General features: G+C 60.0%; 42 protein-coding genes and 2 pseudogenes (1 of these 44 running past the window's edge). 26 read left to right on the top strand and 18 right to left on the bottom strand.

What is annotated here, in order from left to right; genetic code table 11:
- Window positions 1–157: 157 nt before the first annotated feature.
- Together HX869_RS18490 and HX869_RS18495 are read right to left on the bottom strand one after the other, a co-directional pair.
- Window positions 158–1,012, bottom strand: coding sequence for an NmrA family NAD(P)-binding protein (locus tag HX869_RS18490; RefSeq protein WP_178903463.1), 855 nt, complete (start codon window positions 1,010–1,012; stop codon window positions 158–160).
- 96 nt (window positions 1,013–1,108) lie between these two features.
- Window positions 1,109–1,552 carry an Lrp/AsnC family transcriptional regulator gene (locus HX869_RS18495; protein ID WP_178903464.1) on the bottom strand — a complete coding sequence of 148 codons (444 nt, stop codon included), beginning with the start codon at window positions 1,550–1,552 and terminating at the stop codon, window positions 1,109–1,111.
- A gap of 130 nt (window positions 1,553–1,682) precedes the next feature.
- On the opposite strand from HX869_RS18495, the gene HX869_RS18500 reads away from it, so the two are divergent.
- Window positions 1,683–2,582, top strand: coding sequence for a DMT family transporter (locus HX869_RS18500; RefSeq protein ID WP_003217803.1), 900 nt, complete (start codon window positions 1,683–1,685; stop codon window positions 2,580–2,582).
- Window positions 2,583–2,601: 19 nt separating this feature from the next.
- Here HX869_RS18500 and HX869_RS18505 read toward each other — a convergent pair whose 3' ends face one another.
- Entirely contained in the window at window positions 2,602–4,590 is a 1,989-nt protein-coding gene (locus tag HX869_RS18505) for a U32 family peptidase (RefSeq protein ID WP_178903465.1), read from the bottom strand.
- A 238-nt stretch (window positions 4,591–4,828) separates the two neighbouring features.
- Window positions 4,829–5,209, bottom strand: coding sequence for a RidA family protein (locus HX869_RS18510; RefSeq protein ID WP_003217799.1), 381 nt, complete (start codon window positions 5,207–5,209; stop codon window positions 4,829–4,831).
- 543 nt (window positions 5,210–5,752) lie between these two features.
- Between HX869_RS18510 and HX869_RS18515 the strand changes: the two genes are divergently transcribed.
- Complete coding sequence (locus HX869_RS18515) at window positions 5,753–6,694, top strand: cupin (protein WP_178903466.1); 942 nt, start codon at window positions 5,753–5,755, stop codon at window positions 6,692–6,694.
- Here the strand turns inward: HX869_RS18515 and HX869_RS18520 are convergent.
- Genes HX869_RS18520 through HX869_RS18530 form a run of 3 tightly spaced genes read right to left on the bottom strand, consistent with a single transcriptional unit; the run spans window position 6,687 to window position 10,142 of the window.
- Window positions 6,687–7,592 carry a LysR family transcriptional regulator gene (locus HX869_RS18520; protein WP_102604314.1) on the bottom strand — a complete coding sequence of 302 codons (906 nt, stop codon included), beginning with the start codon at window positions 7,590–7,592 and terminating at the stop codon, window positions 6,687–6,689. The genes HX869_RS18515 and HX869_RS18520 overlap by 8 nt on opposite strands.
- A gap of 34 nt (window positions 7,593–7,626) precedes the next feature.
- Window positions 7,627–8,349, bottom strand: coding sequence for a FadR/GntR family transcriptional regulator (locus HX869_RS18525; protein WP_003217775.1), 723 nt, complete (start codon window positions 8,347–8,349; stop codon window positions 7,627–7,629).
- Window positions 8,350–8,405: 56 nt separating this feature from the next.
- Complete coding sequence (locus tag HX869_RS18530) at window positions 8,406–10,142, bottom strand: IlvD/Edd family dehydratase (RefSeq protein ID WP_008433338.1); 1,737 nt, start codon at window positions 10,140–10,142, stop codon at window positions 8,406–8,408.
- Window positions 10,143–10,334: 192 nt separating this feature from the next.
- Here HX869_RS18530 and HX869_RS18535 point away from each other — a divergent pair, with 192 nt between their 5' ends.
- The 5 genes from HX869_RS18535 to HX869_RS18555 are packed head-to-tail and all read left to right on the top strand — an operon-like array spanning window position 10,335 to window position 16,231.
- Window positions 10,335–11,657: an MFS transporter gene (locus HX869_RS18535; protein ID WP_087693837.1), complete on the top strand. Its 1,323-nt coding sequence runs from the start codon at window positions 10,335–10,337 to the stop codon at window positions 11,655–11,657.
- Window positions 11,658–11,678: 21 nt separating this feature from the next.
- Entirely contained in the window at window positions 11,679–12,671 is a 993-nt protein-coding gene (gene araD1 / locus HX869_RS18540; protein WP_134326635.1) for an AraD1 family protein, read from the top strand.
- Between the two features lie 11 nt (window positions 12,672–12,682).
- A complete protein-coding gene (locus HX869_RS18545; protein WP_008433344.1) occupies window positions 12,683–14,263 on the top strand; it encodes an aldehyde dehydrogenase (NADP(+)) in 1,581 nt (526 codons plus the stop codon).
- 39 nt (window positions 14,264–14,302) lie between these two features.
- Window positions 14,303–15,178, top strand: coding sequence for an SMP-30/gluconolactonase/LRE family protein (locus HX869_RS18550; RefSeq protein WP_102369086.1), 876 nt, complete (start codon window positions 14,303–14,305; stop codon window positions 15,176–15,178).
- Window positions 15,179–15,226: 48 nt separating this feature from the next.
- On the top strand, window positions 15,227–16,231 hold the full coding sequence (locus tag HX869_RS18555; protein ID WP_003217769.1) for a substrate-binding domain-containing protein: 1,005 nt from the start codon (window positions 15,227–15,229) through the stop codon (window positions 16,229–16,231).
- A gap of 154 nt (window positions 16,232–16,385) precedes the next feature.
- Here HX869_RS18555 and HX869_RS18560 read toward each other — a convergent pair whose 3' ends face one another.
- On the bottom strand, window positions 16,386–17,534 hold the full coding sequence (locus HX869_RS18560) for an aldose epimerase family protein (RefSeq protein ID WP_102604320.1): 1,149 nt from the start codon (window positions 17,532–17,534) through the stop codon (window positions 16,386–16,388).
- A gap of 128 nt (window positions 17,535–17,662) precedes the next feature.
- Here HX869_RS18560 and HX869_RS18565 point away from each other — a divergent pair, with 128 nt between their 5' ends.
- Together HX869_RS18565 and treS are read left to right on the top strand one after the other, a co-directional pair.
- A complete protein-coding gene (locus tag HX869_RS18565; protein ID WP_003217767.1) occupies window positions 17,663–18,445 on the top strand; it encodes an SDR family NAD(P)-dependent oxidoreductase in 783 nt (260 codons plus the stop codon).
- Between the two features lie 122 nt (window positions 18,446–18,567).
- Window positions 18,568–20,619, top strand: a complete 2,052-nt coding sequence (treS, locus tag HX869_RS18570) for a maltose alpha-D-glucosyltransferase (protein ID WP_178903467.1) — start codon at window positions 18,568–18,570, stop codon at window positions 20,617–20,619.
- Window positions 20,620–20,655: 36 nt separating this feature from the next.
- Here the strand turns inward: treS and HX869_RS18575 are convergent, their stop codons facing one another.
- From HX869_RS18575 to HX869_RS18585, 3 genes are all read right to left on the bottom strand, one after another.
- A complete protein-coding gene (locus HX869_RS18575; protein ID WP_008433352.1) occupies window positions 20,656–23,703 on the bottom strand; it encodes an efflux RND transporter permease subunit in 3,048 nt (1,015 codons plus the stop codon).
- A gap of 9 nt (window positions 23,704–23,712) precedes the next feature.
- Complete coding sequence (locus HX869_RS18580) at window positions 23,713–24,825, bottom strand: efflux RND transporter periplasmic adaptor subunit (RefSeq protein WP_008433355.1); 1,113 nt, start codon at window positions 24,823–24,825, stop codon at window positions 23,713–23,715.
- A gap of 104 nt (window positions 24,826–24,929) precedes the next feature.
- Window positions 24,930–26,555 carry an efflux transporter outer membrane subunit gene (locus tag HX869_RS18585; protein WP_256736776.1) on the bottom strand — a complete coding sequence of 542 codons (1,626 nt, stop codon included), beginning with the start codon at window positions 26,553–26,555 and terminating at the stop codon, window positions 24,930–24,932.
- Between the two features lie 319 nt (window positions 26,556–26,874).
- Between HX869_RS18585 and HX869_RS18590 the strand changes: the two genes are divergently transcribed.
- From HX869_RS18590 to HX869_RS18605, 4 genes are all read left to right on the top strand, one after another.
- Window positions 26,875–27,831, top strand: a complete 957-nt coding sequence (locus tag HX869_RS18590) for an ABC transporter substrate-binding protein (RefSeq protein ID WP_178903468.1) — start codon at window positions 26,875–26,877, stop codon at window positions 27,829–27,831.
- 23 nt (window positions 27,832–27,854) lie between these two features.
- Complete coding sequence (locus HX869_RS18595) at window positions 27,855–29,186, top strand: LLM class flavin-dependent oxidoreductase (protein WP_178903469.1); 1,332 nt, start codon at window positions 27,855–27,857, stop codon at window positions 29,184–29,186.
- Window positions 29,187–29,282: 96 nt separating this feature from the next.
- Entirely contained in the window at window positions 29,283–31,229 is a 1,947-nt protein-coding gene (locus HX869_RS18600) for a PAS domain-containing sensor histidine kinase (protein WP_178903470.1), read from the top strand.
- Between the two features lie 32 nt (window positions 31,230–31,261).
- A complete protein-coding gene (locus HX869_RS18605; protein ID WP_178903511.1) occupies window positions 31,262–31,864 on the top strand; it encodes a dTMP kinase in 603 nt (200 codons plus the stop codon).
- A gap of 12 nt (window positions 31,865–31,876) precedes the next feature.
- Here HX869_RS18605 and HX869_RS18610 read toward each other — a convergent pair whose 3' ends face one another.
- Window positions 31,877–33,004 (bottom strand): NAD(P)/FAD-dependent oxidoreductase, encoded by a 1,128-nt coding sequence (locus tag HX869_RS18610; RefSeq protein WP_178903471.1) that lies wholly within the window; start codon window positions 33,002–33,004, stop codon window positions 31,877–31,879.
- 140 nt (window positions 33,005–33,144) lie between these two features.
- On the opposite strand from HX869_RS18610, the gene valS reads away from it, so the two are divergent.
- The 10 genes from valS to HX869_RS18660 all read left to right on the top strand — a co-directional run bounded on the left by valS (window position 33,145) and on the right by HX869_RS18660 (window position 48,125).
- Window positions 33,145–35,712, top strand: a complete 2,568-nt coding sequence (gene valS / locus HX869_RS18615) for a valine--tRNA ligase (protein ID WP_178903472.1) — start codon at window positions 33,145–33,147, stop codon at window positions 35,710–35,712.
- A gap of 202 nt (window positions 35,713–35,914) precedes the next feature.
- A complete protein-coding gene (locus tag HX869_RS18620; RefSeq protein WP_003217687.1) occupies window positions 35,915–36,757 on the top strand; it encodes an oxidoreductase in 843 nt (280 codons plus the stop codon).
- Between the two features lie 17 nt (window positions 36,758–36,774).
- Complete coding sequence (locus HX869_RS18625; RefSeq protein WP_178903473.1) at window positions 36,775–37,713, top strand: AraC family transcriptional regulator; 939 nt, start codon at window positions 36,775–36,777, stop codon at window positions 37,711–37,713.
- A gap of 181 nt (window positions 37,714–37,894) precedes the next feature.
- Window positions 37,895–38,407, top strand: coding sequence for a sigma-70 family RNA polymerase sigma factor (locus HX869_RS18630; protein ID WP_178903474.1), 513 nt, complete (start codon window positions 37,895–37,897; stop codon window positions 38,405–38,407).
- Window positions 38,404–39,357, top strand: a complete 954-nt coding sequence (locus tag HX869_RS18635) for a FecR domain-containing protein (protein ID WP_178903475.1) — start codon at window positions 38,404–38,406, stop codon at window positions 39,355–39,357. The genes HX869_RS18630 and HX869_RS18635 overlap by 4 nt, the downstream gene beginning before the upstream one ends.
- Before the next feature lie 191 nt (window positions 39,358–39,548).
- Complete coding sequence (locus HX869_RS18640) at window positions 39,549–42,488, top strand: TonB-dependent receptor (protein WP_178903476.1); 2,940 nt, start codon at window positions 39,549–39,551, stop codon at window positions 42,486–42,488.
- Between the two features lie 129 nt (window positions 42,489–42,617).
- The gene (locus tag HX869_RS18645; protein WP_177052054.1) at window positions 42,618–44,456 is read left to right on the top strand and encodes an extracellular solute-binding protein; all 1,839 of its coding nucleotides are present in this window, start codon (window positions 42,618–42,620) and stop codon (window positions 44,454–44,456) included.
- The gene (locus HX869_RS18650) at window positions 44,443–45,507 is read left to right on the top strand and encodes a microcin C ABC transporter permease YejB (RefSeq protein ID WP_178903477.1); all 1,065 of its coding nucleotides are present in this window, start codon (window positions 44,443–44,445) and stop codon (window positions 45,505–45,507) included. The genes HX869_RS18645 and HX869_RS18650 overlap by 14 nt, the downstream gene beginning before the upstream one ends.
- Complete coding sequence (locus HX869_RS18655) at window positions 45,507–46,529, top strand: ABC transporter permease (RefSeq protein ID WP_166742170.1); 1,023 nt, start codon at window positions 45,507–45,509, stop codon at window positions 46,527–46,529. Before HX869_RS18650 ends, HX869_RS18655 begins: the two co-directional genes overlap by 1 nt.
- Before the next feature lie 15 nt (window positions 46,530–46,544).
- The gene (locus tag HX869_RS18660; protein ID WP_178903478.1) at window positions 46,545–48,125 is read left to right on the top strand and encodes an ABC transporter ATP-binding protein; all 1,581 of its coding nucleotides are present in this window, start codon (window positions 46,545–46,547) and stop codon (window positions 48,123–48,125) included.
- A 975-nt stretch (window positions 48,126–49,100) separates the two neighbouring features.
- On the opposite strand, the gene HX869_RS18665 is transcribed toward HX869_RS18660, so the two are convergent.
- A complete protein-coding gene (locus tag HX869_RS18665; protein ID WP_178903479.1) occupies window positions 49,101–49,934 on the bottom strand; it encodes an HNH endonuclease in 834 nt (277 codons plus the stop codon).
- Window positions 49,927–51,558 (bottom strand): AAA family ATPase, encoded by a 1,632-nt coding sequence (locus HX869_RS18670; RefSeq protein ID WP_178903480.1) that lies wholly within the window; start codon window positions 51,556–51,558, stop codon window positions 49,927–49,929. The genes HX869_RS18665 and HX869_RS18670 overlap by 8 nt, the downstream gene beginning before the upstream one ends.
- A 486-nt stretch (window positions 51,559–52,044) precedes the next feature.
- On the opposite strand from HX869_RS18670, the pseudogene HX869_RS18675 reads away from it, so the two are divergent.
- Window positions 52,045–52,212 (top strand): annotated as a pseudogene (locus tag HX869_RS18675) (IS3 family transposase); the annotation flags it as partial.
- On the opposite strand, the pseudogene HX869_RS18680 reads toward HX869_RS18675, so the two are convergent.
- From HX869_RS18680 to HX869_RS18695, 4 genes and pseudogenes are all read right to left on the bottom strand, one after another.
- Window positions 52,208–52,300 (bottom strand): annotated as a pseudogene (locus HX869_RS18680) (transposase); the annotation flags it as partial. The pseudogenes HX869_RS18675 and HX869_RS18680 sit on opposite strands and share 5 nt — an antisense overlap.
- 160 nt (window positions 52,301–52,460) lie before the next feature.
- Window positions 52,461–53,666: an MFS transporter gene (locus HX869_RS18685; protein ID WP_178903481.1), complete on the bottom strand. Its 1,206-nt coding sequence runs from the start codon at window positions 53,664–53,666 to the stop codon at window positions 52,461–52,463.
- 32 nt (window positions 53,667–53,698) lie between these two features.
- Window positions 53,699–54,895 (bottom strand): S9 family peptidase, encoded by a 1,197-nt coding sequence (locus tag HX869_RS18690; RefSeq protein WP_178903482.1) that lies wholly within the window; start codon window positions 54,893–54,895, stop codon window positions 53,699–53,701.
- A gap of 209 nt (window positions 54,896–55,104) precedes the next feature.
- On the bottom strand, window positions 55,105–55,998 hold the full coding sequence (locus HX869_RS18695) for a LysR family transcriptional regulator (protein ID WP_178903483.1): 894 nt from the start codon (window positions 55,996–55,998) through the stop codon (window positions 55,105–55,107).
- A gap of 217 nt (window positions 55,999–56,215) precedes the next feature.
- Between HX869_RS18695 and HX869_RS18700 the strand changes: the two genes are divergently transcribed.
- Both HX869_RS18700 and HX869_RS18705 read left to right on the top strand, forming a co-directional pair.
- Window positions 56,216–57,334 carry an alkene reductase gene (locus HX869_RS18700; RefSeq protein WP_178903484.1) on the top strand — a complete coding sequence of 373 codons (1,119 nt, stop codon included), beginning with the start codon at window positions 56,216–56,218 and terminating at the stop codon, window positions 57,332–57,334.
- A gap of 104 nt (window positions 57,335–57,438) precedes the next feature.
- Window positions 57,439–57,671 carry the 5' portion of a TetR/AcrR family transcriptional regulator gene (locus HX869_RS18705; protein WP_178903485.1) on the top strand. Its footprint extends 481 nt past the window's final position, so the window shows 233 of its 714 coding nt (coding positions 1–233); it begins with the start codon at window positions 57,439–57,441; the stop codon falls past the right edge of the window.

The raw sequence follows: 57,671 nt of genomic DNA on the forward strand, positions 1-57,671 counted from the left end.
ACGCAGGTATTGCGGAGCGGCGGCCCGCGGAGCAATGCCGTTTGGTGGACTTTGCCGCTTTTGCAAAGTGACTCGCTGTAAGAGCGAAACCATACGCCGCCGTTACCCAAATAACGGATATGTACCCAATCACTGAGCTGGCTTGCAGGCCATGGCATCAGGTTTTTGCAGCCAACTCCCGCAGCACCTTGAGCAATGTGGTCTCACCCTTAACCACGTCCGCCTGCTCAAAGCAGATCCAACCTTCGTTAAACCCATCAATCATGCGCATGCGCGGCATTGGATTCTGCGCGCCATGCTCACGAAACATCGGCTCCCACGCATCGCGAGGCACCACCTGTGCTGTCACACCACGACCAAGCACTTCGGTCAACGTGCGAGCGATGTCGTTCGGGCTGACCCATTGGCCTTCCAGCTCAACTACCCGACGCCCGCTCCAGTGTTGCTGCAACAATTGCGCAGCGAGGCGGCCGACGTCGGCGGTGGCGATCATCGGTACGGTCTTATCCAGCGGTTGCAGGAAGCTGTGGATCACTCCGTGTTCGCGGGCGGTGGCTACGTCGTAGGCGGCGTTTTCCATGAACCAGCCCGGACGCAAAAAGGTCACCGGCACGTTCAACGCGCTCAGCGCCTGTTCCATCAAGGTGCGTTGGGTCAGCAGATTCAGGTGCTCGGCCTGGGCGCCGATGGTCGACAGGCAAACAACTTTCTGCGGGGCCGCAGCTTCAATGGCCTGAGCGACGGCGGCAATCACCTTGCGCGCCTCGGGAAAACCCGGCTCCGGGTCGAAATCCGAAGGCGGCAGGATGAACACGCCGGTGGCACCCTTGAATGCTTCAGTGAGGGCCGCAGCGTCGTCCATATTGGCGATGGCGACCTCGCAACCAAGGGCGGCCCATACGGCGCCTTTGCCGGCATCGCGAATGACTGCGCGCACGGGTTGACGATCGTTGAGGAGAAAGCGCGCGAGGGCGCCGCCAACTTTGCCTGTGATTCCGGTGATGACATACATGGTGTTTACGCCTGTTGTTCCAATGTGTGGATCAAGCATAAACACCGCCCTGGATTGACAGAATAGCGATCCCGTCACTGCATCAGTGACTCAGAATCATGAATCACTCAGTGGTGGCAATCGGCGTTTTACCGGGGTTTTCTTGACGATGGCGGTGTTGGTTTCGGCGTAAGCGTTGAGCTTATCCAGCAGTGTGTCGAGTTGGTCCATGGTGCGCACATGCAGGCGTGCGATGAAGCAGTCATCGCCGGTCACTTTGTCGCATTCGGTGAACTCGGGGATCGCCTGGATCTGGCGCTCCACCTCCTGCAGTTTCCCGGGCAAAGGGCGAATGCGCACGATGGCTTGCAGCAGATAGCCAAAATGCTTGGGGTCAATGTCCACGGTGTAGTTCTTCAACACGCCACGATCTTCCAGCCGTCGCAGCCGCTCGCCGACGCTGGGGGAGGACAGGCCGGTGATACCCGCCAAGGCCTTGAGGGACAGGCGCGAATCGTCCATCAGCGCGGCGATCAGTTGTTGGTCAATGCTGTCAATCATGGTCGCTCCGAAAGCGATTGCTCAGGTTTGCCTAATAAGAATAGGCGAAATGCAAGGTTTGCCTTATTTAGAATCTGGAGTCGCTACAGGCCAGATTGCCATAATTGAGCCTCACTTGAGGAGCTCAATCATGGACAAATCCATACGTCGCGGTTCATGGGAAATGGTCGCCGCCATGCTCATATCCGGCACCATCGGCTGGTTCGTGCTGGTATCGGGGGTGCCGGTGGTCGAAGTGGTGTTCTGGCGTTGCGTGATCGGCGCGCTGACGTTGCTGGTGGTGTGCTGGCTGCTCGGCTATCTGCGCCTGGACTTGCTGGACTACCGCAAACTCGGGCTGGCGATGCTCAGCGGCGTGGCGATCGTGGGCAATTGGTTGCTGCTGTTCGAGTCCTACGCCAGGGCATCCATTTCCATCAGTACAGCGGTGTATAACGTGCAGCCGTTTATGTTGGTGATGCTGGCGGCAGTGTTCCTGGGCGAGAAAATCACCGTGCAGAAGCTCGCCTGGCTGAGCGTGGCGTTCGTGGGAATGCTGGCGATTGTCACTGCCCATGGCGATCAGTCAAATACCGGGGACGACTATCTGGTGGGCGTGGCATTGGCGCTGGGCGCGGCGCTTTTGTACGCGATTGCCGCCCTGATCATCAAGCGCTTGAAGGAGGTGCCGCCGCATTTGATGGCGTTGATCCAGGTGACCACAGGCGCCTTGCTGCTGGCACCGCTGATGCAGTGGCACAGCCTGTCTGCATCGATGGATGCTTGGGCGGCATTGCTGACCTTAGGCGTGGTGCATACCGGCTTGATGTACGTGCTGCTGTATGGCGCGATCCAGAAGTTGCCGACGGCAATCACCGGGGCGCTGTCGTTTATCTACCCGATTGCGGCAATCTTTGTCGACTGGATTGCCTTTGGGCATCGCCTGGGCTGGTTGCAATGGCTGGGCGTGGCGGCGATTTTGCTGGCGGCGGCGGGATTGCAGCGGGGTTGGTGGTGGCGTTCGAAAACAGTGATGAGCGTCACGCCGTAGCATGACGCTCACCGGCGACTCAATGTGCGCCGCGCGGGATGGTCTTGAGCAGGTCATCCGGGCTGATATAACCCACCACGCTGCCCGGTTGCGGCAGGCCGAGGATGTGGCCCTTGATCTTGCCGATCACGTGCATCTCGCAAGGCTTGCAGTCGAACTTCAGCGTCAGCACTTCGTCGCCGTGGATCAACTGCATCGGCGCGACCTTGGTCTTCACCCCGGTCACCCCCTTGGCCTGTTTGGGGCACAGGTTGAACGAGAACCGCAGGCAGTGCTTGGTGATCATCACCGGCACTTCGCCAGTTTCTTCGTGGGCTTCGTACGCCGCGTCGATCAGTTGCACACCATGGCGGTGATAGAAGTCGCGAGCCTTCTGGTTGTAGACGTTGGCCAGGAACGACAGGTGCGATTCCGGATACACCGGCGGCGGCGTGGTTTCCGCCTTGCGGCCGCCCCGTGGATGGGACTGGATACGCGCCTCGGTCAGCGCCTCGATCACTTCACGGCGCAGGGCCTTGAGCTGCGAGTTCGGGATGAAGAACGCCTGCGGCGCATCCAGCTCGATCGCAGTGGCGTGGTACTGCGTGGTGCCCAGTTGGCCCAGCAGGTCGCGCAGGGTTTCCAGGGCCTGTTCCGGCTTGTTGGCCACGCCAAACGGGCCGGGCAGGGCAACGCTGGCGCTGATGCCTTCTTCGCTGGTGACGGTCAGTTCCAGGCGATCTTCCTGCAGGCGAGCCGCCCATGACACGCCGATCCGGCGTTCGGCGGAAGTCTTGAGCAGCGCCTGTTGCCAGTTATGGTCCAGGTTGCGGTTCAACGGATGGTTCGGGCGCAGTTGGTGCAAGCCTGCCGGCATCTCGTTGGGTTCGACGCGGTAGCGATAGCGCTTCTCGCCGTCTTCTTCGAACTCACCTTTTGGCTCGGCAATGTTGGCGCGGAAACCCACCACTTCACGCTTGATCAGCACATTGAGGCCGTCGCCGTTGGACAGCGGCTCATGGGTGATCACTTGCAAGTCACGCTTGCCGGCTTTTTCCACCACACCCACCGGCAGGCCGGTAAAGGTTGGGGTGTCGAAGGCGCCGATGTCGACCTTGCGGTCGGTGACGAAGTAGTCGGTGCTGCCACGGTGGAAGGTCTTTTCCGGGTCCGGCAGGAAGAAATGCGCGGTGCGGCCGCTGGAGGCGCGAGCCAGGTCCGGGCGGTCTTCAAGAATCTCGTCCAGGCGCTGGCGGTAATAGGCGGTGATGTTCTTCACATAGCCCATGTCCTTGTAGCGGCCTTCGATCTTGAACGAACGCACGCCGGCATCCACCAGGGCGCGCAGGTTGGCGCTCTGGTTGTTGTCTTTCATCGACAACAGGTGCTTTTCAAAGGCAACCACACGGCCTTGGTCATCCTTGAGGGTGTAGGGCAGGCGGCAGGCCTGGGAGCAATCGCCACGGTTGGCGCTGCGGCCATTCTGGGCGTGGGAGATGTTGCACTGGCCGGAGAAGGCCACGCACAAGGCACCGTGGATGAAGAACTCGATGGCGGCATCGGTTTCATCGGCAATCGCACGGATTTCCTGCAGGTTCAGCTCACGGGCCAACACCAGCTGCGAAAAACCGGCCTGGTCGAGGAACTTGGCCCGGCCCAGGGTGCGGATGTCGGTCTGGGTGCTGGCATGCAGTTCGATGGGCGGGATATCCAGCTCCATCACCCCCAGGTCCTGGACGATCAGCGCGTCGACGCCGGCATCGTAGAGCTCGTGGATCAGCTTGCGCGCCGGCTCAAGCTCGTTGTCGTGCAGGATCGTGTTGATGGTGGTGAACACCCGCGCGTGGTAGCGCCGGGCGAACTCCACCAACTGCGCGATATCGCTCACGTCGTTGCAGGCGTTATGGCGCGCGCCGAAACTCGGGCCGCCGATGTACACGGCGTCGGCGCCATGCAGGATGGCCTCGCGGGCGATGGCAACATCGCGCGCAGGGCTGAGCAATTCCAGGTGATGCTTGGGCAAGGACATAGTTTTTTTAGTCAGGCTTGTCACGGAGGCGGGCATTGTAGCTGCGAAATGCGCTATCGACATCTATCAAGCCCCAGGTGTGCTCCCAAATTGGAATGCACTCAACGGTGGGAGCCGGGCTTGCCCGCGATGCAGACACCGCTGTGTATCAGTGACACCGCGGCGATCCCATCGCAGCCTCGCTGGGGCTCGACAGCTCCCACATCTGATCATCGTTGGTTGATATAGAGCGTTTGGCTCAGCCCTTGGCGGCCATCGCAGTGACTTCAACCCGCATGCCTTCGACGGCCAGGGCGGCAACACCAACCGCCGCACGCACCGGCCAAGGCTTAGCGAAGTAGCGCTTGTAGACTTCATTGAAAGCGGCGCGGTCGGCCATGTCGGTCAGGTAGATGGTCAGGTGCATGACCCGGTCAATCGAACTGCCGGCACGTTCGAGCGCAACCTTGAGGGCTTGCAGGGTGCATTCGCTTTGCAGGGTGATGTCGCCAAGCTCCAGGCTGCCGTCGGCGCGGGTAGGGATTTGCGTGGAGACGAGGATGCCGTTGAAGCCGATGACGTCGGAAGAGATGGAGTCCGGGTCGAGATCGGGGGTGAAGGCGAGGTCGTGGTTGGCCATGGGATTCCCTTGGGTGACGTCAGAAAGAAGGCCGATATGGTCCCCGAAAAAAAGGCCCGGGGCAAACCCGGGCCTTTTCGGCGAAGCAGCAAGGTAAAACGAAAGTCCACGATCAACCGTGTTTGTTTAACTAGTCTGTTGTTTCGTGGATAGTTTAATTGCCAATAGTTGCGTGCGCAGGTGCACTGCCGATTAAACTCGATTAATTAAAATTCACTGTGCACATGCGCACGCTGCTGTAGTTTTAACCCTGTCTTAGCCGCTCTGCTTCGACAACATCCTTTGGTTTGCCGCCGCAGTCTCTGCGGCGGATTTTTTATGGGCGCTGATGTATATATATTTAACTTATTTATAAAGTGGCACTTTGATAGTTGGTTGAATCAAACTATCAGTACACCAAGAGAGGCTTGTGCCTGCCCCATTTCGCACAACTGCTATGCAAGATGAGGGATTAATCCACCGCCGCTGAATGCCTATAGTTCTTTCACCGCCGCAGCGCCCCACGGGGCATGCGAAATCCAGTCGTAGATTGAGGTGATCATAATGAATAGCGAATTCAAGCCTGACGTGGCCGATACCCAACCGCAGCAACTGCTCGATGCCGAATACTTTGAATACAGCAAGGCCGCCAATCCCATCAGCGCCAACCTGATCACGCGCATTCCCTATCACAGCTTCCCGGCCTCGCTGTACGACAGTGGGCCCTCTCGGGTAGTGCCGCTGGACCTCAGCGATGCCTTGGGTTGCGAAGGTCCGGCCACCGGTCCGGGGCTGTGTGCGAACTTCATTCGCCTGAACGCCGGCGATACGCTGGAACTGCACCCCAACGCCACCTCACAGGTGTTTTATGTCATCGCCGGGCAGGGCAGTGTGGTTCAGGGCGCGCACCGCATCGACTGGACCAAAGGCTGCTTCATTGCGCTGCCAGGTCTGCAGCAAGCGCGGTTCAGCGCATCAGAGGATGCGCGCCTGTATTACGTCCACGATGAGCCGCTGTTGCGTTACCTGGGCGTGATCCGCAGTGCCGATCGCTTCGTGCCGACGCTGTATCCCGCGGAGCTGGCCAACGCAAAACTGCGGGAAGCGGCCGATGATCCCCGCGCCCAGGACCGTAGCCGTATCAGCATCCTGCTGGGCAATCGCAACTTCCCGCAGACTCGCACCGTGACCCATGTGCTGTGGGCGATGTACGGCATCCTGCCGCCGGGGTCGATTCAGAAGCCCCACCGACACCAGTCGATTGCGCTGGATTTCATCATTGATTGCCCCAAGGGCTGCTATTCGCTGGTGGGCACCGAACTGGACGCCGATGGGCAGATCCGCAACCCGGTGCGGGTCGACTGGTCGCCGGGCCTGGCGTTCGTGACGCCGCCAGGTTACTGGCATGCCCACTTCAATGAGTCCGACACGGAAGCCTTCCTGATTCCGATCCAGGATGCGGGGCTGCAAACCTATCTGCGGTCGCTGGATATCCGCTTCAGCTGAGACGTTTCCAGTGCGGTGTTTCGCCCAGTTGCTCGACGATAAAGTCGATGAAGCACCGCACTTTGGAAGACACGATGCGCTTGGGTGGATAAACGAACCACACCGCCGATTCACGGCCTGCGATGCGGATATCCCACTCAGGCAACCACACCAGCAACTCGCCGGTTTCAATGGGTTTGGCTACCAGCCAGTCGGGCAGCAAGGCAAATCCCAGGCCCTGTTGTGCGGCGATCAATTGTGCGTCCAGGTCGTTGATCCGGATGCTGTCTTTATGCACCAGCGGTGACACCTCACGCCCGTTGGCAAATGCGCTGTCAGCCGCCCCCAGAATCGCCGGCATGGCAGCCAGGTCGGCAGGGTTGACCGGCGCCGGATACTCCCGGCAAAACGCCGGGCTGGCCACCAGCCGGTAGCGCTCATCGCAGATCTTGCGTGCCTTCAACGTGGAATCCGCCAGGGTGCCAATGCGGATCGCCAGGTCCGCGCCGGCATGAATCAGGTTGACGTGGCTGTCGTCCAGCACCAGTTCCAGCTTGATCTGCGGGTAGCGGGCCAGGAAGGCATTCAAGGTGGGAAGGATATGGTGGCGGGCAAAGGCGGGCGGCAGGTTGAGCTTGAGCACGCCCCGTGGTTGTTCGTTCAGCGCGGAGGTGGCGGCCTTGGCTTGTTCGAGTTCATCCAGTACCCGGCGTGCGTGCGTCAGGAATGTCTGGCCACCCTCGGTCAGGTGCAGCGTACGGGTAGAGCGGTTGAACAAGGCGATGCCGAGGTCCTGTTCAAGGTCCTTCACGTAGCGTGAAACCGTGGAAGCCTTGATGCCAAGCCGGTCGGCGGCACGGGAGAAGTTATTGCCCTCGGCGGCTTCGACAAAGGCGGTTAACGCAGCGAAGTAATCCAAGGGCGGCCTCGATCTTGACGGTGGGTTGCCTGGCCTACAGCGGCGTCAGCACATTCATCACGGTGTCCAGCGCCACCCGGGTATCGTCCAGTTGCACCAGGGAGGCATGCCGCGCGCCGAGGGCGTCACGGTTCTTGATCGCGGTGAGGATCGCTTTGTGCCGGGGCAGGCTGAGGCCCTGGATGTCGGGGCGACGGTTGGTGATGTTGATGGACTCGCGAAGTGGCAGCGACAGCATATTGCACATGTAGGCCAGCAAGTCGTTGCGGGTCGCATCGGCAATCGCCCGGTGGAAGTCCAGGTCGGCCTGCAGCAACGTTTCGTGGGTATTGGCGGTTTCCATGCCGAGGTAGGCTTTTTCGATGGTGGCGATGTCGGCGTCGGTGGCGGTGGTCGCGGCCATCGCGGCGATTTCCGGCTCGAGGATCCGGCGCACACCGGCCAGGGTGTTGAAAAACTCGCTGTGGGGTGTCGACTGCATCAGCCAGGTCAGCACGTCCGGGTCCAGCAAGTGCCACTGCACCCGTGGGCGCACCACGGCGCCAACCTTGGGCTTGGAAATCACCAGGCCCTTGGCGCTCAGCACCCGGGTCGCCTCACGCAATACCGAGCGGCTGACCTTGTACTCCTCGCACAAGGTGGCCTCCATGGGCAACCGTTCTTCCGGCTTGAAGCGCCCGGAAACGATGTGCATGCCCAAGTCCTGAACGATTTGGGCGTGCATGCTCTTGCGCGGCTTGGTCGGCTGCTGATCCATAACAGGGAGGCTACTCTGGCGAAATACGCGGCATCATAGCATTGCTCCCGTCCCAATTAGTGGGAATGACGCGGCACTTCGGCGCCACGGCAGCCCACCAGGAAGTCGAAGTCGCAGCCCTGGTCTGCCTGTAATACGTGGTCGATGTACAGCTGCCGGTAACCCCCGACAATCAGTTGCTCGGGCGGCGCAAGGTCGGCCATGCGGGCCGCCAGTTCGGCGTCCGGGATGTCCAGGTGCAGGCGGCCATTGGCGCAATCGAGTTCGATCCAGTCGCCTTCCTTGACCGTCGCCAACGGGCCGCCGGCCGCCGCTTCCGGGGCCACGTGCAACACCACGGTGCCGTAGGCCGTGCCGCTCATGCGCGCATCGGAAATCCGCACCATGTCGGTCACGCCCTGGGCCAGCAGTTTGGCCGGCAAGCCCATGTTGCCGACTTCCGCCATGCCCGGATAACCCTTGGGCCCGCAGTTTTTCATCACCAGGATCGAGTTGGCATCCACGTCCAGTTCCGGGTCGTTGATCCGTGCCTTGTACATGTCGAAGTTCTCGAACACCACGGCACGCCCGCGATGCTGCATCAGTTCGGCACTGGCAGCCGAGGGCTTGAGGACTGCACCCAGTGGTGCGAGGTTGCCCCGCAGCACACAAATGCCGCCGTCGGCGCGGATCGGGTTGTCGAGGGTGCGGATCACTTCGTCCTGGCCGTAGATCGGCGCTTCCCGGGTGTTTTCGCCGAGGGACTTGCCGTTGACGGTCAAGGCATTCGGGTGCGGTATCAGGTTGGCCTCACCGAGGCGGCGCAGCACAGCCGGCAGGCCGCCAGCGTAGTAGAACTCCTCCATCAGGAAGCGCCCGGACGGCTGCAGGTCGACGATGGTCGGCATGCCACGGCCCATGCGGGTCCAGTCGTCCAGGTCGAGCTCGACGCCGATGCGTCCGGCGATGGCTTTCAGGTGAATCACCGCGTTGGTCGAGCCGCCGATGGCTGCGTTGACGCGAATCGCGTTTTCGAAAGCCTCCTTGGTCAGGATCTTCGACAGCTTCAGGTCTTCGCGCACCATCTCCACCGCACGCATGCCGGACATGTGCGCCAGTACATAACGCCGCGCATCCACCGCGGGAATCGCCGCGTTGTGAGGCAGGGAAGTGCCGAGTGCTTCGGCCATGCAGGCCATGGTCGAGGCGGTGCCCATGGTGTTGCAGGTGCCCGCCGAGCGGGACATGCCGCCTTCGGCCGCGAGGAAATCGTCAAGAGTAATGGTGCCCGCCTTGACCTGTTCGCTGAGCTGCCACACCACGGTGCCCGAGCCGATGTCCTGACCCTTGTGCTTGCCGTTGAGCATCGGCCCGCCGGTGACGACGATCGCCGGCACGTCGCAACTGGCGGCGCCCATCAGCAGCGCCGGGGTGGTCTTGTCACAGCCGGTCAGCAGCACCACGCCGTCGATGGGGTTGCCGCGAATGGCTTCCTCCACGTCCATGCTGGCCAGGTTACGGGTGAGCATCGCGGTGGGGCGCAGGTTCGATTCGCCGTTGGAGAACACCGGAAATTCCACTGGAAAGCCACCGGCCTCGATCACGCCGCGTTTCACATGCTCGGCAATCTGGCGGAAGTGCGCGTTGCAGGGCGTCAGCTCCGACCAGGTATTGCAGATCCCGATGATCGGTTTGCCGTGGAACTGATGATCGGCAATCCCCTGGTTTTTCATCCAGCTGCGGTACATGAAGCCGTTTTTATCGGCGGTACCAAACCAGCTGGCGGAGCGCAGGACGGGCTTTTTCTCGGACATGGCTGACTCTCTTATTGTAAGACTATATTGATCCATTCTCGGCTTAACATAGGCGTAAATTCGGGTGTTTGGAAGTGTTGTTGATTAAATAGTATTACTATATAGTCCGATTCAACGAGGCCTGGCCCTGGCGGTTTTCCGCGAGAGGCGACCCGAAACGCTCTATAAAAATAACAATCGGAGACCGCTCACATGAGCCAGGAACAGCGGCTGATACGTCGCATCACGCTGAAACTGATTCCCTTCCTGATCTTGCTGTACCTGATTGCCTACGTGGATCGCTCGGCCGTGGGCTTCGCCAAATTGCACATGGGCGCGGATGTCGGCATCGGAGATGCGGCGTATGGGCTGGGAGCAGGGCTGTTCTTTATTGGCTACTTCCTGCTGGAAATCCCCAGCAACCTGATGCTCGACCGTTTCGGCGCGCGGCGCTGGTTCGCACGAATCATGGTGACCTGGGGCGCGATTACCATCGGCATGGCATTCGTCCAGGGCCCCCACAGTTTCTATGTGATGCGCTTTCTGCTGGGCGCCGCCGAAGCCGGGTTCTTCCCGGGTGTCCTCTACTACATCACCCAATGGTTCCCGGTGAGGCACCGCGGCAAGATCCTCGGGCTGTTCATCCTGTCCCAACCCATCGCCATGATGATCACCGGCCCCGTGGCGGGCGGCTTGCTCGGCATGGACGGGATACTCGGCCTGCACGGCTGGCAGTGGTTGTTCATCGTCATCGGCACCCCGGCGATCCTGCTGACCTGGCCGGTGCTGCGCTACCTGCCGGATGGGCCGCAACAGGTGAAATGGATGGACCAGGCGGAGAAGGCCTGGCTCACCGGCGAGCTGGCCAAAGACCTGCAAGCCTACGGCCAGACCCGGCACGGCAACCCGCTGCATGCGCTGAAGGACAAGCGCGTGCTGCTGCTGGCGCTGTTCTACCTGCCGGTGACTTTGAGCATCTATGGCCTGGGCCTCTGGCTGCCGACCTTGATCAAGCAGTTTGGCGGCAGCGACCTGACCACCGGGTTTGTGTCGGCAGTGCCCTACATCTTCGGGATCATCGGTTTGCTGATCGTCCCGCGCAGTTCCGATCGCCTGAATGATCGCTACGGTCATCTCGCCGTGCTCTACGTGTTGGGCGCCATCGGCCTGTTCCTCAGCGCCTGGCTGACAGTGCCGCTGTGGCAACTGGCAGCGCTGTGCCTGGTGGCGTTTGCGCTGTTCTCTTGCACGGCGGTGTTCTGGACCTTGCCGGGACGTTTCTTTGCCGGCGCGAGTGCAGCGGCGGGCATCGCCTTGATCAACTCGGTGGGCAACCTCGGCGGCTACATCGGGCCGTTCGTGATCGGCGCCCTCAAGGAGTACACCGGCAACCTTGCGTCGGGCTTGTACTTCCTGGCGTGCGTGATGCTGTTCGGGGTGGTGTTGACCGGGGTGGTCTATCGGTTGCTGGAGCGCAGGCACGTGCTGCCGCCCGATCAGTTCGCCGCCAGCGCCCGTGGCGCCACGCGTACTTAATTGGCAATCAGGAGAACACTCATGGGGTTAGTGCAGTTTGAATTGAACAACGGCGAACGCCGAGTGGGCGTGGTCGACGGCGATCAGGTACGCGAGGTGCGGGCCGCCCGCACGGTACGCGACCTGGCACTCGCCGCCATCGAGGCTGGCGTCACCCTGCAACAGCACATAGACCACCTCGGCCTGGCCGAGAGCCACGACTACGCCAGACTGCTGGCCGCGCAGAAGATCTTGCCACCGCTGGATCACCCGGACCCGGCCCACACGCTGGTCAGCGGTACCGGCCTGACCCACCTGGGCAGTGCGTCGGCGCGGGACAAGATGCACCAGAACGCCAGTGACGAAAGCGCGATGACCGACAGCATGCGCATCTTCAAATGGGGCGTGGAGGGCGGCAAACCGGCTGCTGGCCAGGCCGGTGTGCAGCCGGAATGGTTCTACAAGGGCGACGGCAGCATCGTGGTGCGTCCGGGCCAGCCATTCCCGTGGCCGGCGTTTGCCGAAGACGCCGGCGAAGAGCCGGAAATCGCCGGGCTGTATGTGATTGGTCACGACGGCAAGCCGTATCGCCTGGGCTACGCGGTGGGCAACGAGTTTTCCGACCACGTGATGGAGCGCAAGAATTACCTGTACCTGGCCCACTCCAAACTGCGCAGTTGCAGCTATGGTCCCGAGTTGCGCCTGGGTGAACTGCCCCGGCACCTGGCGGGCACCAGCCGTATCGTGCGCAATGGCGAGGTGTTGTGGCAGCACGAATTCCTCAGTGGCGAAGCCAACATGTGCCACAGCCTCGAAAACCTTGAATACCACCATTTCAAATACACCCAGTTCCTGCGCCCAGGTGACGTGCATATCCATTTCTTCGGCACCGCCACCTTGTCGTTTGCCGACGGCATTCGTACCCAGCCAGGCGATGTGTTTGAAATCAGCCAGGCCGAATTCGGCGCGCCATTGATCAACGGCATTGCCGTGGCCAACAGCGGCGTGGCACCTGGCGGCATAGGCACCCTTTGAAGGAGACAGGCATGACCCGGATTTGTGGCCACAACTACATCGGCGGCCAGCGCAGCGCTGCCGGCAGCATCACCCTGCAGAGCATCGACGCCACCAGTGGCGAGGCATTGCCCTTTGATTTCTACCAGGCCACCGCGCAGGAGGTCGACGCCGCGGCGAACGCCGCCGCTCAGGCTTACCCGGCTTATCGCAGCCTGAGCGCGCAGCATCGTGCGTCGTTCCTGGAGGCGATAGCCGATGAACTGGACGCCCTGGGCGATGACTTTGTCGCCCTGGTCTGCCGCGAAACGGCGTTGCCCGCCGGGCGTATCCAGGGTGAGCGCGGTCGTACCAGCGGCCAGATGCGGTTGTTCGCCAAGGTACTGCGGCGCGGTGATTTCTACGGCGCGCGGATCGACCAGGCGCTGCCGGATCGTCAGCCCTTGCCGCGCCCGGATCTGCGCCAATACCGCATCGGCCTGGGGCCGGTCGCGGTGTTTGGGGCGAGCAATTTCCCACTGGCCTTTTCCACTGCCGGTGGCGACACCGCCGCCGCGCTGGCGGCCGGTTGCCCGGTGGTGTTCAAGGCCCACAGCGGCCACATGGCCACCGCCGAGCGGGTCGCCGATGCGATCATGCGGGCGGCCGAGCGCACAGGTATGCCCGGCGGCGTGTTCAACATGATCTTCGGCGGCGGTGTGGGGGAAGCGCTGGTCAAGCACCCAGCGATCCAGGCCGTGGGTTTCACCGGCTCGCTTAAGGGCGGCCGGGCGTTGTGCGATATGGCGGCGGCACGCCCGCAACCGATCCCGGTGTTCGCCGAGATGTCCAGCATCAACCCGGTGATCGTCTTGCCCCAGGCCCTGCAAACCCGGGCAGACACCATCGCCCGCGACCTGGTCGCCTCGGTGGTGCAGGGGTGCGGCCAGTTCTGCACGAACCCGGGCCTGGTGATCGGGATTGCCTCGCCAGCGTTCACAGGCTTCACCCAACAGGTCGCCCAACTGATCGGCGGCCAGCCCGCGCAAACCATGCTCAATGCCGGCACCTTGAACAGCTACGGCAAAGGCCTGCACACGCTGCTGGCCCATCCTCGCATCGAGCACCTGGCGGGCCAGACGCAAACCGGCAATCAGGCGCAGCCACAGCTGTTCAAAGCGGACGCCAGCCTGCTGATCAACGGCGATGAAGTGCTGCAGGAGGAAGTGTTCGGCCCCACCACGGTGTTCGTGGAAGTCGCCGACCAGGCCCAACTCGCTGCGGCGTTGCACGGCCTGCACGGCCAATTGACCGCGACGATCATCGGCGAGCCGGCGGATTTCACCCAGTTCGGCGAGTTGACGCCGCTGCTGGAGCAAAAGGTTGGCCGCATCCTGCTCAACGGCTACCCCACGGGCGTCGAGGTGTGTGACGCGATGGTCCATGGCGGGCCGTATCCGGCGACTTCGGATGCCCGTGGCACTTCCGTGGGCACCCTGGCGATCGAGCGTTTCCTGCGACCTGTGTGCTTTCAGAATTACCCTGATAGCCTGCTCCCCGACGCGCTGAAGAATGCCAACCCGTTGCGCATTCAGCGTCTGGTAGATGGGCAGCCGTCGCGCGACGCGCTGTAACCGGTACCACCTGAAAACAACAAGAAAGCAGGAGGTTTCATGTCGTGGACCGCAGTCACACCGCACCGGGCTCGGCTGGGCGAAGGGCCGTTCTGGGATGTACCGGGCCAGGCCTTGTATTGGGTGGACATCATCGGCCAGCAGGCCTTGCGCCTGCAGGGCGGGCAATTGCACACCTGGCAATTGCCTGAGCCGGTCTCGGCGTTTATTCCGTGCGCCAGCGGCGATGCACTGGTGACCCTGAGCAGCGGCGTGTATCGCCTCGACCTCGATTCGACGCCGAGCGATCCACGCCTGACCTTGCTTTGCGTCGCCGATCCGCAAGCGGGCAACCGTGCCAACGAAGCCCGCTGCGACGCCCAGGGCCGGCTGTGGCTGGGCACCATGCAGAACAACATCGGCGAGCACGGTGAAGACTTGCCGGTGCTGCGACGTTCCGGCGGCCTGTTCCGGGTCGATACCGACGGGCAGGTCACACCGTTGCTGCAAGGCTTGGGCATTCCCAACACCTTGCTGTGGAACGACGCCGCCACCCACGTGCATTTCGGCGACAGCCTGGACGGCACGCTCTATCAATATCCGATTAATGAACAGGGCCAGCTCGCACCCGCGCAGGTCTGGTTCGGGCCTCACTCCCGGGGTGGCCCGGACGGCTCGGCCATGGACGCCGAAGGCTATATCTGGAACGCCCGCTGGGACGGCAGCTGCCTGCTGCGGCTGACGCCGGACGGTGAAGTTGACCGGGTCATCGAATTGCCGGTCAGCCGTCCCACCAGTTGCGTGTTCGCAGGCCCCGACCTCAAGACCTTGTACATCACCAGTGCCGCCAGCCCGCTGGATCACCCGCTGGACGGTGCGGTGCTGGCCATTGAGGTCGATGTGCCGGGGAAAACCTGCCACCGCTTTGCAGGATAACCAACAGGCTGTTTAACGCACTCAAAAACAACAACAAGGAGTCACCCTATGAATCGTCGTCGTGGTATCCGTTCCCTGTGCTGCGCCGCTGTGGCGGTGTCCGCCGTCGGCCTGAGCAGCCTGTTGCTGGCGGCCGAGCCGGTGAAGATCGGCTTTCTGGTCAAGCAGGCGGAAGAGCCCTGGTTCCAGACCGAATGGGCCTTCGCCGAAAAGGCCGGCAAGGACAAGGGCTTCGAGGTGATCAAGATCGCCGTGCCCGACGGCGAGAAAACCCTCTCGGCCATCGACAGCCTGGCGGCCAACGGTGCCAAGGGTTTTGTGATTTGCCCGCCGGACGTGTCCCTCGGCCCGGCGATCATGGCCAAGGCCAAAGCCAACGGCTTGAAAGTGATCGCCGTGGATGACCGTTTTGTGGATGCCAAGGGCAACTTCATGGAAGACGTGCCTTACCTGGGCATGGCCGCGTTTGAAGTGGGCGAGAAGCAGGGCAGTGCCATGGCCACTGAAGCGAAAAAACGTGGCTGGGACTGGAAGGACACCTATGCGGTGATCAACACCTACAACGAACTCGATACCGGCAAAAAGCGCACTGATGGCTCGGTCAAATCCCTGAAGGCCGCAGGCATTCCGGATGATCACATCCTGTACGCAGCCCTCAAGACCCTCGACGTCCCCGGCAGCATGGACGCCACCAACTCGGCGCTGGTCAAGCTGCCCGGCGGCGCGAAAAACCTGATCATCGGCGGCATGAATGACAACACCGTGCTTGGCGGCGTGCGCGCCACCGAAAGCGCCGGGTTTGCGGCGGCGAATGTCATCGGCATCGGCATCAACGGCACCGATGCCATTGGCGAATTGAAGAAAGCCAACAGCGGCTTCTTCGGCTCGATGCTGCCCAGCCCGCACATCGAGGGCTACAACACCGCGAGCATGATGTTCGAGTGGGTCACTACGGGTAAGGAGCCGCCGAAGTACACGGCCATGGATGAGGTGACGCTGATCACCCGCGAGAACTTCAAGCAGGAGCTGGAAAAGATCGGTTTGTGGAACTGATGGCCGCTGACGTTTCCCGGCAGCCCTGCTAACGCCGGTACTGTGGGAGCTGTCGAGCTTCAGCGAGGCTGCGATAGCGGTGGGTCAGGCACCTTGGATATTGATAGTGCCGACGTCATCGCAGCCTCGCCAAAGCTCGACAGCTCCCACAGGTTTAGTCAGCAGAGAATTTCAGCACGGTATTCTGCGTGTAGGTCTGGCCAGGATCGAGACGGGTAGAGGGGAAGCTCGGCTGGTTGGGGCCGTCGGGAAAATGCTGGGTTTCCAGGGTGAACGCACTCCAGTGGGCGTAAGGCGTGCCACCCTTGCCCTTGATCGTCCCGTCGAGGAAGTTGCCGGTATAGAACTGCACGCCAGGCTCGCTGGTATACAGCTGCAAGCGGCGACCGGACTGCGGGTCACGAACGTCGGCGGCCAGTTTGCCGATATCACCCTTGGCATCCAGCACCCAGTTGAAGTCAAAGCCACCTTGTTTAGGTTCGGCGAATTTCAGCTGGGGATGATCGTCCTTGATGTGCTGGCCGATGGCAGTGGGCTTGAGAAAGTCCATCGGCGTACCGGCGACCGGGGCCAGTTCGCCGGTGGGAATCAGGGTGCTGTTGACCGGGGTGTAATGGCTGGCATGCAGGGTGGCGACCTGCTTGAGCACATCACCGCTGCCGGCGCCGGCGAGGTTGAAGTAACTGTGGTTGGTGAGGTTGAGCACCGTGGGTTTGTCGGTGGTGGCCTTGTAGTCGATGTGCAGTTCGTTCTTGTCGTTGAGGCTATAGGTGACATCGACTTTCAGGTTGCCGGGAAAACCCATCTCGCCGTCCTTGGACAGGTAGCTCAGGGTCACGCCCACCGAGTCGTCCTGCTTGACCGGCTCGGCTTTCCACACATGCTTGTCGAAACCTTGCGGGCCGCCGTGCAGCGAGTTCGGCCCGTCGTTGAGGGGCACTTGATAGCGTTTGCCGTCCAGTTCAAAGCTGCCCTTGTCCAGGCGGTTGCCAAAACGGCCGATGGTCGCGCCGAAGAACGCAGTACCGGCCTGGTAGCCCTGGACGTCATCGAAGCCCAGCACCACGTCGGCGAACTGGCCGTGTTTGTCGGGTACTTTCAGCGACTGCAAGACCGCGCCATAGGTGATGACCGTGGCTTGTACGCCATGACTGTTACGCAATACATACTGCTCGACGGCGGTGCCGTCATTGGTTTTGCCGAAGGGTTTGTGTTCGCTGGACAAGCCAGCCGCCTGAGCGCCCAGGCTGGCCACCGCCAGGGAGAGGCCAAGGCCGGTAAGCAGGAATCGGGATTGCCGCATGACTGAGCTACCTTTATTGTTGTTAATTAAATAGTTCTACTATTTATTCGGCTGCAGGGCTGATTTATAGCCAATATCGCAAAACATGCAATATAAAATAAGACTAAATACAGCGGAGTGACTGCCCCATGAACACTGAAAAACAGCCCGGCGCGCAGGCGATGTACCCGGACCTGCGGGATAAAACCGTGCTGATCTCCGGCGGTGCTTCCGGGATAGGCGAGGCCATGGTGCGTGCCTTCGCACGCCAGGGGGCCAAGGTAGCCTTCGTGGACCGGGCGCAAGGGCAGGGCGACCGATTGGCGGCGATATTGTCGGCCGAGGGCCATGCCGTCGAATTCGCCCATTGCGATATCACCGACGAGATCGCGTACAAGGCCGCGATAGCGTGCCTGGCGCAGAGCCTCGGGCCGATCGACGTGCTGGTGAATAATGCCGCCAATGACGTTCGGCACACCCTGGATGAAATCGACTCGGAGCGGTTCGACCAACTGATTTCGGTCAACCTGAAGCACGGTTTTTTCGCGGCCCGGGCCGTGGTGCCGATGATGAAGGCCGCAGGCGGCGGGTCGATCATCAACCTGGGTTCCATCGGCTGGATGATGGCTTCCAGCGGCTACCCGGTATATGCCGCCAGCAAAGCCGCCGCCCACGGCATGACCCGGGCCCTGGCGCGGGAGCTTGGGCCCAGCCGTATCAGGGTCAATACGCTGGTGCCGGGCTGGGTGATGACCGAGAAACAACTGGCGATGTGGGTGGATGACGCGGCCCGGGAGTTGATCGCCCGCAGCCAGTGCCTGCCGGGCAGTGTGGAGCCGGAACATATCGCCAATATGGCGCTGTTCCTGGCCTCTGATGTATCGGCGATGTGTACCGCACAGAACTTCATTGTGGACGGCGGCTGGGTCTAGGCCGGGGAAGGGTCGCCATCCCGGATGCAACGAATCGCCTCCCGGGGCCTCATACAGTAACGAACGGTGGTTCATATGCAGCCACCGCAACCGACTACTTCATGGGTGCAGGTGATTGATTTATGACGGACGCCGATAAGAAACATTTGGCCTGGCTGGTGGAACAATCGATGCTGCATGCCGCCAAGCAGCGCGCCAGGCTTTATTCGGGGCAAGGCCGGTTGTGGCAACAGCCGTATGCGCATACCCGGCCCCGTGATGCTTCGGCCCTGGCATCGGTGTGGTTCACGGCCTATCCGGCGTCCATCGTCACCCGCGAGAACGGCAGCGTACTGGAGGCCCTGGGCGATGAAACCTTGTGGCACGCGCTGTCGAAAATCGGCATACAGGGCATCCATAACGGCCCGCTGAAACGCTCGGGCGGTCTATCCGGCACCCAGCACACTCCCACCATTGACGGCAATTTTGACCGCATCAGCTTCGACATCGACCCGCAACTGGGCACCGAAGCCCAGCTTCAGGCGCTGGCCCGCATGGCCGCCGCGCACAACGCGGTGATCATTGACGATGTGATTCCGTCCCACACCGGCAAGGGCGCGGACTTCCGCCTGGCCGAGATGGCCTACGAAGACTATCCCGGGCTCTATCACATGGTGGAGATCCGCGAAGAAGACTGGCCGCTGCTGCCCGATATCAGCGAGGGCCGCGATGCGCAGAACCTCAGCCCGCAGCAGGTCGACGTGCTCAGGGACAAGCACTACATCGTCGGCCAGTTGCAACGGGTGATCTTCTTCGAACCCGGGGTCAAGGAAACCGACTGGAGCGCGACTGATGTGGTCATCGGCGTGGACGGCAAGCCCCGCCGCTGGGTGTACCTGCATTACTTCAAGGAAGGGCAGCCGTCGCTGAACTGGCTGGATCCGACCTTCGCCGCGCAGCAGATGATCATTGGCGACGCCTTGCACGCCATCGACGTGATGGGGGCGAAAATCCTGCGCCTGGATGCCAACGGTTTCCTCGGTGTGGAACGAAAACTGGAAGGTAACGCCTGGTCTGAAAGCCATCCGCTGTCCATCACCGGCAACCAGATCCTGGGCGGCGCGATTCGCAAGGCGGGCGGGTTCAGCTTCCAGGAATTGAACCTGACGGTGGACGACATCGCCGCCATGTCCCACGGCGGCGCAGACCTGTCCTACGACTTCATCACGCGCCCGGCTTACCAGCACGCGCTATTGATGGGCGACACCGAATTCCTGCGCCTGATGCTGCGGGAGATGCACACCCTGGGCATCGACCCCGGCTCGCTGATCCACGCCTTGCAGAACCATGACGAGCTGACCCTGGAACTGGTGCACTTCTGGACGTTGCACGCCCATGACACCTACCTCTATCAGGGGCAGACCTTTCCCGGCGGCATCCTGCGCGAGCATATCCGTGAGCAGATGTACGAACGCCTGGCTGGCGAACACGCGCCGTATAACCTGAAGTTCGTGACCAACGGCGTGTCCTGCACCACCGCCAGCATCATTACAGCGGCGCTGGGCATTCGCGACCTTGAGGCGATTACCCCGGCGGATATCCAGCAGATCCGCCAGATTCACCTGCTGCTGGTGATGTACAACGCGATGCAACCGGGGGTGTTTGCACTGTCCGGCTGGGACTTGGTGGGCGCATTGCCGTTACCGGCGGAGGAGGTGGCCCACTTGATGCTGGATGGCGACACACGCTGGATCCATCGCGGCGCCTATGACCTGGTGGACCTGAATCCGGATGCGGAGCAATCCGCCGGGCAGATGCCTCGCCCGAAAACCTTGTATGGCAGCCTGATCAGCCAACTGGCCGACCCGGATTCGTTTGCCTCGCAACTGCAAAGAATCCTCGCGGTGCGCCGAGCCTACGACATCGCCGCCAGCCGCCAGATCCTGGTGCCGGATGTGCAGCACCCGGGGCTGTTGATCATGGTGCACGAGCTGCCGGCGGGCAAAGGTACCCAGATCACGGCGCTGAACTTCGGCTCGACGCCGATTACTGAAACCCTGCACCTGCCCGATATTGCGCCCGGGCCGGTGGTGGACATCATCAATGAGCGGGTGGAGGGTGATTTGACGCCCGAGGGTGATTTCACCATCACCCTGGATGCGTATGAAGGCTTGGCGCTGCGGGTAGTGATCTGACCCACTGATCCACTGCAGGAGCGAGCCAGCTCGCTCCTACACGGGGACCGGCTGTTCCGCCTCCTGATGGTGCGTGGAGCCAATGAACATATACATCGCCGGCACCATGAACAGCGTCAGCACGGTACCGATCGACAACCCGGCAAAGATCACCAGGCCCATGTCATGCCGTCCCGCAGCCCCGGCACCGGAGGCCCACACCAGCGGCACCACGCCCAGCACCATGGCCGCAGTGGTCATCAGGATCGGCCGCAGACGCACGCCGGCCGCTTCTTCTATGGCCTCACGCTTGCTGTGACCGGCGCGCTGCAACTCGTTGGCAAACTGCACGATCAGGATCCCGTGCTTGGTGATCAACCCCAGCAACGTCACCAGGCCCACCTGGGTGTACACGTTGATCGAGGCAAACCCCATGGTGATAAACGCCAACGCGCCGAAGAGTGCAGGGGGCACCGAGAACAGGATCACCACCGGGTCGCGGAAACTCTCGAACTGAAACGCCAGGGCCAGGTACACGATCAGGATCGAAAACATCAGCAGGCCGAAGAACCCGCCGGATTCCTGCATGAACTGGCGAGATTCGCCGGAGAAGTCCGAGGTGTAACCCGACGGCGCAATATTGGTCAGAATGGTGTTCAGTTTCGCCAGCAGCTCGCCCTGGGCCACGCCGCTGACGCCCGACAGGGTCGCCGAATTGAGTTGCTGGAAGTGGTTGATGGATTCCGGCTGGGTCGAGGTTTCGATATGCGCCACGGTGCGCGCCTGGATCATGCTGCCGGATGGCGTGCGAATGTAGTAATCGAGAATCTGGTCCGGGTTGAGGCGATCAACCTGCAACACCTGGGGAATCACTTTGTACGAGCGCCCGGCAGTGGAGAAGTAGTTCACGTAGTTGCCGCCCAGTGCCGCGGACAGCGCCGCACCGACGTCGGCCTGGGTCATGCCCAGTGCGGCGATTTTTTCCCGGTCCACCACCAGCTTGGCTTGTGGCTTGTCGAGTTTCAGGTCCATGTCGGAGAAATAGAACAGCTGTTGTTTTTGGGCCTCGGCCACCACGGCCTGGGCGACTTCGTTGAGGTTTTCCACCGAGTCGGTGGTGGTGATCACGAACTGCACCGGCAAGCCCTGGGCGCCCGGCAGCGATGGCAGCGGGAAGGCGGCGATGGTGGCGCCCGGCACCTGGTTCCATTTCTGCTGGAGTTCCAATATCAGTTGGGCCTGGGAGCGCGAGCGGTCGCCCCAGTTTTTCAGCAGCACACCGCCCAGGCCCTGGTTGAGGATAGGCAACCCGGTCAGCTGGAACATCTGCGCGTATTCCGGCTCTTTGTTGGCGATCTGGAAGGCCTGGTCGGCGATGCGCTCCATCTGCTGCGGAGAGGCGGTGGGCGGGCCCTTGATCTGCATGAACACCAGCCCCTGGTCCTCGGTGGGCGACAGTTCGCTTTTGGCGGTCATGCCGCTGGCGGCCACCAGCAGGAACAGCACAAAACCAAACGTCACCAGCACCGGCCATACGTTCAGGCCGCCCGAGAGTACGCGGTGGTAACGGCCCCGCAACCAGTCAAAGTACTGATCGAGCTTGCGGGCAAACCGGCCTTCTTCCTGCCCGGACTTGAACAGCCGGGAGGTCATCATCGGCGAAAGCGTCAACGCCACCACGGCCGACACAGTCACGGCACCCGCCAGTGAGAAGCAGAACTCCTTGAACAGCGCACCGGTAAGGCCGCTGCGCAGCCCGATGGGCACGTAGGCCGCGATCAGCACCACGGTCATCGCGATGATCGGCCCACCCAGTTCCCGCGCGGCAACCAGCGCAGCCTCCAGCACGCCTTTGCCTTCTTCCTTGATATGCCGGTCGACGTTTTCCACCACGATAATCGCGTCGTCCACCACCAGGCCGATCGCCAATACCAGGGCGAGCAGGGTCAGCAGGTTTATCGAGTACCCCAGCAGGTACATGATGAAGAAGGTCCCGACCAGCGACAGCGGGATCGCCACCAGCGGCACGATCACCGCGCGGAACGAGCCGAGGAACAGGTAGATCACCACCGACACAATGATCATCGCCTCGACCAGGGTCTTCACCACCTCATAGATCGAGGTGTTGATGAACTCCGTGGAGTCATACACGATCTCGCCGCGTACCCCGGTGGGCAACTGGGATTGCAGCTCGGGGAAGGCCTCGCGCACGCTGTCGGCCACCGTCAGGATATTGGCAGTCGGCGCCGTCTTGATGCCGATGAACACCGAACGCTTGCCGGAAAACGCCACGCTGCTGTCGTAGCTTTCGGCGCCGAGGGTGACGGTGGCCACGTCCTCCAGGTACACCAGGGCATCGCCTTTCTGCTTGACCACCAGCCGCTTGAATTCATCCACCGTGTGCAAGTCGGTCCCGGCCGTCAGGTCGACCGTCACCGTTTGCCCACGGGTGGAACCGACGGCAGACAGGTAGTTGTTGTTGGCCAGGGCGGTGGACACGTCCTGGGCGGTCACGTTATGCGCCGCCAGTTTGTTCGGGTCCATCCAGGCGCGCAGGGCGAACTGGCGCCCGCCGAGGATTTCGGCGGTTTGCACGCCCTGGATCGAGTCCAGCTTGGGCTTGACCACCCGCACCAGGTAATCGGTGATGTTGTTGGTGGGCAGGGTGTCGCTGTAGAAACCCAGGTACATGGCGTCTGTGGTCTGCCCGACCGCCACCGTCAGCACCGGCTCCTGGGACTGCGCCGGCAGTTGGTTCTTGACCGAGTTGACCTGGGTGTTGATCTCGGTGAGGGCCTTGCTCGCGTCGTAATTCAGCCGCAGCGTGGCGGTAATCGTCGAGACACCGGTGATGCTCGTTGAAGACAGGTAGTCGATGCCCTGGGCCTGGGCGATGGCCGATTCAAGCGGCTGGGTGATAAAGCCGGCAACGGTGGAGGCGTCCGCGCCGTAGTAGGCGGTGGTGATGGTGACCACGGTATTTTCGGTGCGTGGCCATTGGTTCACCGGCAATTCGAAGATCGAGCGCAGCCCCAGGATCAGGATGAACAGCGAGACAACAATCGCCCAGACCGGCCGCTGAATAAAGGTATCGGTAAGCTTCATGGGACACCTTTAGTGTTCTTGGGGAGTCGGCGCAGGATCGTTCAGCGGCGCGGCGCTGTTATCGACCTTCACCGGCGAGCCATTCTTGAGCTTCATCTGGCCGCTGGTGATCAGCAGGTCACCTTCCTTCACGCCCGACAGGATCGCCACCTGATCGCCCCGGGTCGGTCCGGTCTTGATAAAGGTCTGTTGCGCGGTGAGGACTTCCTCACCCTTGTCGTTCTTGCTCGATGTGGCAATGAATACTGTGGTGCCGTAAGGGTTGTAGGTCACCGATGTCTGCGGAACGGTGAGGTAGCGCTGCGTCGCACCGGAGTTGACCACGGCGCGGGCAAACATCCCGGGCACCAGGTTCTGTTTGGGGTTGTCGACGGTGGCTTCCACGGTGACATTGCGCGTGGTGGCGTCGAACTGGGTGTCGATCGTGCTGATCTTGCCGGTGAAGGTTTGATTCGACAGGCCGTCGGCCGTTACCGAAACCCCTTGGCCGATGGCAATGGCCTCCATTTGAGTCTGGGGCACCGTGAAGTCGATGTAGATCGGATCGAAGGTTTGCAGCGTGGCGATCTTGTCGCCGGGGTTGAGGTATTGGCCAGGGTTGACGCTGGTTATACCGATGCGCCCGGCAAACGGTGCGCGGATGGTTTTTTTCGCCACCAGCGCGCGCTGTTGTTCGGCGGCGGCGAGCTTGGCTTTGAGGTCGGCGGTGTCAGTGTCCACTTGTGCCTGGGAGATGGCGTTAACCGCCAGTTGCGCCTTGTCACGCTTGAGGACGATCACCGCCAGGTCAGCCGTGGCCTCAAGGGAATGCAGTTGCGCGATGTCCGAGTCGGCATTCAGCTGGACGAGCAGCGCCTGGGCCGCCACTTCTTGCCCGGGCGTGAAGCCGATGGTGCGCACGATGCCGCCCACTTCAGTGGTCACATCCACCCCCCTGACCGCTTTCATTGAGCCCACGGCGCTGACATTCGGTTGCCAGTCGCTGAACGGCACCTTCATGGCCGTGACCACGGAGGCGGGCAGGGGCATTTTCGACTGGGCGATCAGCGCCGAAATCTGCACGAACTTCACCCCGGCAATGATCGCCACAATCACCAGCACCACCACGATCATGATGATCATCGGCCGCCACAGTCGGCGCTTGCGCGGTGCGCCGGGCTCGGTGGGCAGGGGAGAGGCGGTTATGACGTCAGCCATGGATGTTCTCGCTGTTTCAAGAGTTCAGTTCAGTTGAACCGTGCCGAATCGGCAGGCGCTGCCTCGTTCCTGGCCGGCATGATCTCGTTCCACGAAGGCAGGCCGAACCGATCAGGCCGGCCCTTGGTGGCAGGGTCCACATCGGTACGGTTCCACCATCCGCCACCCAATGCCTGGAAGAGCGCGGTGGTGTCGCTGTAGCGGGAGGCCTGCGCCCTGACCCGGGCCAGCACGGTGTTCTGGTAGGTTTGCTGGGCCGTGAGCAGGTTGATGTACGCCACGGCACCGAGTTTGAACTGCGCCTGCACCAGGTCCAGGTTGGCTTGCGCAGAGCGCTCGGCCACCACCTGCTGGTTGAGTGCATCGGCATCCGCCTCCAGCGCCCGCAGTGCGTTGGCCACGTCCTGGAACGCGCCGATCACCGTGCCACGGTAGCGGGCTGCCGACTCGTCATAGGCGGCCACGGCAGCGCGTTTGCGATGTTCGAGTGCGCCGGCATCAAAGATCGGTTGGGTGATCGACCCGGCAAGGCTCCAGACCCCACTGCCCGCCGAAAACAGTTTGGTCCCGCTGGCCACCGTGGAGCCCACCGACCCGGTAATGCTGAACTGGGGCAACTGATTGGCGACGGCCACGCCGATATTGGCACTGGCCTGATGCAGTTGCGCCTGCGCGGAACGCACATCGGGCCGCTGGCCAACGATGGCCGAAGGCAGGCTGAGCGGCAGTTCTTCGGGCAGGTGCAGGGAGGCAAGGTTGAAGCGCTCGTCCCGGTCCTGGTTGGGAAACCGGCCGAGGTAGGCCATCAACTGGTTGCGGGTCTGGGCGAACTGCTTTTGCAGGGGCGGCAAGGTGGCACGGGTTTGCGCCAGCGCGGTCTGCTGTGTGAGCACGTCGGAGTCGCCGATCGCACCCAGCCGGCGCTGCGCCTGCAGGACGTCGAGCTGATCACTCTGTAGCCGAATGATGGTTTCGGTGGCGGCGATCTGGTCGCGTATAGAGGCCAGGCTGACTGCGGTGTTCACCACATTGGAGGTCAAGGTGAGGTAGGTCGCCTCCAACTGGAAGCGCTCGTACTCGGCCTGGGCCGAGGTGGATTCAATTTGCCGGCGCGTGCCGCCGAATACATCCGGGGCATAGGACACGCTCAGCGACGCCGAACTCACCGTGAGAATCGGCGACTCCGGCAGGCCCGAGGTGACGCCCGATACTTTCTCGCGGGCCTTCTGCACGTTGCCGCTCACCGAGGGAAACAGCGACGCCTGGTCGGCATAGACCAGCTCGTTGGCCTGGCGCAATGCCGCCTGCGCGGCGGTGACATCCGGGTTGGCGCGCAAGGCTTCCTCCACCAGCGCGTTCAGTTCCGGTGAGCGGAACAGCGTCCACCATTGCCCGGGAATATCCATCCCGGCGATCAACCGCTGCGCCGCACCGCCGGTGTCGATATCGGCCTTGGTGGTGGAGGTGAGTTTTTCTCGTGAATAATCGGCGTTCGCCGGCACCTCAGGACGCGCGAAATCGGGCCCGACGGTGCAGCCGGCGAGGGCGATGCACAGCAGGCTCAACGGAGCCAGAAGGTGGGGTGGTCGAAAAAGGGCGCGGCTGTGCGCCACTGGTTGCGGTGCCGATGCAAGCTGCCGAGGCTGCTCTTTCATATTTACTCTGATTAATCAGTTGGTTAACTGCTTTATTTGTTGAGCAATGAGTGCGCGGGCATCGGGCCATACGGCTGAAAAAATGGCGCGAGAGTCGCCGAATTCAAATCAGTGTAGGTGGTGCAGGCGGGTACGCAATGTCCGTGCGCGCCGACCACCCACAAAAATGCATTTAACGCATTAATATCGAATTAGGTTATGCGTTATAGGTATTTTACATGCAGCCGTCAGCCCCTCATCGTAGCCCTCCCTACGAACACTGCCGAGACCGCACGCGCGGATCGACTTTCAATGCTTGAGAAGGCATCTGGAGACGAACGTGCGTTACCTGACAAAACTGGCGGCCGGGTTGGCCGCCTCGCTGCTGTGCCTGACCGCGAACGCGCAAACGCTGGTGGTCGGAGACCAAAGCTACAACGCCCAGGCCGTGATGGAAGCGGCGGGGGTGCTGGATGATCTGCCCTACACCCTTGAATGGAAGCAATTCACCGCCGGGTCTCCGGTGGCGGAAGCCCTCAATACCAACAGCCTCGACATCGGCCTGCTCGGCGATGCGCCCGTGCTGTTCCTCGGTGCACTTGGCGCACCGATCAAGGTGATTGCCATCAGCCGGCAAAACCTCGAGGGCGTGGCCATCCTGGTGAAAAAGGATTCCTCGATCCACAGCCTTGCGGACCTCAAAGGCAAGCGCGCCGCTATCTGGAAAGGCTCCTGGAGCCAGCAACTCCTGCTGACCGCACTGGATAAGGCGGGCGTGCCGAAAGACGCCCTGGAGTTGCGCTACCTCAGTGCACTGGATGCTTCCCACGCACTGGAAGGCGGTTCGGTCGACGTCATCGCCACCTGGGAACCCTACGTCACCCAACAGGAACGCCAGGGCGCACGGGTATTGGCGACCGCAGACGGGCTGATCCCGGCCCAGAGTTTCGTCGCCGCCAGCACCAGGGCCGTCGATAACAAGCGTGCGCAAATCAGCGATTTTCTCCAACGCCTGAAGAAAGCCCGTGACTGGACGCGCCAAAGCCCGGCCAACGCCGACGCGTATGCAGATGCCTGGGCCAAACGCACCCGCGCAGATGCCGACATTGCCCGCGCCTGGTTTGCCCGGGCACGCACGACGGTCGAACCGGTGACAGCCCAGTCGCCTGTAGAAGCACAAAAGACCGTGGACTTTTTCGCAAGCCAGGGACTGGTCAAGTCTTACCCGGCAGCCAAGCTGTTCGACGACTCCTTCGCGGCGTCCTTGCAGCCAGCCGTCGCCAGAACCCAGCCCTGAACGCTTCCAGGAATACGTTGGACATGACTAAAAGACAGCTCAAACTCGGCGCCCTGACCATGGGCTGCGGCGGGCCCGGCCGCCACAATCTGTGGCTCGACCCGCAATTGCCGGCCGATGCCAGCGTCAACGTCGACTGGTACATCGACATTGCACGCCAGGCCGAGGCGGCATTGTTCGACTTGATGTTCATCGTCGACAGCCAATTCATCACACCGGGTTCGCCATCCCACTACCTGAACCGGCTGGAGCCGCTGACGCTGTTATCGGCACTTGCCGTAAGCACCCGGCACCTGGGCCTGGTCGGTACGCTGACGACCTCTTACAACTCGCCCTATAACGTCGCGCGGCGCCTGGCCTCACTCGACCTGATCAGCAAAGGCCGCGCCGGCTGGAACGTGGTCACCAGCGGCGACGCCGGTACCGCCGGCAACTACAGCCGCGACGAACATTATGACTACGACACCCGCTATGGCCGGGCGGCCGAACACGTCCAGGTCGTGCAGGGCCTGTGGAACTCCTATGAGGAAGATGCCTTCGTGCGTGACCGCGCCACCGGCCGGTTTCTCGACCCCGCCAAACTCCACAGCCTGAATCACAAGGGCGAGCACTTTTCCGTGGTCGGGCCGCTGAATATCCAGCGCTCACCCCAGGGCCAACCGGTGATCTTCCAGGCTGGCGATTCGGAACAAGGCCGCGACCTCGGTGCGGCCACGGCCGATGTGATCTTTACCCATGCGGCCAGCATCGAGCAGGGCCAGGCTTTCTATCGGGATATCAAGAGCAGGGCGCTGCAACATGGCCGTGACCCGGAGCAATTGCTGGTGATGCCCGGCGCCGAGATTTATGTAGGCGATACCGATGAACAGGCGCGTGAAATCGAGCGGCACTACCATCAGGCCGACCACAGTTTCGAGCTGGCGCTGAAGGAGTTCGGACGCAATTTCGGCTGGCATGATTTCAGCCAGTACGACCTTGATGCGCCGTTCCCGCAGGAGAGCCTGGAGGCGGCACGCAGCAGCTTTTTTACCGCGGCCAAACGCATTGCCGATCAGGCACGGGAGAAAGGTTTTACATTGCGCCAGGCGGTGGAGTTCGGGCGGCAACTGCGCCCGGGAGCGTTTGTCGGATCGGCGGATACCGTCGCTCGGAAAATGGCTGACTGGCTTGAAGCCCGCGCGGTGGATGGTTTCAACATCTACATCGGCCATCCGGAGCAGTTCAAACGCTTCACGCACGAGGTCATCCCGTTGTTGCAGGAGCGCGGCGTGTATCGCACGGCTTATGAAGGTACGACCTTGCGGGAAAGCCTGGGATTGAAGATTCCACGGTTTGCGCGCAACGGCGGCGGTTGACTCAAAACAACTGTCCAGATGAATAAATTGGTGGGCCGGGGATGTTTTTAGACATACTGAGGGTTCAAGCCACTCATTTGTCCCGAGACTTTCCTGATGCCATCCCATCCTGCACAAGGGCCTTTCAATCAGGACGACCGGTATCGACTGCTCGTCGACGCAGTGGTCGACTATGCCATCTATATGCTTGATACGAACGGCTTGATTCGCAGTTGGAACTCCGGGGCGAGGAAGATCAAGCAGTACGAACAGAGTGAAGTGCTGGGCAGGCATTTTTCGCTGTTCTACACCCCGGAAGACCTGGCCTCGGACTTGCCGGGCCGGGCACTCAAGAGCGCCGAGCAGTCAGGGCGCTTCGAGGGCGAAGGTTGGCGCATCCGCAAGGATGGGACTCGTCTCTGGGCACTGGTGATCATCGACCCGATACGCGCCGACGACGGCACGTTGATTGGCTTCGCCAAGGTCACACGGGACCTGACCGAGCGTAAGGCCGCGGAGCAGGCGCTGCGCCAGAGCGAGCAGCAATTCAGCCTGCTGGTGCAAGGCGTCACCGACTACGCGCTGTATATGCTGGACCCCAACGGCGTGATCACCACCTGGAACGCCGGCGCCCAGCGCATCAAGGGTTACCGGCCGGCAGAAGTCATCGGCAGGCATTACTCCATGTTCTTCCAGCGTGAGGACGTAGACCACAACGTCCCCCAGCGCGCCCTTGAAACGGTGGTCAGGGAAGGTCGTTACGAAGGGCAGGGCTGGCGCCTGCGCAAGGACGGCACGGGATTCCTCGCCCATGTGGTTATCGACCCGATCAAGAATGAACTGGGTGAGCTGGTGGGGTTTGCGAAGATCACCCGGGACGTTACCGAAAGCGTCCAGGCTCAACAGGAGATCAAGGAAACCCGAGAGGCGTTATTCCAATCCCAGAAAATGGAGTCCCTGGGCCAGCTCACCGGCGGCATCGCCCATGACTTCAACAACCTCTTGATGGTGATTCTGGGGAGTCTTGAACTCGCCAAGAAGCGTGTCCCGCAGGACTCGAGAACCTGCGCCTTACTGAATAATGCCATCGCGGGCGCCCAGCGGGGCGCAACGCTGACTCAGCGCATGCTGGCCTTTGCCCGTCGCCAGGAGCTTGACCCTCAGCCTGTGGATGTGGGCGATCTGATCCGCAACATGTCAGACCTGCTGTCCCGCATGTTGGGCGCAGGCATCAACGTCGACACACAGTTCCCATTGATCCTGCGGCCGGTATTGGTCGACATGAGCCAACTGGAAATGGCTGTGATGAACCTGGTGATCAACGCCCGGGACGCAATGGAAGGTCGGGGCAGGATCCTGATTTCAGCGCGGGAGGATGCGTTTCCCGGCGGGACGAATGACTCGCAAAGGCTGATTTGCATCTCTGTCATCGACACCGGCCCCGGGATGAATGACGCGACCTTGCAACGGGCCATGGAGCCGTTCTTCACCACCAAGGGAGCGGGAAAAGGCACCGGGCTTGGGCTTTCGATGGTGCATGGCCTGGCGGCACAGTCACAGGGCCACTTTGTGCTGAAGAGCCAGGTAGGAGAGGGCACAACCGCAGAGCTCTGGTTACCGGTGGCGGTGACCGACACCACACAGTCTGCGGCGCTGGCATCAACTGCAGATACACCCGATGCAGCCCATCAGCAAAGCCTCGAGATTCTGCTGGTAGATGACGACCCGCTGGTGCTGATCAGCACCGGGGCGATGCTTGAAGATCTGGGCCATCATGTTGTGTCGGCAGGAGATGGGCATGCTGCGTTGGCGTTCCTGGCGCAAGGCGCGTGCTTTGACCTGGTCGTGACAGACATGGCAATGCCGGACATGACCGGGATCGAGCTTGCCGGCAACATCGAGTCGTTGTATCCCAACCTTCCCATCATTCTTTCCTCAGGCTTTGCGGAAATCTCCCTGGACCTCAAGACCACATTGACGCGCTTACCCAAGCCATTCGATCAATCTGCACTGGCCAGGGTGATCGCCGAAACCATGTGCAGCCGGATCGACAAGCCGTGTTGAGCGAGGCGGCTGGCCGTCCGTTGTTTGTTTCCATGGATGGCCCCAAGGGCACCGGCAAAACCACATTGCTGGAGGCCGTAACAAAAGCGCTTAGGGCTGACAACAGAATGGTGGTCCGGCTTTGCGAGAGAAAAAGCGATCCCTTCAGAAGTGAAACAATGACCCTCGTTAACAGACTCGCCAGGCATCCCGGCCTGGATCTGGAGTGGGAGGTTTGTGAACGCTTCGCTGATAGCCGCGCGTGGATTTCCCGGCACGTGCTGGCTAGACAGCCACCAGGCAGCATCGTCCTGATCGACCGCTGGTACCCGTCTGATGCCGCGTTTCGCCGGGAAGTCCCGCTGGCAGAAATCCTGCAGTTGAACATTGATCGAAACGTGCAAGTGCCGGACCTGCATATCGGGGTCGTCACTGACCCTGATATCTCATGGGCACGGGCCGCGGCACGCCGGCGTGGGCTGAGCAGTACCGTGATCCACACGCTGGCAGAACATGTCGCCTGTACCCGGGCGTTCGAGCGAGCGGTTGCGGATCACGGCTGGGTGTTATGCCGGAATGAAGGAACCATCGAGGGCGCGACACGGCAGGTGGTTGCCGAAATTTATAACGTCCTTGAGTCCTTCCAGTGTGATTGACCCGAGCCCTGTTCAGGCACTTGCCCCGTTGAACATGCTGACCAGGCTATAGGGTGCATCGTCACCAAACAGCAACTCGTGCAGTTCATTCCCCTCGGCAGCCATTTGCGCGCTGCGCGGGAACATGGCCTGTTCGTATTCGCCCAGGGCGGCTTCGACGTCATCAGGGTATGAGGCGATGGCCTTGCCGAGTTCGGCACCATCGTACATGGCCAGGTTCGCGCCTTCGCCATTCGGGGCCGCAAGGTGTGCGGCATCACCGATCAGCGTTACGCCCGGCGCCCGCTCCCAGCGGTGCTCAACCGGCAGCATAAAGAGCGGGCGCCATACCAGTTCGGTGTCACTGTCGGTGATCAGCGCCGTGAGGGCAGGGGACCAGCCTGCGAATTCCTGCGCGATCCGTGCCGCCGCCGTTGGCGTGTCGGTGAAATCGATGGCGGCAAACCAGCTTTGGGATTCGGTGAGCACTACGTAGGTGTGCAGCGTGGCGCTCGTCTCACGGTGCGCCTGGATCCCTTTTCCCGGTTGAAGTGCGAACATCGCACCGCCACCTACCGCCCTGGAGGTGGCCGGGTGCCGGGCGTCGCTGTCATACAGGTAGGTTTCGATCAACGAGCGGCCCATGTACTCGGGGGCAGCGTCGCTGAGCAGCGGCCGGACCTTTGACCAGGCTCCGTCCGCGCCAACCAGCAGGTGGGTGGCAACGCAAGTACCGTCGGCGAAGGTCACTTCGTGGCGACCCTCGCCGAGGGCGCGCACGCTCTTGACCTTGTGGCCCCAGCGCACAGTACCGGCGGGCAGTGAATCGAGGAGCATCTTGCGCAGTTCGCCACGCATGACCTCGGGACGGCCGCCTGTGCCGTCGTCCGGTTGATCCAACAGAGTGGCACCCTGCCAATCAAGCACCCGAGTCGCCTCGCGACCTTTCAGGATAAGCGCGCGGAACTCGTCCGTCAGGCCCGCTGCCTGCAAGGCCAGTTGGCCGTTGTAGTCGTGGATATCGAGCATCCCGCCTTGGGCGCGTGCGGTTGCCGACGGCTCTGCTTCATAGACGGTGGCGGCAATACCGTGGACGTACAGCACGCGGGCCAGGATGAGACCGCCCAGGCCAGCACCGATGATTGTGACGGGGGTGTGCATAGGGTACCTGTTGAATGTGAGAAATCTTCCGGACTGTTTTTACGCTATTTTGTGGAAAAAATGGCCTGGTTCAAGGGGTTTACTTTCCGCAGGCGATTGAATATAAAGTTTGCTTCGGCGCACAACCGTTGTCGCGCCCCATGATGTTGACAGGAGGAAGCTATGTCACCGTTAAACGTGATGAAGTTCTAAACGATCAAACCGTCACCCCCTCGCTTGAAAACCTCGAAACACGCTGGTCTCAGCATTGGCAGCTCGAAGGCACGTATGCCTTTGACCACAGCGCCCAACGCGACGCTGTATTCTCCATCGACACGCCGCCACCGACAGCCTCAGGTTCGTTGCACGTTGGCCATGTCTTCAGCTACACCCACACCGATATCATCGCCCGGTTCCAGCGGATGCGCGGCAAGGCTGTGTTCTACCCCATGGGTTGGGACGACAATGGCTTGCCGACCGAACGCAGGGTCGAGAATTTCTACGGCGTACGTTGCGACTCGTTGGCCGCTTACCAGCCTGGCTTCAAACCCTCCGAGTCAATTCCATTAAAACGGGCTGACTTTGCCGTCATCAGTCGGCGCAACTTTATCGAGTTGTGCCATGAGCTGACGGCCATCGATGAGCAAGCGTTCCGTGCACTGTTCGTGCAACTGGGCTTGTCCGTTGATTGGAGTCTTTCATACGCCACCATTGATGAACGCTCCCAACGAGCCAGTCAGCGCGCGTTACTGCATAACTACCAGCGTGGCGAACTGTATAGCCAGGAGGCTCCGTGTCTCTGGGATGTGACGTTCCAGACGGCCGTAGCCCAGGCAGAGCTTGAGGAGCGCGAGGTTGCGGGTGCGTATCACGAACTCGGCTTCGACGCGGCTGATGGTGCCGAACTGAAGATTGCTACGACTCGACCTGAGTTGCTGATGGCATGCGTGGCGCTGGTGGCTCACCCGGACGACGCTCGTTATCAGGCGAGGTTCGGGCAGACCGTGCGTGCGCCGATTTTTGACCTGGACGTTCCGCTGCTGGCCCACCCTTTGGGTGACCCCGGCAAGGGCACCGGGTTGGCGATGGTCTGCACCTTTGGCGATCTAACCGATGTGATTTGGTGGCGGGAGTTGCAGCTGCCCACACGGTCAGTCCTGGGAAAGGACGGGCGCCTGTTACTTGAGACGCCCTCCTGGTTGACGACTCCGCGCAGCCAACAGGCCTACTCAGGCCTGGCCGGCCGTTCCCTGTCCCAGGTTCGTACGCAGCTCGTTTCGATGTTGCGTGACTGCGGCGCCATGCGAGATGAACCACGACCGATTAACCACGCGGTAAAGTTCTTCGAGAAAGGCGACCGGCCTTTGGAAATTCTCGCGACGCGGCAATGGTACTTGCGCAATGGCGGACGCGACGCGAACCTGAGGGACGTGTTGCTCGACGCTGGCCAGGCGTTGGACTGGCATCCGCCGCACATGCTCAGGCGTTACGAGCATTGGGTAGGGGGGTTGAATGGAGACTGGCTAATCAGTCGTCAACGTACGTTCGGCGTGCCGATTCCGTTCTGGTATCGCCTGGACGCGCAAGGCGAAGCCGAGCATGGCGCTCCGATTATCGCCAGTGAGGCAAGCCTGCCTGTTGATCCGGGCCTGGATACGCCACCGGGCTATCGATCCGAACAACGTGGTCAACCCAACGGGTTTATCGGTGAACAAGACATCATGGACACCTGGGCCACCAGTTCCCTGACGCCTCAGATTGCCGGCGGCTGGGGAGAGGACGATGGGTTGTTTGCCAAAATATACCCGATGGACCTCAGGCCCCAAGGTCACGACATAATCCGAACCTGGCTGTTCTCGACACTGGTACGCAGCCATTTTGAACACGGTTGCGCGCCATGGCGCAACGTCGCGCTTTCCGGGTGGATCCTTGATCCTGATCGCAAGAAAATGTCCAAGTCCAAGGGGAATGTGGTCACCCCTCAAGCCTTGCTCGACCAGTATGGAAGTGACGGCGTGCGCTATTGGGCGGCCTCGGCGCGGCTCGGCAGTGACACAGCCTTTGAAGAGCAGCAGATGAAAATCGGCCGCCGCCTGGCCGTCAAGCTGTTCAATCTTTCGAGGTTGGTTCAAGGCTTTGCGAAGGATGACACCGGGGATATCGACCAACCGCTGGATCAAGCCATGCTTGAACGCTTGGGTGGCGTAGTCCAGGACGCTACCGCCGCGCTGGAGGCCTATGACTACAGCGGGGCGTTGTCGCGTATCGAAGGATTCTTCTGGTGGTTTTGCGATGACTACGTCGAATTGGTCAAGCGTCGTGCCTACCGACCCGACGGCTACTCGGCGCGTAATGCATTGGCACATGCGCTGAGCGTGCAGCAGCGACTGTTTGCGCCATTTCTGCCCTTTGTGTGTGAGGAGGTCTGGCAATCCTGGAGTTGCGGCTCAGTGCACAAGGCGCCCTGGCCGCAAGGGGACGCTTGCCCTGACGCGGCTGTTGAACAGTTATTGATGAGCCTGAGCAGCGTGCTGTCTGCGATTCGCAAAGCAAAGTCTGACGCCAGCCAATCCATGAAGGCTCCGGTAGCACGTGTTGAGCTGGTCGACAGCGCCGCGCAGCTTGAATTGATAAAAGGCGTCAGCCAAGACCTGATAGAGGCGGGGCAGGTCGAGGCCTTGGTGTTTATAGAGGGCGCGGAGCGGCAGGTGGATGTCTGGCTGACGTAACGTGGAGTGGTGCCGACCGCCTCAGTGACACCCACTGGGGCGGGCCGGACCACGCATCAGCCTGCGCCAATCGAGCCACACCGGGACAATTGAGAGTACGAGTAGAAGCGAATAGGAATAGGCAAGCCTCATAGATGATCCGGCATAGGTCGCCAGCGGTTGCTTGGCTACCATTAGCACTCAGTAACCGAGAGGAATTTCCATGAGCACTCGCAAAACCCTGTTCATCACCGGCATCAGCAGCGGCTTTGGCAAGGCCCTCGCGACCGAGGCACTGGCTGCAGGCCACCGTGTCATTGGTACCGTTCGCAACGAAGCCGCGCTGCAAACGTTCGAGGCATTATCAGCGGAGCGTGCTCATGGCGTGATCCTGGATGTCACCGACTTTGAGCGGATCGACAGCGTCGTTGCCGAGATCGAGACCCGCTACGGCCCGGTGGATGTGCTGGTGAACAACGCAGGTTACGGCCATGAGGGCATTTTCGAAGAGTCGCCGCTGGAAGAAATGCGTCGTCAGTTCGACGTCAACGTGTTCGGCGCCGTTGCCGTGACCAAGGCGTTTGTGCCGTACTTCCGCCAGCGCCGCAGCGGGCACATCATCAACATCACGTCCATGGGCGGCACCATCACGATGCCGGGTATCGCCTACTACTGCGCCAGCAAGTTCGCGCTGGAAGGCATCTCCGACACCCTGAGCAAAGAACTCAAGCCATTCAACATTTTTGTCACCGCCGTGGCGCCAGGCTCATTTCGCACCGATTGGGCCGGCCGCTCGATGCAGCGTACGCCCCGCAGCATTGCCGACTACGATGCCAGCTTTGATCCGGTACGCCAGGCGCGCGAAGCGAAAAGCGGCCACCAGTTGGGGGACCCGCAAAAAGCTGCGCAAGCCATGCTGCAGTTGATCGCCAGCGACAACCCACCGGCCCACCTGCTGCTCGGCAGCGATGCGATAGGCTTTGTGCGCGAAAAGCTGACGCAATCCCTGCGTGACATCGACCAATGGGAAGCACTGACACGCTCTACGGATGGTCACGCTTCGTGAAACCGCAAGAGGGGCCTATGAATCATTTTGCCGCGCGAACCCGGCGCATGGTCCAACTGATGGAGCAGTTGGCCCCCCTGGAGGGCTACAACCTGAGCGCACTGAAAGACATACGCTTTCTGCGCTCCAATCGCCCGCTGACCCGCACGCCAGTGCTCTACGAGCCTGGCATCGTCATCCTGTGCCAGGGGCGCAAGCTCGGCTATCTGGGCGACGAGGTCTACCTTTACGACGCCCAGCACTACCTGGTGGTGTCTGTGCCAGTGCCTTTCACCATGGAAACCGACGCCAGCGAAGAGGAACCGATGCTGGCGGTATACATGCGCCTGGATTTCAAACTCGCTGGCGAACTGATCCTGGAAATTGACGAAAAATCCGGTCCGCCCCACGAACGTCCCAAAGGCATGTATTCCTCGCCGATGGACGAGATGTTGCGCGAGTCCACACTGCGCTTTCTCGAAGCGATGAGCCATCCGGTCGATGGCCCGATCCTCGGCCCCTCGCTGGTGCGCGAGATTTACTACCGGATCATCGCAGGTGAACAAGGAGGGTCCATGCGGGCGGCCCTTGGCAAGCAAGGCCATTTCGCAAAGGTGACCCGCGCCATTCGCAAGATACACAGCTGTTACCAGGAGCGGCTGGACGTCGAGTGCCTGGCCCAGGAGGCAAGTATGAGCGTACCCAGCTTTCATCTGCACTTTCGAACAGTCACCGACTCCTCACCCATGCAGTACCTGAAATCGACTCGTCTGCACCAGGCAAGGTTATTGATGCTCCGCGACGACATGTCGGCCTCATCTGCGGCTTTTAACGTGGGCTATGAAAGCGCATCGCAGTTCAGCCGAGAGTTCAAGCGCTACTTCGGCCGCACACCCCATGCTGAAGTCGAATGGATGAAAGCAACCTATTCGCTGCCAGCGCCGGTGCAGCCTTCTGTCTATGTGTCTTCGCACTGACCTGACAGCCAGGGCGCTGCCCCGTATCTGATTTTTCTGCATATGCCAATTTGACAGGCCGCTGTTATTTTTTATTCTTTCCTAACCTATGCTCCCCTCATGCAAAGTCCGCCTCCAGCGATGGCTTTCCATTGCTCATCAACCGCCAGGCTGAATGGCCTTTATTCGCATGGAGCATGCAATGGGTGTGAATCAGAACCCACATTTCGGTCTGATTGGGCAGATGTTCAAAAGTGACTACAGTTGGCTTTGCACGCGGGTAAGCCGGTCGATGGGTTGCGCCCATGGGGCTCAGGACATTGCATCGGAGACCTTCCTGCGGGTACTGGCATTGCCCGACCCTTCGCAAATCCGCGAGCCGCGGGCGTTGCTGACCACCATCGCGCGGCGCCTGATGTATGAGGGCTGGCGTCGCCAGGACCTGGAACGTGCCTACCTGGAAGCATTGGCCCAGGCGCCGATGATGGTGCACCCGTCGCCCGAGGAGCGTTTGCTGTTGATCGAGACGCTACTGGAAGTCGACCGCTTGCTCGACGGTTTGTCGGCCAAGGCCAAGGCGGCGTTTTTGTATCACCAGCTGGACGGTTTGACCTATGCGCAGATTGCCGAGCGCCTGCAGGTCTCGGTCAGCCGGGTTCAGCAATACATGGCCGATGCGTTCAAGCGCTGCTACCTGGCGATGACACAGCCATGAGCCACAGCGCGCCGGATGAGGCGATCATCGACGAGGCGGCGCAGTGGATGGCGTTGCTGCAATCCGGGCACGCCAGTGCTCAGGAGCACCAGGCGTTCCGTCGTTGGAGTGAGGGCGACCCACGGCGTGCCGAAATCTTCAACATGATGGGCGGCGTCCCGGCCGTGCTGAACAATGACGAACTGCGCCGCATGCCCCGCGACAGCCTGTTGCACACCCTCAACGCACCGTCGGGCCGCCGGCGCTTCTTGCGCAATACCCTGGCGCTGGTTGGCGTTGTGTCGTTTGGAAGTCTGATCACGCGGCTGTCCGACAGCTGGTTGCCGTTGGGCGCTTTGCGCACCGGTACGGGCGAGCGCCTGAACCTCACGCTGGAGGATGGCAGTGCATTGACCCTGGATGCGCGCAGCAAGGTGCTGACGCATTTCGATGCTCGGCAACGGCTGTTGCAGTTGCTCGACGGCAAGCTGCTGGTCGACGTTTTCAAGGACAGTCTCAGACCGTTTATCGTCGAGACCGAACACGGCCGCATGCGCGCCTTGGGTACGCGGTTTCTGGTACAGCAGGGCGAGGATCGTACCCAAATCACGATGCTGCATTCCCAGGTGGAAATCACCACGCGCGACGGCACTGTGCAGGTGATCAGTGCCGGCCAGAAAGCCACGTTCAATGCCCATGGCATCCTCGACCTGGAAACCGCCAGCGGCGGCGAGGCCTCGTGGACCCAAGGCTTGCTGGAAGTGCGTGACCGCTCATTGGGTGAAGTGGTGCAAGCCCTGCGTGACTACCGGCGCGGCATCATCCGCGTCAGCCCCGAGGCGGCGAGCCTGAGGCTGAGCGGGATTTTCCCGCTGGACGACAGCCAGGGCGCCCTGCAATTGCTGGCCAAATCCTTGCCGGTGCAGATCGATTATCACAGCCCTTATTGGGTCAGTATCGAGCGCCGATAAAAATAATTTTCCCAGCCCTATAAAACCCCCGCCACTGTTGCACAACCCAATACAGGCCAGGGTGTATCTGCCCGGGAGTGTTGTTTCGGGCCGTTATAAACCCATGCTTTTTTAGCCTAACGGCTGCCTATAAAAAACCCCGATCTGTTGTTCAACCCATCAACGGCATATCAATGATGGGAACCTCAACCATGCAACTCAAACCTCTCAGTCGCGCATCTCTGGCGGCACTGTCTCTGGCGATTGGCCTGACTTTGGCGGGACATGGCACGGCGGTGCTGGCACAGCCGCTGTCTGCGATATCGACCGCCCAGACTTTTGATTTTGATATCGCCAGCGGCCCCCTCGACCAAGCGCTGTTGACCCTGTCACGCAGCAGCGGGCAGATCATTTCCTTCCAGCAAGACCTTGTGCAAGGCCTGACCAGCGCGCCGGTGCGGGGCACCTTCACCACCGAGCAAGCGCTGCGACAGGCACTGCGCGGTGCAGCCCTTGACGCCGTGCCCAGTGGCGACGGCGGTTGGACCCTGCGCCGGGCGGCCAAGCCACCTGCAGCGGCGGTCAAGGCGGCGCCCACGGCGGCGAAAGTCCCGGGTGATGTGGCGTTGGAAAAGGTCGTGGTCACGGGGTCACGCATTGCCCGTGCCCAGGTTGAAGGGCCGTCGCCGGTCACGGTCATCACCGCTGACGAAGTCACCCGCAGGGGCTACAAAAACGTTTACGACGCCATCGCTTCGCAAACCCAGAACACCGGCATGACCCAGGGCGAAGACTACGGCAACACCTTCCAGCCGGCCGCCAGTGCCCTCAACCTGCGAGGGCTGGGGCCGAACCACACGCTGGTGCTGATCAACGGCAGGCGCGTGGCCGACTACCCCACGGCGTACGACGGCGCGGTCAACTTCACCAACCTTGCGAACATCCCGGCGGTGATGATCGAGCGTATCGAGATCCTCAGCAGCGGCGCCTCGGCGGTGTATGGCTCCGACGCGATTGCCGGGGTGGTGAACATCATCCTCAAAGACAAAATCAGCGGCGTGGACGTCAATCTGCGTGGTGGCGCCGCCGAGCGTGGCGGCGGAGACAACCAGCGCCTGCAGATCAGCGGCGGCGACACCTGGGGCGATTTTGACGGGGTATTCGGCCTGGAGCTGACCCAGCGCCAACCGATCTGGGCCAACCAGCGCGGCTTTATGAGCGACGGCCCGGCCAAGGATGTGGGCTACCGCCGTAACCTCGACAGCGGCGCCTACCTCGGCCCCGGCTGCGGCGCCTACGGCGGTATCTACAACGGCAAGCTCGGTGGCAGCAGCACCCGCTGCACCACCAACCAGTACTACAACGACTACTGGACCTTGCAGGCGCAAAAGGAAAACTATGACGGCTACACGCGCGGCACCTGGCATTTCAGCGACACCGGCAAAGTGTTTGCCGACTTGATGTTTGGCTTTGATCACACGCAGAACAACACGCGCGGCCCAAGCTTCACCTCGCCGGACTTTATCAACCGCAACACCGGTAACCTGGAGCGCTGGTCACGCAACTTTTCCAGCGAGGAAATCGGTGGCAAGACCAGCAACAACAGCAAATGGCGCGAAGTGTCCTGGACCGGCACCCTGGGCCTGGAAGACAAGTTCACCAACAGTGATTGGGGTTATCAGATTGCGGCGAACCGCTCCGAGTACACCAGCGACCGCACCACCCGCTACACGCCTTTGAGCGGCATCCGCGATTACTACCTCGGGCCGCAACTGGGCACACAGGACGGGCACCCGGTCTTCGCGCCAGACCCTTCGCGGCTGGACCAGCCGCTGACTCCGGAGCAGTGGGATCAGTTTCGCGGCAACCTGGTGCAGAAGAGTAAATCGGTTTCCCAAACCTTCAGCGCCAACATCAACGGCGACCTGTTCGAGCTGCCCGCCGGGCCGGTGGGCTTTGCCGGTGTGACCGAAGTGGGGCGGCAATCCTACAGCGTCGATGTCGACGACCAACTCAATGACGGCACGTTTTACAACACCACCCCGGCCTCCAATTCAGGCGGTTCGCGTGACCGCTACGCCGCGGGTGGCGAGCTGAGCATTCCCGTTACCGACACCTTGCTCGCCTCGGCGGCCGGGCGCTGGGACCAATACAAATTCAGTGGCCGCACCGAGCAACAAAAAACCTACAACCTGGGCCTGGAATGGCGCCCGGTGACCAGCCTGCTGTTTCGTGGTAGCTACGGCACCAGCTTTCGCGCACCCGACCTCAACTACCTCTACCAGGCCGCGACCAATGGCTACACGCCTGACCAGATCGACTATTACGGTTGCAGCAAGGGCGTAGAAGGGGCGTGTGACCGAGGCCGCGTGGATTACACCCAGACCGGTAATTCGGACCTCGCCTCCGAGCGTGGCAAGTCCTGGACGTATGGCTTTGTCTGGTCGCCCTCGCATCAGTTTGATTTCTCCGCCGACTTCTGGCGCGTCGAAATCAAGGACCTGTTGACCACCGTCGACATCAACCGCTTGCTGCAACAGGAAAACCAGTGCCGCAACGGCCAGCTTGATGCGACCACTTGCGCCGACGTCCTGGCACGCATCCAGCGCAATGCCAGCACGGCGGCAGTGGACCCGAACGTGCTGCAACGGGTGCAGGTCAATGCGATCAACGCCGCCAGCGAGCGGGTCAGCGGCCTGGACCTCAAGAGTAATATTCGCTGGGGCGCAGGCCAGTACGGCGCGTTCAGTTCGGCGATTGGCTACAGCCTGGTGCTGTCCCACTACCTCAAGGAATCGGACGATGCGCAAACCCAGAACCTGCGCTCCAGCACCGACAACCACGACTGGCGCAGCAAGGTCAACGCGAGCCTGACCTGGGACTACCAGCACCTCACCACCACGCTGACCGGCATTCGCTACGGCAGCGTGACCAATGGCGCCGGCGATGGGCGCCTGTCGCCCTGGACCACCTTCAACGCCAGCGCCCGTTACCAGGTGAACGAGCAGGCGAGTGTCGGCCTGACCGTCAACAACCTGCTCAATCAGGTCAAGCACGATGACTCCGCCGGCTGGCCGTATTACCCCAGCGGCAACTACGACCCCTATGGCCGCCAGGTCTGGCTGGACGTGAGTTACCACTTCGGCAAGTAGCGCATAAGCCCATGCGCTAACGGTCTAACCGGTGCTCTATAAAAACCCTGGCGTCGACGCACAACCCTGCATAAGTGAGCCTTCAGTGTTTTTGGAAAAGGAGTTGAGTTTGTGAGCCTGTTTCGCTTCATGGTGTGGGCACTGCTGACGGGCCTTTGGGCGCCGTCACTGCTCGCTCAACCGACGCACGCTTTGACGGTATACGGCGAAGCGCCCAAGTACCCGGCCAACTTCAAACACCTGGATTACGTCAACCCGAACGCGCCCAAGGGCGGCAGTTTCCGTCGTTCGTCGATGGAAGGCGGGGCGTTTGATCACCTGATCCCGTATGTCGACAAAGGCACCGGCATCACCCAGATCCAGGGTTGGCTCTACAGCCCGTTGGCGTACCGTTCGCAGGATGAGCCGTACACCGTGTACGGGCTGGTCGCGCAAGGCATGGAGCTGGCAGATGACCATTCATGGCTGCGTTTCTACCTCAATCCCAAGGCGCGGTTTGCCGATGGCACGCCCATCACCGCGCAGGACGTGGCCTACACCTTCAAGCTGTTCACCACCGAAGGCAGCCTGGCGTATCGCCAAAGCTTTGCCGATGTGGACCAGGTGCTGGTGGAATCGCCGACCCAAGTGCGGTTCACCTTCAAAAGCGCCGACAATCGCACCTTGCCCCTGGACCTCGCTTCACTGCCGGTGCTGCCGGAACATTGGTGGCAGGGGCGCAATTTCGCCAACGGCGGCGGCTTTGAACCGCCGGTGGGCAGCGGCCCGTACCGTATCAGCAGCGTGGACAACGGCCGCAGTGTCACCTTCGAACGGGTCAAGGACTGGTGGGGGCGAGACCTGCCGGTGACGCAGGGGCAGTACAACTTCGACACCCTGCGGCTTGAGTTTTTTGCCGACGGCGACGTGTCGCGCCAGATCCTGCAAGCCCAGGGTTACGACTTCAATCGCGAATTTTCCGCCACCAGTTATTCGGTGGGCTACGACGGCGAGGCTTTGCGCGACGGTCGTCTGCAACGTGAACAACTGGCGCCGAATGCCGTGCAGGGCACCCAGGGTTTTGTGTTCAACCTGCAAAAACCGCAGTTCCAGGACCGCCGCGTGCGCGAGGCGCTGAGCCTGTTGTGGGATTTCGACTGGAGCAACCGGCAGATGATGCACAGCCTGTACCTGCGCCAGCGCAGCTTCTTTTCCCGCAGCGCATTGGCGGCCACCCAGCTGCCGGATGCCCAGGAGCTGGCCATTCTGGAACCCTGGCGCGGGCAAGTGCCGGAGGAGGTGTTCACCCAGGTCTACCAGCCGCCGCGCACCGATGGCAGCGGGCGCATTCGGCCGCAGCAGGCGCAAGCGCTGAAGTTACTGGCCGAGGCGGGCTGGACCCCGCGCGGCGACCAGTTGGTTAACGCCGAGGGCACGCCGTTGCAGTTCACCTTCCTGAATGCCCAGAAAGGCTTCGAGCGTTTGCTGCTGCCCTACAAACGCAACCTGGCGCAGATCGGCATCGGCTTCACGATCCGCATGATCGACTCGGCCCAATACGCCAACCGCGTGCGCGCACGGGACTACGACATGATCGTCAACGGCTACCCGGTCAGCCCATCGCCGGGCCGCGAGCTGACCAACTACTTCGGTTCCGAGAGTGCCGATGACCCTGGCTCCAACAATTACATGGCACTGCGCAACCCGGCGGTGGACGCCTTGATCGATGGCCTTGTCCGCGCCAACGACCGCCCGACCATGGTGCGCTACGCCCATGCCCTCGACCGCGTGTTGCAGTGGGGCTTCTACTGGATTCCCAACTATTACCCGCCGGGCTCGTCCTCGCTGTGGTGGAACCGTTTTGGTCGGCCCCGCACAGCGCCGCTCAATGACGTGGGCATCGACACCTGGTGGGAAGTGAGCCCGACACCGCTGACCACCGCACAGATGCGTCAACTGACTGAGGCTTCCCAACATGCTGGCCTATAGCGCGCGCCGTTTATTGCTGATCGTGCCGACGCTGGTGTGCATCCTGCTGGTCAACTTTTTTATCGTGCAAGCCGCCCCGGGTGGCCCGGTTGAGCAAGCCATCGCGCGCTTGCAAGGCATCGGCAGCCAAGCGTCGGTGGCCGGCACACGGGTGGAAACCGGCAGCACTGAATCGCGCACAACTCGTGGCCTGGACCCCGCGCTGGTGGCCGATATCGAGCGCCAATACGGCTTCGACAAGCCCCTTGGCGCGCGGCTGTGGTTGATGCTCAGCAGCTACGCGCGGCTGGATTTTGGCGATAGCTTCTTTCGCGGCGCCAAGGTCACCGACCTGATCCTGCAAAAACTGCCGGTGACTTTGTCCCTGGGCTTCTGGGCCACGCTGATCAGTTACCTGGTGTCGATCCCGCTGGGCATCCGCAAGGCCGTGCGCCATGGCAGCCGCTTCGATGTGTGGAGCAGTGCGGCGGTCATTATCGGCCACGCCATGCCGGCGTTCCTGTTCGCCTTGCTGCTGATCGTGGTATTCGGCGGCGGTAGCCTGTTGAACTGGTTTCCGGTGCGCGGCCTGGTCTCGGAGAACTTTGCCAGCCTGTCATGGGCGGGCAAGGTCGTGGACTACTTCTGGCACCTTGTCTTGCCGGTATCGGCGCTGGTGATTGGCGGCTTTGCCACACTGACCATCCTCACCAAAAACAGCTTCCTCGACGAGATCAGCCGCCAGTACGTAGTGACCGCGCGGGCCAAGGGTTTCAGCGAAAAACAGGTGCTGTACAAACACGTGTTTCGCAACGCCATGCTGCTGATCGTGGTTGGCCTGCCCCAGGCGCTCACCGCGATGTTGTTCGGCGGCTCGTTGCTGATTGAAGTGATTTTCTCCCTCGACGGCCTCGGTCGCCTGAGCTACGAAGCGGCAGTGGCACGGGACTATCCCGTGGTCTTCGGCACGCTGTTTATCTTTACCCTGGTCGGGTTGGTCATCAAGTTGCTGGGCGACCTGTGCTACCGCGTGCTGGACCCCCGGCTGGATTTTTCCGCGAGGTCGCACTGATGCCGGTTTTTACTCCGATTACCCGTCGCCGCTGGCTGCACTTCAAGCGCAATCGCCGCGGCTGGTGGTCGCTGTGGATGTTCCTGGCGCTGTTCGCCGTTTGCCTGGGTGCCGAACTGCTGGCCAACGACAAGCCACTGGTGATGGCGTACCAGGGCTCACTGTATTTCCCGGCCTTCGAGCGCTACACCGAGCAGGATTTCGGCGGCACGTTGCCGTTTCAGCCGGATTACCGTGACCCTTACGTGCATGAACTGATTGAAGGGCAGGGCGGCTGGATGCTGTTTGCGCCTATTCCGTTCAGCTACGACACGGTCAACTACGACCTCACGACCCCTTCGCCGGCGCCGCCCAGCGCGAGCAACTGGCTGGGCACCGATGATCAAGCCCGGGATGTATTGGCGCGGGTGATTTTCGGCACCCGGGTATCGCTGTTATTTGCCTTGGCGCTGACCGTGGTGAGCACTTTGATCGGGGTCGCCGCCGGCGCGCTGCAAGGCTATTACGCCGGTTGGGTCGACCTGTTGGGGCAGCGCCTGATCGAGATCTGGTCGGGGCTACCGGTCCTGTACTTGCTGATCATCTTGTCCGGATTTGTCGAACCGGGTTTCTGGTGGCTGCTGGGGATCATGGCGCTGTTTTCCTGGCTGACCCTGGTGGATGTGGTGCGCGCCGAGTTCCTGCGCGGGCGCAACCTGGAGTACGTGAAGGCCGCGCGAGCCCTGGGTGTGGGCGATGTTCAGGTGATGTTGCGGCACATTCTGCCCAACGCGCTGACTGCCACCTTGACCTACTTGCCGTTCATTTTGACCGGGGCCATTTCGACCCTCACCGCCCTGGATTTTCTTGGCTTCGGCATGCCCACGGGCAGTGCGTCCCTGGGTGAGTTGATCGGCCAGGGAAAAAACAACCTGCAAGCCCCGTGGCTGGCGCTGACCGCGTTTTTTACGTTGGCGTTGATCCTGTCCCTGTTGGTGTTTATCGGCGAAGCCTGCCGCGACGCCTTCGACCCCCGATCCTGATAAGCGAGCTGTGCCGTGACTGACACGTTGATTGAAATTCGTAACCTGAAAGTGGCGTTCGACGGGCACAAAGCGGTGCGTGGCATCGACCTGGATATTCACCCGGGCGAGTGCCTGGCGCTGGTGGGCGAGTCGGGCTCCGGCAAATCGGTGACCGCCCACTCGATCCTGCAATTGCTGCCGCCCCACACCACGCGTACCCAGGGCAGTATTCGCTACCAGGGCGAAGAGCTGCTCGGCGCGCGGCCGGAGCGTTTAAGGCAGATTCGCGGCGATCGCATCGCGATGATCTTTCAGGAGCCGATGACCTCGCTCAACCCGCTGTACAGCGTCGAACGGCAGTTGTCCGAAACCCTGCTGCTGCACAAAGGCCTGGGCGGTGCGGCGGCGCGTGAGCGCGTGTTGGAGTTGCTCGAACTGGTGGGCATCCAGCACCCGCGCCAGCGCCTGGCAGCGTACCCGCATCAGCTCTCCGGCGGGCAGCGCCAGCGGGTGATGATCGCCATGGCCCTGGCTTGCGAACCGCTGCTGTTGATCGCCGACGAGCCCACCACGGCCCTGGACGTGACCGTGCAGCGACGCATTCTTGCGCTGCTCAAAGACCTGCAGCAACGCCTGGGCATGGCGCTGCTGTTGATCAGCCACGACCTCAACGTGGTGCGCAGCATCGCCCAGCGCGTGGCGGTGATGCGCGCCGGCCAGATCGTCGAACAGGCCGACTGCCAGGCACTGTTTGCCGCGCCGCAGCACGCCTACAGCCGGCAGTTGCTCGAAGCCGAGCCAGAGGGCAGGGCGGTGGTGCGTGAAACGGCGGACAACCTGCTGGAGGTGGACAACCTCAAGGTCTGGTTCCCGCAAGGCGGCCTGCTGCGGCGCAAACCGCCGATCAAGGCGGTGGACGGCATCGACCTGCGCCTGCAACGTGGCAAAACCTTGGGCATTGTTGGCGAATCCGGCTCGGGCAAATCCACCCTAGGCCAGGCGATCCTGCGGTTGATCGACGCCCAAGGCAGCATTCGCTTCCAGGGCCAGGCCCTCGACGCACTCAAAGGCAAGGCCCTGCGTCCGTGGCGGCGCAAACTACAGGTGGTGTTTCAAGACCCGTTCGGCAGCCTCAGTCCGCGCATGAGCGTGCAGCAAATCATCGAAGAAGGCCTGCGCGTACACACGGACCTCAATGCTTGCGCGCGCGAAGCTCAAGTGATTGCCGTGTTGCGCGACGTCGGACTCGACCCCGATACGCGCCATCGCTTCCCCCACGAATTCTCCGGCGGCCAGCGCCAACGCATCGCAATCGCCCGCGCACTGGTGATTAAGCCGGATTTGATATTGCTCGACGAGCCCACCTCAGCCCTCGACCGCACCGTGCAAAAGCAGGTGGTGAGCTTGCTGCGCAGGTTGCAGGAGGAACATGGGCTGACGTACTTGTTCATCAGCCACGACCTGGCGGTGGTAAGGGCGTTGGCTCACGACTTGATCGTGGTGAAGGATGGCGTGGTGGTGGAGGCGGGGAGTACCGAGCAGTTGTTCGACGCGCCGGAGCATGCCTATACGCGGGATTTGCTGGTAGCGTCGTCGTTGAGGAATCGCGAGTAGTACAGCCTAGTGGGCGCTGATCTCACGCTTTACCGTCTGCAGTGCTTCTGCCAACAACCAGTCCCGGAACGTCGTCAGTTTGGGCAGGCTGGCGCACTCAGGCCGATAAATGACGTAGTAGGCCAGATCCGAGTGTTCGGCGTAATGGCGGTCGGGGTTTTTTCGTCGGGTGGGTTACTGTCGGCTTATGGCTGGAACACAGTGCTGTAGGTTTCGCTTTTACCGCTGGTGTTGGCTGTCGTCGCGCTGGCACTGACTGTCCCCAAGTACATGGCCGGTCGGTTTGATCTGAAAGGGCAAGGTGCGTTAGCCACTCGAGCGCATTTCCTGCTCAAAAAAATCCCGGGCGCTATACGTCATTTAACAAGTGGGCGATGTCAGATGTTCATAAGCAGTTCACGGGCCCGATTTTACTGAATCAGTGATCTCGAAATTAGCGCGACTGTTCATCGATGAATGTTCACGGACCTAGTTTTCCCCGCCATCCTTAGCCCCGTCGCCCGGCCTGTGACGGTCCCAGTCCAGAGGCTAAGCCCTTAATGCTGGAGTTCGGAAGGTGAGTTTGCCGGATGCTTACGAAAAGCGTGTGGCACAGATAGGAGAAAAAATCTGAGAAAATGGATGGTAAGGAGATCCCGCTTTTTCTTTGTCCTTCAAATATAACAACTCCGTTTTATTTTTTGTTTTATAGGGTTGACATTCGGAAATCATACAGAATTGTGATGTGCATCAGGGAAAATGGCTGATTTCTTTGGTTTCCGTTAGGTTTGTTTTTCAAGTGGCGTCTTTTGAACCCGTCGCAGCGACGACTTAAATGAAGCCGGTCAGCCTGTCATTTTTAGGGCTTTTTCGTGACCCTATCCGGGAGCTCGCAAGGGCAGAAAATAGGCTTGCTGAAAACCCTGTGGCAGATAAGCTGGTGTTGGACGTTCGCAAATCATCGCAGCGGGAGATGCTCCCGCTGCGTCACGGACGTCAAGGACGGGGAGTTGCGGGAGGAAGTGCTGCTATGTATTGCAGGGCTTCCAAATTCATGCTCAGACCGAGTATGAAACAGGATCGCCATCCGTTGAGGGAGCGGTCGGATGCCTCCTCAACCCTCTGCCAGCGCTGCAGGACCCTGATCACAGCATTGATGTCGGTCGGGTCATCAAAATAAGCGTAAGGGTCGAGAAGTATTGAACCCCATAGGTCGCGGATTTCTCTGTGAAAACCTGCTGGCACGATAATGTTGTCGATGTGCCACTTTGCAGTTACCAGCTCAGCGCCCGTGACATCATAAGGGATAGCATTGACCTCTGGTGCCTTCCAAGGAGGTGAGATCACGATGAGCATGATTCTGCGCTCTGCAAAGGCATCGAAATAAGGGTGAATAGGGCGTTCGCCGTCAAGCGCACCTTTGGTGAGGTTGCCTCTCTTCGTGTTGCAGTTGAAGCAAGCAGGCACCAGATTCTTTGAGTAGAAAGAAAACTCCGCATAAAAGCTTTTTGGCAGGTAATGATCGAGGGTGCCAACACCTCGCCCCCCGCACACCGGACAGGCGCCCGCCAGCGAATATCTTAATTGCTCTATAAAACCCAACGCCAAGGGTGGGCTTGTGTAGAGATGTTGCAAATGGGCTTTCTTATCCTCAAATTGCTGATCAACATCAACCAGCCACGGATTACCACAGCCTCGATCGTATTCCGCAAACCGTTCTCTCATAGCTGGCATGTGCGCCACGATGGCTTGCGCATTATCGGATTTTGAAGCCTCAAGAAGCTGCAAGTTTTCAATGTCATCTACGACGGGTAGCGGGATCTTACGCATTTTCGCTATCCATTTTTTTATGAAGCAGCATCAACGCTTCAGTACTTAGCTCACCCGAATACTTTTGCAAGGCCTCGGTAAATGTGCTGCTCTGATTTTTGGCATGAACGACGAGCTCCTCATAAAGGTGCATGGGAAGATCGTCGCCAAACACTTCATTAGAAATGGACGCAACGTTTGCCCCCAGGGTTTGGAGGCGAGGGTGGCTCACCTTTATTAACCCCTCTGACTCCCACATGACATGCACCTGAGCGCTTTGGACTTCGCGAACTACGAATGGCGAATGGGTCGCTATAATTGCTATGGACTGTGTTGCTTCTAGGATTTTATTGAGCGTTCGCATGAACCTTGAAATAAGGTTCGGATGCAAGAAGTTTTCAGGCTCATCAATGATAAACGCGGAAGAAGGGCCAGCGTTTGCAAGCGCTATCAGGCAAAAATTAATGAATGACTGCTGTCCCAAACTCAGGGGTCGTTCGCTGCCTCGCTCGTCGACAAACTTAATTGGACGGGAGTGATCAATCTGTGCGATCTGTTTCAGCTGGCTGAATTCTCCACCCCTCATCCAATCTTCAAAATTGGCGTGACCGCCTCGTTTGTTAGAGTTGGGCTCGTTATTGTTCGGGTGGTCGATCGGAATGTATAGCTGAAGATTTGGGAATTCAGCGGCGAGGACTTCTCGAAAAATGTCCAATGATTTATACATGGGGCCAAGACTGCGGGCGACATCGACCAGCAGTTGTGTCATAGGCACTGAGTCATATTTTTTGGGCGTAGCGGGGTTAAACGTGAATATCCGGGCTCTACCCATGCCTGCTTCTGAAGCAGGTGTAAACTGGCGGCGTGATGAGGTGTGAATGAAGGCCAGAACCTGATTAAGATCTGGGCGATTGGTGATCTCTACGCTCTTATTTTTTGTATCCGCCAAGCCGCGCGCCAGCTTTGCAAGCGATGCAGTTTTACCTGATCCGTTTTGGCCGATTATGACTGAAATTCGTCCTCTGAAGAAGTTTGACTTGTCGAATAGAAAGTTGAACGTAACGTTCGGCCCTTTTCCTATTAAAGCGGCGCTGAAGGTCTGGCGGGCATCCGCTACTTTGATGCTCAATCCTTGGATAATTCTCTTTGCCCGACGGAAGGCGAAATAAGCTTCGCTTGATCTGATAAAGCCCAAAGAAAATTCGGAAGAAGAGGTGAAACCGCGCCAGGATACATGGAACCCAGTTGCCACAGCGATGTCTTGAGCGGCTGTTAATAGCTCTCGTGCCCGCTTGGCTCCGAAGATGTTGTGCAGAAGATTGTAAGATTTGCTGTCGGAAAGTAAAGTTCTGAACGGTACTTTGAGCGAGCGGGCATCAATAGGCTCATGACTTTGTAATACGCTGTTGAAAAACTCATTCAGGTTGTTGTTTCCTTGGATGGCGCAGTGCCCATTGAAACTCTCGTATGCGCCGTCATATGTCCTGAAGTAGATTGCGCACCCCATTCCAAACTTTGTGTCTTTTCGATTGCTCAGCTTAGGTGTGATGACGATATCGTGTGAGTTTTTGTTAAAGTTGGGATAAGGGTCATGGTAGAAAAAAACTGTGACGGGTTCCGTCGGAGATGCCTTTTTTGTCTTCATTGAATTGGGTATCATTCGGGCAATAGAGTGTTTTGGAGACGCCGCTATCTATTAGCAGGGCTTAGTTATGCTGTGGCGAAATGATATCACGAAAATTGATGCCTCTACTGCACAGATAGCTCAGGCCAATCGTTACTGATCGATCACCGGCTCAGCGTGAGGAGGTGGATGTAATGGAGTTGAACCATTCCAAAGTCGATGCCGGATGCGGCTAATTGGTTAATCTAATCCGGGAGGCTCTTGCGGGTTAGATAGCGAGACAAAGCGGCCTGTGGCTCGGCACCAGGCGATCGTTGTGCCTGACTAGCTCTCGCCACTTTGGTGAATCCACGTTGCGTATGCCGATATCAACGTTTCGGGCAGGCTGGGTAGATTCCGCTCGGCCTGTGCGATCTCCGGAGCACTTTTGATGCATTCAGCTAGCCAGGTGATTAGCCGAAGGCGTGAGGTAGGGCATCGCATTACTTGACTTTCCAGAGCGTCGGCCAAACTACCCGAGCAAAAGAAGATCAACGTCTGCTTGGCTTGATCAAACACGCTTGGCTAGAAAGCGGAGGTGTATACGGCTACCGCAAAATTCACGATGACCTACGTGAACTGGGAAAGGCATGCGGGCGAAATCGAGTCGGGCGCTTGATGCAGGCGGAGGGGCAGCTTCGATATGGCTGTAGCCCTGGTCGAGCACCAGACTTGCAGCTTCGCGCTTGAACTCGGGCGTAAAGGAACGACGTTGCTTGGTCATCGGACACCTCTCTATGGCGAGCATTCTCGCCTAAATGGGTGTCCGGTTTCATTAGACCACTACAATGAGCCCACACCTGATTTTCTAGGCCCGTAGCTAAGAGAAGCTAGATAACTGTTTTGCAGAGCCGTCCTCTCTCTCCCGATTTTCTTAATTTTAATCAGCTTCTGCTCCTTCCACTCAACAACCTTGGTTCAGCTATTTCCCGCTTTATTCCGAGCAAAAATATCAGCAACGCAGCCAGCAGAAGTACGCTAGTGATCCAGTGCAGTTGTGAAACATCAATTCCACGCGCGATAGCGGCACCGCCGATGGCTGCTCCAGTCGCAAAGCCGATGTAAATGACGGAATGATTCAGTGCAATTAGAAGGGCGCTATTTTGCGGCGCCAGGTTGATCAAGCGTGCCTGTTGAGGAGCGAAGGTCGCCCAACCGGTGATCGACCATATGGCTAATGCACATGCGGTAGTTAACGTAGAAGTCGCACTTATCTGCATCATGGCTTGATTGATGGCTGCGATAGCCAAGCAAAATGCGAGAGGTGTTGTTACGCCAAAACGGTCGAGAAGACGACCGCCCAACTGGCTACCGATCAGCCCTCCGACACCGTATACGAAGAACAAAAAAATCACTGTCTGAGGATCATGACGCTCTGCAAGCATGGCGCCCAAATACGTGTAGCTAGTCAGGTTTGCGGTGTTCCAAAGCAAGCTGGGCAGCAAGGCCAGCAGAACCGTTGGCCGTATAAGGGGCGCAAATCGTGCTGCGTAAGTCAGCCGACTCGTATTCAGGTGTGATTGGTTTGCAAACGTACGACATGAAAGTGCAAATACAGCCCCCCCCGAGAGGGTCGCCACGAGCCAGAATGTAGCTCTCCAGCCAATCGCGTGGCCAATGGCCGCGCCGATTGGAACGCCAAAAACCGCGGCCGCAGTCAATCCCAATGCAACGGCGGACAGGGCCGCACCCTTGCGATTGGCTGGCGCAAGAGCGGTGGCCAGGGCATAGGCGGTTGAGGTGTACAGCGCTGCTGCGATGCCTGCAATGGCACGGGCGACCATCAGCAGTTCATAGGATTGAGCCAGGGCACAAAGGAAATTGCCGACAGCGAACATGGCCAGTGCTGAGATACACACACGCCGTTGGTTCAGTGTTGCAGTCATTGGCACTATCAATGGCGCGGCCAAGGCGTAAGTGAGGGCGTATGCGGTGACTGTAAGGCCCGCTGACTCAAGGCTGGTGCTCAGGTCTTGTGCCATGAGTGACAATACGCCGGAGACTACAAAGACGTCTGTTCCTATGGCGAAGGTGCCCAATGCAAGCAGCCAGATGACAGGGTTCAGTGCTGTGGTGGGTGCTTTACTCATCAATCATTCATCACTCTTTGCGCGTTCAACCCTCATGCAAATGTTTCGTCGAGCCAATCAAAAATAGTCTGATGAACGCGACTCATCGCCCCCATATGGCAATGCTCCCCGGCACCTTCGGAGGTCAGCAGTAGAGCCAGATGTTTTGGGCAGGTTAATACCGCATACACCTGCTCGGGTTGCCCTTTTAAAAACTGATCGTTTTCGGCGTCCAATACCAAGGTGGCAGCCTTGATCAAGTGAGCGCAGTCTTTCAGCGTGTACTGTCTGGTCATGCGGATAAACTCGGCGCCGGAGGTAACGCCAAACGTCCATTTGCCGTTATCAAGTGCCCATCGCTTGCCCGTGTTCAGGCGTCTGGCCAGGTTCAGCAACGGTTCCGCGAGGCTGTCCTGCTTGTTCGAGATCCATGTGGTCAGGAAAGAAGGGAGTGCGTTTCTAAACGCAAAATTAAAATCATAAAGCCCGTCATCCAGGATGATTGCAGCGACGCGATGCTCATACGCTGCAGCACGCGCGACCAGGTAGCCGCCAAGGCTGTATCCGAACAATGCGATCTTGTCGGCGAGCACTTCCGCACGCGTCAATGCAAAATCGATGACAGGCGTAATCACCGCCTCCCAGTCGTGCCGAAAGGGAATTCGCTGATCGCGAATAACCGATCCCTGGCCTGGGCCGTCAAACGCCAACACGTTATACCCACGTAACAGCGCCGCTGCGGCGATTGCGTAATAGGACTCTTCCTGAGTGGAGTCAAAGCCGTTGTTATAGATGATTGTGGGTTTGGGACTGCCCGAATGATCAGCCAGGAAAAGGTACCCCGGAAGGGTCGTTCCCTCATAAGGGATGGATACTATTTCGAAGGGGGTATCCAGAAGCTGTGCTGCCGAAATGAATGCCTCACGCGAGGCGTTACTGATTCGCGCAACGTCTTTATCCGTTTCAGGGTTGGCGCGTTTGAAAAACTCGGCCGTCCTGTAGTAATTAGCCGCTCTGAAAAAAGCTTCACGGGCGCTGACTCGGTGGCCACGCGCCAGAGAATGCTCTGCCAATCCCGCAACACGGTCCGCGGTGGCTTCCCACTCCCGTAGCCATGCTTCTTCGTTTCCTTCTGGAATGGCTTTAGCTGTCATAAGTACTTCGCCCAAATCAGCACCGCTGTAGCCAGCAAAACCGGCGGTTCTGAGGGTTTCGAAAGAAAAAGACTCATTTTTGAAAAGGAATTTCATGGCAGACACCCCGGCGCAGAAAATGGAATCGTATTCTCAGTGATGGAGCAAATGCAACGTTAATGTTCGATCGATAAATAAAGCGGATGAGTATTTGATTGAATCATAGACGTACATTCGGGAGTGCCGGCTCGATTACAGGGTTTCGATCATTTTGGCTTTACTAAAGGCATCCCGAGTGGAATGGCGCGCTTTGCCACGTCATCTGATCAAAGCAATTCGCTTAGAAATTCGATGAACGCATTGACTCTTCTAGAGCCTCGATAATTGGGCAGATAAAGCGCTGAGATGGCCGAGCTCGCGCTATTGGGGTTGACCACAAAAGATTCAAACAAGGACGTCAGCCTTCCGCTTTCGATATCTTCGCTGACGAGCCAGTCAGGCAACAGTGCCACGCCACCGCCTGCCAGTGCGACTTCGCGCAAGACTTCGGCATTGTTACTTTTGAGCCGGCCATCAACCGATACGCGGACCTCCCCACTGTCTTCCTGAAAGGTCCAGACCTGCTGCTGAGGGCCATAGCTGAAGCGCATACAGTCATGTTGCAACAGGTCGGTTGGCTGCTTTGGAAAGCCGCGTACGTCCAGGTATTCGGGGCTGGCGACTACTTTTCGGCGAAACGTACCTATGGCGCGGCTGACCACTCCGTCCATGGTTGCTGCTGTTCCCAGTCTGATAGAAAGATCGATACGCTCACCGAGCAAATCGACGATGTCATCCGACAAGGTCATATCTAATTCAAGGTCTGGATAGCGCTGTAGAAATGCACCGATATGAGGGCTGATCAATCGTCGTCCAAACGCGACAGGCACTGAAATACGTAATTGCCCGGTAGGTGCATCACCCCGATCCGTGACCGACGCATCAGCGTCAGCCATGGCACTCAGAATTTCCCGAGCCTTCAAATAATATGCGGAGCCCGCGTCAGACAAGGTGACTTGACGGGTTGAGCGATTGAGCAATACAGCGCCTAGTTCGGCTTCCAGCCCATCGATCATTCGCGTTACCGAAGAGGTTGCCAGGCCCAATTGTCTGGCCGCAGATGAAAAGCCCTTGGAGTCGACGGTCTGCACGAACATCTTCAGGGCCAGCAGCTTGTCCATAACACTCCTTAAACGGTATCAGCGCGTCTGTTGGTGCAGTTGATAGCGATCAGAGATTCTTCTCTGACCGCGCATGTCGAGATCCGCAGGGTGCTTTGCGCATTGCGCAAGATTGTGTTGCAGATCGCACCGATTCTCCTGTTGAGACAGCGCCGCTACCTTGCACGCCTGAAACCTATTCATGCGCGGCGTAGCCCGCTTATCTACAGGAAAGCCTATGAAACTTTTCGACCCCATTACAATTGGCACTCACACTCTCAAGCATCGTATCGCGATGGCTCCCCTGACGCGCTCGCGTGCCGGTCAACCAGGTAACGTGCCGACGCAGTTGAATGTCGAGTATTACCGTCAACGTGCAAGCGCCGCGCTAATCATCACAGAGGCTTCTCAAATTTCACAGCAGGGTCAAGGTTACGCCTGGACTCCAGGTATCTACACGCCCGAGCAAGTTGCTGGATGGAAGGCCGTCAGCGATGCCGTTCATGCCGAAGGCGGTACGATATTCTTGCAGCTTTGGCACGTGGGTCGTATCTCCCATCCCAGTTTTCAACCCAACGGTGGATTGCCGGTCGGGCCGAGTGCTTTGAGTGTAGAGGGCGGCAATACATTCATTATTGATGAAGAAGGCAATGGCGTCTGGGGTGACGTTCCAGTACCACAGGCCCTGACAATCGAGGGTATCCAGTCAATTATTCAGGACTACCGTGTTGCCGCGCGTAATGCTGTACTGGCGGGTATGGATGGCGTAGAAATCCATTCTGGCAATGGGTATCTGCTAGACCAGTTCATCGATTCCAACAGCAATAAGCGTGATGATATTTACGGAGGGAGTATTGAGAATCGTGCTCGACTTTTGCTCGAAGTCACTCAGGCAGTGATTGAGGAAGTGGGGGCTCACCGTGTCGCGGTACGCCTGACGCCCATGGGGCGTTTCATGGGCATGGGAGATGCGACACCAGAAGCGACATTCGGTTATGTGGTGACGCAGCTCAACACGATGAATCTGGCCTATCTGCACCTGGTCGAACCGGTCATTGTGGGCATCGAGCGAGATGAAAACTTCGATCCGCGCTGGGACACGATCATCAAGCAGCTTCGTGAGAGTTACAGCGGTGTGCTGATGCTCGCCGGTGGGTACGATCAAAAGACTGCCGAGGCTGCACTCGAAAGTGGGCGAGGGGACATCATTGCATTCGGGCGTAACTTCCTCGCCAACCCCGATCTCCCAGCGCGTTTCAAGGCAAACCAGCATTTGAATCCGGCTGATGGCGCCACGTTCTTTGGTGGCGATGCGACGGGTTACACCGATTACCCCGCTCTGGCAGATCATGCCTGAACTGGCGCGTGAACGTTGAACCCCATCGGTAGAGAGCCTGGCCATTCATAGCCAGTGCATTCTTTTGTTTTGTATGATGCCTCAATCAGCTCGAGCGAGGCGTTATGCAAGACTCAAAAAAGGTCAACAACAAGGCCTCCGGCAAGGTGGCGCAGACAGCCGCGGTGGTCAAATCGACCGCACGGCGTTTGTCGCCCGAAGTCAGAGAACAGCAAATCGTGCAGAAGGCGATAGAGCATTTTGCGACGTGCGGATTTTCGGGCAGTACGCGCGAACTGGCGCGCCAACTTGACGTCACCCAACCGCTGCTCTACCGATACTTCCCCAGCAAAGAAGC

Origin of the sequence: Pseudomonas sp. P7779 (assembly GCF_013386315.1) — a bacterium.
Lineage (GTDB): Bacteria > Pseudomonadota > Gammaproteobacteria > Pseudomonadales > Pseudomonadaceae > Aquipseudomonas.

What these genes read in the sequence shown, in the direction of transcription:
- HX869_RS18490 (WP_178903463.1), bottom strand. Translation starts at nt 1,012, where the DNA reads ATGTATGTCATCACCGGAATCACAGGCAAAGTTGGCGGCGCCCTCGCG.
- HX869_RS18495 (WP_178903464.1), bottom strand. Translation starts at nt 1,552, where the DNA reads ATGATTGACAGCATTGACCAACAACTGATCGCCGCGCTGATGGACGAT.
- HX869_RS18500 (WP_003217803.1), top strand. Translation starts at nt 1,683, where the DNA reads ATGGACAAATCCATACGTCGCGGTTCATGGGAAATGGTCGCCGCCATG.
- HX869_RS18505 (WP_178903465.1), bottom strand. Translation starts at nt 4,590, where the DNA reads ATGTCCTTGCCCAAGCATCACCTGGAATTGCTCAGCCCTGCGCGCGAT.
- HX869_RS18510 (WP_003217799.1), bottom strand. Translation starts at nt 5,209, where the DNA reads ATGGCCAACCACGACCTCGCCTTCACCCCCGATCTCGACCCGGACTCC.
- HX869_RS18515 (WP_178903466.1), top strand. Translation starts at nt 5,753, where the DNA reads ATGAATAGCGAATTCAAGCCTGACGTGGCCGATACCCAACCGCAGCAA.
- HX869_RS18525 (WP_003217775.1), bottom strand. Translation starts at nt 8,349, where the DNA reads ATGGATCAGCAGCCGACCAAGCCGCGCAAGAGCATGCACGCCCAAATC.
- HX869_RS18530 (WP_008433338.1), bottom strand. Translation starts at nt 10,142, where the DNA reads ATGTCCGAGAAAAAGCCCGTCCTGCGCTCCGCCAGCTGGTTTGGTACC.
- HX869_RS18535 (WP_087693837.1), top strand. Translation starts at nt 10,335, where the DNA reads ATGAGCCAGGAACAGCGGCTGATACGTCGCATCACGCTGAAACTGATT.
- araD1 (WP_134326635.1), top strand. Translation starts at nt 11,679, where the DNA reads ATGGGGTTAGTGCAGTTTGAATTGAACAACGGCGAACGCCGAGTGGGC.
- HX869_RS18545 (WP_008433344.1), top strand. Translation starts at nt 12,683, where the DNA reads ATGACCCGGATTTGTGGCCACAACTACATCGGCGGCCAGCGCAGCGCT.
- HX869_RS18550 (WP_102369086.1), top strand. Translation starts at nt 14,303, where the DNA reads ATGTCGTGGACCGCAGTCACACCGCACCGGGCTCGGCTGGGCGAAGGG.
- HX869_RS18555 (WP_003217769.1), top strand. Translation starts at nt 15,227, where the DNA reads ATGAATCGTCGTCGTGGTATCCGTTCCCTGTGCTGCGCCGCTGTGGCG.
- HX869_RS18560 (WP_102604320.1), bottom strand. Translation starts at nt 17,534, where the DNA reads ATGCGGCAATCCCGATTCCTGCTTACCGGCCTTGGCCTCTCCCTGGCG.
- HX869_RS18565 (WP_003217767.1), top strand. Translation starts at nt 17,663, where the DNA reads ATGAACACTGAAAAACAGCCCGGCGCGCAGGCGATGTACCCGGACCTG.
- treS (WP_178903467.1), top strand. Translation starts at nt 18,568, where the DNA reads ATGACGGACGCCGATAAGAAACATTTGGCCTGGCTGGTGGAACAATCG.
- HX869_RS18575 (WP_008433352.1), bottom strand. Translation starts at nt 23,703, where the DNA reads ATGAAGCTTACCGATACCTTTATTCAGCGGCCGGTCTGGGCGATTGTT.
- HX869_RS18580 (WP_008433355.1), bottom strand. Translation starts at nt 24,825, where the DNA reads ATGATCATCATGATCGTGGTGGTGCTGGTGATTGTGGCGATCATTGCC.
- HX869_RS18585 (WP_256736776.1), bottom strand. Translation starts at nt 26,555, where the DNA reads ATGAAAGAGCAGCCTCGGCAGCTTGCATCGGCACCGCAACCAGTGGCG.
- HX869_RS18595 (WP_178903469.1), top strand. Translation starts at nt 27,855, where the DNA reads ATGACTAAAAGACAGCTCAAACTCGGCGCCCTGACCATGGGCTGCGGC.
- HX869_RS18600 (WP_178903470.1), top strand. Translation starts at nt 29,283, where the DNA reads ATGCCATCCCATCCTGCACAAGGGCCTTTCAATCAGGACGACCGGTAT.
- HX869_RS18605 (WP_178903511.1), top strand. Translation starts at nt 31,262, where the DNA reads ATGGATGGCCCCAAGGGCACCGGCAAAACCACATTGCTGGAGGCCGTA.
- HX869_RS18610 (WP_178903471.1), bottom strand. Translation starts at nt 33,004, where the DNA reads ATGCACACCCCCGTCACAATCATCGGTGCTGGCCTGGGCGGTCTCATC.
- valS (WP_178903472.1), top strand. Translation starts at nt 33,145, where the DNA reads ATGATGTTGACAGGAGGAAGCTATGTCACCGTTAAACGTGATGAAGTT.
- HX869_RS18620 (WP_003217687.1), top strand. Translation starts at nt 35,915, where the DNA reads ATGAGCACTCGCAAAACCCTGTTCATCACCGGCATCAGCAGCGGCTTT.
- HX869_RS18625 (WP_178903473.1), top strand. Translation starts at nt 36,775, where the DNA reads ATGAATCATTTTGCCGCGCGAACCCGGCGCATGGTCCAACTGATGGAG.
- HX869_RS18630 (WP_178903474.1), top strand. Translation starts at nt 37,895, where the DNA reads ATGGGTGTGAATCAGAACCCACATTTCGGTCTGATTGGGCAGATGTTC.
- HX869_RS18635 (WP_178903475.1), top strand. Translation starts at nt 38,404, where the DNA reads ATGAGCCACAGCGCGCCGGATGAGGCGATCATCGACGAGGCGGCGCAG.
- HX869_RS18640 (WP_178903476.1), top strand. Translation starts at nt 39,549, where the DNA reads ATGCAACTCAAACCTCTCAGTCGCGCATCTCTGGCGGCACTGTCTCTG.
- HX869_RS18645 (WP_177052054.1), top strand. Translation starts at nt 42,618, where the DNA reads ATGGTGTGGGCACTGCTGACGGGCCTTTGGGCGCCGTCACTGCTCGCT.
- HX869_RS18650 (WP_178903477.1), top strand. Translation starts at nt 44,443, where the DNA reads ATGCTGGCCTATAGCGCGCGCCGTTTATTGCTGATCGTGCCGACGCTG.
- HX869_RS18655 (WP_166742170.1), top strand. Translation starts at nt 45,507, where the DNA reads ATGCCGGTTTTTACTCCGATTACCCGTCGCCGCTGGCTGCACTTCAAG.
- HX869_RS18665 (WP_178903479.1), bottom strand. Translation starts at nt 49,934, where the DNA reads ATGCGTAAGATCCCGCTACCCGTCGTAGATGACATTGAAAACTTGCAG.
- HX869_RS18670 (WP_178903480.1), bottom strand. Translation starts at nt 51,558, where the DNA reads ATGAAGACAAAAAAGGCATCTCCGACGGAACCCGTCACAGTTTTTTTC.
- HX869_RS18685 (WP_178903481.1), bottom strand. Translation starts at nt 53,666, where the DNA reads ATGAGTAAAGCACCCACCACAGCACTGAACCCTGTCATCTGGCTGCTT.
- HX869_RS18690 (WP_178903482.1), bottom strand. Translation starts at nt 54,895, where the DNA reads ATGAAATTCCTTTTCAAAAATGAGTCTTTTTCTTTCGAAACCCTCAGA.
- HX869_RS18695 (WP_178903483.1), bottom strand. Translation starts at nt 55,998, where the DNA reads ATGGACAAGCTGCTGGCCCTGAAGATGTTCGTGCAGACCGTCGACTCC.
- HX869_RS18700 (WP_178903484.1), top strand. Translation starts at nt 56,216, where the DNA reads ATGAAACTTTTCGACCCCATTACAATTGGCACTCACACTCTCAAGCAT.